This is a genomic window from Macrococcoides bohemicum, assembly GCF_003259675.1.
GTDB classification, from domain to species: domain Bacteria; phylum Bacillota; class Bacilli; order Staphylococcales; family Staphylococcaceae; genus Macrococcoides; species Macrococcoides bohemicum.
Window position 1 is genome coordinate 575,588 of the sequence record NZ_PZJG01000001.1, and the last position, 57,671, is coordinate 633,258.

Genomic DNA, 57,671 nt, shown 5'->3' on the forward strand with positions numbered 1-57,671 from the left:
CCTTCAATTGAACAGGTTAATAAAAATGATTATAGTGAACAGGATTTACGTATCATTGAGAAGAACAGAGGACGTTATTTTATTGGAACAAAAGAAGATGTTAAGTATGAGATTAAAAATTTGTATGAAACGTATCGATTTGATGAACTGATGGTAATCAATAATACATTTGATTTTGCATTAAAAAAAGAAAGTTTTAAAGCAATTAAAGAAATAACAGATGAAATTAATAGCGAGGAATAATGAAAATAAAAAAACATCAAGCGAGCGCTTGATGTTTTATTTTACCAAAGTTTTCCTTCACCCATTCCCTTTGCACCAGGAGGTGGATCCATGAACATTTGTCCAATAGGCACCGTGTAAGCTACTAAAATTAATGCGATGGTAACGATGATTAAGAATTTCCAGTTTTCTACGAATTTATAAGCAGGTGCTGCTTCATCCATTGCTACTGATACTGGGAATGCTTCATATCCTTTAGGAGCAAAGAATGCTAACTGAATGAATACGATAACTACTAAGATAATAGAGATAAATAAAATTGTACCTCCAACTGCTTGCATTACTTGGTAAGGAATCCATTCAGCTGCAATTTTTGATCCACCATATTCAGAGTAAGTAGAACGACGTGGCGCACCAAATAATCCGATATAGTGCATTGCACCAGACATGATTGACATACCGATTGCCCACATAACCCCTTGAATAATTGCTAATCTATTGATTGCTTTTGTCATTACACGACCTGTAGCATGTGGAATTAACCAGTACATTGTACCAAAGAACGTTAAGATAACTGCTGTTGCTACTGTTAAATGGAAGTGACCTGTAATCCAGATAGTATTATGTACTACTTGGTTCATTTGAGCTGAGGCGTTTACTAAACCGCCTGCACCACCAGGTATAAATGCTGCCATTCCGATGAATGGTAATACGAAACGTGCATCATTCCATGGTAAAGTTTTAATCCATCCAAATAATCCTTTAGAACCAACTTTACGTCCATATGCTTCAAATGTTGCAAATAAACTAAATGCAGTCATTAATGATGGAATGACAACCATAAATGTTAATACAACTTGAACATATTTCCAAGTAACATCAATACCAGGTTCAGTTAACTGATGGTGGATACCTACTGGAATTGAGAAGAATAAGAATAACATAAAACTCATTCGTGCTAAATTATCACTGAAAGCTTTAGCACCGATAATTTTTGGAACGACTGCATACCATGACATGTATGCTGGTAATAACCAGAAATAAACTAATGCATGTCCAAAGTACCAGAATAATGTACGACTAAGTGAAACGTCGATACGTTCAACTAATCCTAATGACCACGGAATCATTTGCAATAATACTGTTGCTGCAACACCGATAGAACATACAATCCACATAACATTGTTAATAACAGCCATGTAAGAAAGTAACGGTGATTTTTGACCTTTGTGCTCTTTTCTCCATTGAGCATAGCGCATGATTTGTCCTGCTGCAGAAATCCAGGAACCTACAACGACTAATGCCATACCTACATAGAAGATAACATGTGCTTTAAGTGGCGCATAGAATGTATATAATACAGTTGCTTTATTAAGTAATACCATTGTAGCTGCCATTGCAGTACCTAGTAACATTACCCAGAAACCTAACCAAACTAATTTTCTTTGTAAAGGAGATAACTTACCACAAGTTCTAATGATTGCAGCAGTCTGGAATCCCATAATAAAGAAAGTTGTTAAAACTAAAGCTAAAATAATACCGTGAACTGTTAAAATTTGATAATATCCGATACCAGCTGGTAATTTTAATTGTCCTGAACGTACTAATGTTTGTAGAAGACCAGCCAATCCTCCGATAATTAAACACACAATTGCTACATACATATGTGCCATAATTAATTTACCATCTTTACGGTCCATTTCTACACGTTCTGCCATTTCTTCAGCGTGATGGTTTCTATAAGTAGAGCGATCGTCAAATGCGCCGCTGTCTAATTTGAATGCGTTCATTTCTTATCTACCACCTTAATATTTGACTTCATGTCTGCATGACCAGTACCACAATATTCGTTACATAATAATAAGTATTCACCTTTTTTATCGAATGTTTTAACGAAAGTTGAGATGTGTCCTGGCTCAATCATCATGTTAACGTTTGTTTGAGCAATTTCAAAACCGTGAACTACATCACGACTTGTTGCGATAATTTTTACTTTTGCACCCTTTGGAATGTCAACTTCACCTGGATTATAGTTAAATGCGGAAACTACAAATACTAATTCGTAATCCCAATCTTTACCTTCAACTTTATGTAATCCTGGTTTGCTGAATACTTCATCTTTATCAATCAATTCTGGGTCAATAAATTCTCGACCACTGGCAATTGGCTCATGACCGCTATGTATTGCAGAAACAAAAATAATACCTAAAAATAAAACAAGTGATCCCACACCTAATCCAAGCCAAATTTTCTCTAACTTATGCAAAATATTCCCCTCCTATACACGTTCTAAAAATAATATAAAAATTGCAAACCATGTTACTACAAACACAGCGCCTAAAAATAATACTGACGCCATTGTGCCTCTTAAATCTAAATCGTGATGAACTTCTTCATTAACCTGAATTGGATCACGTGATTGATTTAAATTTTTATCCTCTGCCATAATGAACACCCTTTCTTAATAGCTTTTCTTTCTTTATAATAATAGAGTACAAAGTTTATTAATGTGATAAATATCACACTTTTTTTATTTTCGTTAAAAATTTCACAAATAAATATATATGAATGAGGTATGTTATGAAACATCATGAACAAATCAAGCAATTATATCAATTGAAAAAGGAAGTAGAGAAGTCAAACAATGTGATTTTAATTGAACAAATTAATGAAATTATTAAGAAAATGCATCAGGAGCAAGTCGTTATTAGCTTTATCGGTCACTTTTCTTCTGGGAAATCATCTTTAATAAACCATATATTTAATGAGCATATTTTGCCGAGTTCACCAGTTCCTACTACTAGTAATACGGCTCAGATTATTATTAGTGATAAGGAAAATGTACGTATCAATCTTGATAATCATACATATAGTGATTTAAATCATTATGAAGATATAAAAAGAGTGAATACATTTAACCATAATATTGAATCTGTTGAGATTTATAAATCATCGCAACTTTTTGATATTGGTACCGTTATACAAGATACACCTGGCATTGATGCGACATTTAAAAACCATGAAGCAAGTACAATGAAATTTTTACTTATTAGTGATGTTGTTTTTTATACGGTTGAGTATAATCATGTTAATTCTGAAAAAAACTTTGATCAGATTAGAGCATTAAATCAATTAAATGTCCCGGTCGTGTTGATAATAAACCAGATTGATAAACATCAGGAAGAAGAATTATCATTTGAGGATTTTAAAACAGCTATAAATGATAATATTGAACGTTGGCAACTAAAAATAGATCATATTTTATATACAACTATTTATGACGATCCTAATAATGAGATAGCTAAAGTTATTCCTTTAATGACGCGCCATGCACGCAATGCAGAAACTAACAAAGATCGTTATTTTGAACGCATGATTGAATATATTGAATCGGCACAAATACATTATCTGAATGAAATTAAAACGAATCTACTTTCACTAATGAAAGTTGAAGAAGATGAAATTGATACTGCATACCAGAAAGCAAGTGCTAATGTAGCAATGAATGCTGAACAGGCGATATTAACTGACGCAAATAACGCACAGTTATTGTTAAATGATGTGAAAGATATTATTAAAAATGCTTATTTAATGCCATTTGAAATGCGCGAGAAAAATCGTGAGATGCTCGAAACATTTGCAGATAACTATAAAGTACCAGGACTATTTGGTAAAAAAGCAAAATTGCTAGCGATTCAGGATGAAAAAGTGGAAACAGTTGTTGTATCACTGAATGCACTGATTGAGAAACAAATTACATTTCAGCTTAAAGAATATTATGGTCAATTCTCAAAATACTTAAGTAATCCAAATATAATAAATGAACTTGTTTTTAAAATTTCACAAGATGATGTTAAGCAGTTAATTAAGCAACAAACATCTATCACAAATGATTATGTATTAATCTATTCAGAGGAATTAAAATTATTCATCGAACGCAAGATTGTTAACCAGCAAAAGAAATGGCATGATCAGTTCATAAAAAATATAAATATGTCTATTTTAAATACAGATAATAAGAATAGTGAAGAAACTGTGAAGTTTGATCAATATTTTGAGAATGAATCATTATTAAAGTCAATCACTACTAAAAATTATTTACACTATTATATTCATGTTGATGAATCAGTGGATAAATTAATTGATAGAAAATATGTGACATTTGAAATGCGTGATGAAAAACCTACAGAAATTTCAAAAATTAATAAAATAGAGACCATTGAAAATGAGAATTTAAATTTAAGTAAATCAATACTTCAACATTTGTCTGATGTTACGTACTTCAAGACAGATATAGAGAAAATAAATGCACAAATTGAACGATTGAATAAAAATATAACTAAAATTGTTGTATTTGGGGCATTTAGTGCGGGTAAAAGTGCGATGATTAATGCGCTTTTGAAAGATGAAATATTGATTTCTTCTCCGAATCCAACGACGGCTTCAATTACTGAGATTCAACATGGAGATAAGAATTATGTCACATTTAAGTTAGAAAAAGACATATTAAAATCTTTAAATGACATGATGTTAACGTCAACAATTGAAGTATCAACAATTAGTCAGTGGATTAAACGATTTAAAGGAAAACTTAATCAGTTAAATCCACAGAACAGAAATTTTGCAGAAGCGATTATTAAAAATTATGATTTATATGCACAGTATTTAGATAACCACACAACAATTGAAGTAAACGATGATGAAATAAAGCAGTATACTGCTGTTGATGCACACGCAGCTTTTGTACAGAAGATAACCCTCGGCATCCAAAATGATTTTCTAAAAGATAAGATTATTATTGATTCACCAGGAACAGGTAGTACGAATAGCCGACATACAAAAGAAACAACTGAAATAATTGCTGATAGCGATTTATTAATTTATGTTTCATATTACAATCACGTCTATACTGAAAAAGACAAAACATTTCTATCTTATTTAAATGAAGTAGAAATCATAAACGAAGATAGTCAGAATTTCTTTGTTATTAATGCGATAGATTTAGCAAAAGATGAACAGGAATTGAATTCAGTTGTCGATTATTTAACGAGTGAATTACAAACTTTAAAAATTGATGATCCAATTTATCCAGTTTCAAGTCGGAATGCATTAAAAGTTTATGACGAAAAATTTACTACCTTTAAAACTGCAATTGAAAAATTTGTAAATACAACAAGTAAACAACAGAAAATCAAGCAAATTAATCACCAGACTTCTGTTCTATACGAAAAAGCAAAAGTACTTGTAAGTAATTTTGATCAGTACGAAAATCAAATACAAATTAGAAATCAACGTTACTCGGAGTGGTTAAGCTCTGGTCCAATCGATTTAACAGTAAAAGATAATGTAATACGTTCAGTAAAAGATATTTTGACAGAACAAACAACTTACCTTAAAGACAAGATGAAAATACAGCTGTATGACGTCCTAAAAGAAGAAATCAATACCTCTTCTGATTTGTCTATAGTACATCAAAGTTATTTACATGCTGTTCAGCAAAAATTAAATGAAGACTTATATTTGATTATGCCGAGATTAAATAAGGGAGTACAGTTGAACTTCAATCAGGCAAGTCAAGTATTATCGAAGCAACTAGAACAACAAGAGATTTATGAAGATTTACAATATAAAGATCAATTACTAAATCCTAATGACGTAAGTATTAGTAAGCTAACTGATGAAATTCATACAATAAACTTAGGAAATATTAAGCAGAAGCAGTTGATGCATCAGACACTGAAAACTGAACTGTATGATGAATTACATGAGAAAACGATGCAAACGTTAATTAAAGTAATTGAATTGTATGAAAATGAAATCTTGAAGCTTATTGACGACAATGCAATAAAATTGTCTAATTATATTGAAGAAAAAAATAAAATGATGCATCAAACAATGCACGAAAAAATGCAGCAAAAAATTGACAATACTTTAAAAGAAGAAGTTTCAGAAGCGATTCAAAAAATAGAGGTGTAGTCATGAAAATATGGATAACAGAACAAGAAGCTTATAAACTGGTACAAAATAATGATGCAGTACTATTTGATTGTCGAGGCATAATGGACAACTTAGAACAAAGTATTCAAAACTATCAAGAGGAAAGAATTGAAGGTGCAGCGTATATTCATTCATTTTTAATGGGTAACAATCCAATATCAGGTGGACGACATCCATTACCTGATTTAAATGATTTCATTGATATTGTGGAATCATTTGCTCAAGGTAAGTTGATAATAGGATATGATAATCGCAATAGTTTTTATGGCACCCGCTTTGTATTTCTGTGTCATCTTGTAGGTCTTGAATGTCTTCTTATTCAGGAAGGATATGAAGATTTGAAACTGTTTAAGAAATCGAGAAAAGATCCAATAGATGGAAAACAGCATACCACAGTTAAATTTTATAAATACTCCGTCACAGAGTACGAAATGGCGGCGGAAACATATAAAGAATTAGCAAATAGAGATTTTAACAAAGTTTTCAACAAAGATATCATCACTTTCTGTAATAATATCCAATGCTTAATTAAGGCGCCTCAAGATGATGTCGTACTTATTGATGCACGTGCTCATGAACGCTATATTGGCGAAGTTGAACCGATGGATAAAATTGCTGGCCATATTCCGACAGCAATCAATATTCCTTTTAGTGAAGTGTATGCAGATGGTGTGCCGAAAAATGACGAAGCACTAAGAGATGTCTTCAAAAATGTTTTAGGGAAAGAAAGCATTATTTATTGTGGTTCAGGCTTAAGCGCGACACCGTTATATGCCGCTTTAAAGACGTTAGACCAAAATGTAAAAGTATATGCAGGAAGTTATTCGGAGTGGGTGTCAAAATATCCAAATCAAATAGAAACTGGAGAACAAAAATGAACAATTTATTAATCGTTGATGGAATGGCTTTGCTTTTTCGTCACTTCTTTGCTACAAGTCTACACAAAAACTATATGAAAAATTCGCAAGGCATACCTACAAATGGGGTTCAAGGATTTGTTCGTCACGTTGTAAGGGCGATTCATGACACCGATGCCCATCATGTAATAGTCTGTTGGGATATGGGGGCTAAAACATTCAGAAACGAAATCGACCCTAACTATAAAGCCCATCGTCCAGCACCACAAGACGAGTTGATTCCTCAATTTGATATGGTGCAGGAAATCTCAAGACAACTCGGATTTCATAATATTGGCATACAAAATTTTGAAGCCGACGATGTCATTGGCACATTAGCACATGCGCTAGATAACACATATGATATAAAAGTAATTAGTGGCGATCGTGATTTACTTCAAATACTGGATAATCATATAGAAGTATGGTTAACAAAAAAAGGATTTAATATTTACAATAAATATGATAAAGCTCGATTTATCGAAGAATATCAAATTGAGCCAAAGCAATTAATTGATGTAAAAGCGTTTATGGGTGATACTGCTGATGGATATCCTGGTGTAAAGGGTATTGGAGAAAAAACAGCACTTAAATTAATTCAAACATATGGAAGTGTTGATGATGTACTTGAACATATTGAAGAATTACCAAAAGGACAACAGAATAAAATCAATGAAGGAGTTGAAGCATTAAGATTGTCTCATCAACTCGCAGCAATACATACGGAAGTACCATTAAAGTTAGATGAAATCATCAGTGAAATGCCATATTCAGTTGATTTGGCGTCAATGATCGATATATGTAATCAATACGAACTAAAAGTTGCCAAAAATTTCATAGCGAAATTGTAATCATAAGCCCTTTATGCAAAATATAATGCATAGAGGGTTTTATTATTTGTGACAATTGAAGACATATTACAAATTTACCATCAGCATTAGCTCCAGGAGGTTTAGCAGTATTTGATGTGCAAGATTCTTTTAAAGTACCATCTGATAAAGGTCAAAATATCAAATTCGTTGAAGTCGAAAATACTGTAACTACACCAACAACTGAAGAGCCAACAACTGAACAGGCAACTACTGAAAGACCAACGACAAAACCTTGTCCAAATGGTCGAATCTGGTGTCGAGATAATTATTAATCAATGAAATTTTATGAAGAAAGAGGATTAGACAGTGTCTAATCCTCTTTTGAATAGTTGAAAGGCAAAACGAGCTATTCTGTGTTTTTGGTTTACACCCATCGAAAGTTAAATGATCACAAATTGAGTTCCGTAAACTTCGTATACGTAAGACGTAAATGTTAAGTAAAACGAAAAGCGGCTCCATTCGATGACTAAATAGGACTTTCTACCATAAATAGATTAATTGAATATGATTAAACTTATTATATGATATCAAAATTAGATAATTATATTTGATTATTCAACGCAACTTCTATTGTATACTCATTATTAAAACGATCGATTAACATTGATTTATTGTTAGCAGAGGATTCTAATTGCTCTATGTAGCTACGAACGTAGAGCTCATCGACAATACCTTCTTCAACGATTCCAACACCAGCGACTGTTTTAATTCGCTCCTGTCCATATCCAAATGAAATGTTATTTTCAAGCATGTTGACGATGTTTCTTTCGATTTTAAGAGACTCCAGGAGTTCTGATGGCGTGTATAATTTATCTTCAAATTCAATCTGAGCATTACAGTTCGCTCTATGTACGGCTGTTTTTAAATTGGAGATATCAGACTTTAAACTCTCAATTAAGCCTATTGTTTCATGGACCGACGCATTCTTTTCTTCTGTAATGATACTTTTATTGTTTAATGCGATTGGAACGCGAAACTCTGTTCTGAATTTTTCTGTTGCATTATCGAGTTGAGCACGTAATTTACTTGAGATGAATATTGCCTGTTGGATAGTTAAAGAAGTCATAATAATATCCTCCATTTTTTAGTAGTAGAAATATTATATAATAGTCATTTGGAATAATAAAGCAATATCCTTATAAATGTTATTATATTGCATACTTCTTATTATTTATTTTTATTGCTGCCTATGTTTTTACACTCTGATTTCTTTATTTTACTAGTCAATTGATATAAAATGACTGATAAAGAGGTGTATGTATGGTTGAATATAATTCAAATATTGTGAATTTAATGACTAAAATTCATGAGTACAAAGGTAAACAAATTATTTATTTACAATATAATACTGCCACATTAGAGAAACTTAAATTTTCAGGTTTATATCACAATGTGAAATATGGTTGCGCTTTATCAGGATATTCTGTATCTGATACAAAGTTATTACAGATACTCCAGTTTAAAAAATCATTTAATAATGAAATTGAAGCGCAGATATGTGGATTTAGAGATGCATTGCTATATATTGTAGAGGATTATGAATTTATAGACATCAATTATGAATCACTTTGTGCAATGTATTTAGAGATGTCTATGGGAGACGACGAATCATTTACCAATATTACCGAAGCCCAAAAAGATGCTATCAAACAATTATGTTTACATTACAATAATGTAATAGATCTGCCTAATACAAATATACTCACAGAGATATTTCATTTTGTATTTGAATTCATTCATTCTAATCTTTTCTCTAATAATACGCATTTATTTTCACGTTTATTATTGAATTTGCTATTATATAAATCAAATATTTTAGTTACTCAGTATCAAAGTATCGATAAACTGATTTATGAAGACATTGTTGGTAATAATAAAAGATTAAAGAAAAAGAATATTGATTATTTTCCTTTTGAAGATATACATGATTTTATGAATTATTATTTTTATAAAATAATCGAATCTTACGATGCTCTAGATTTTAATTTCCAATTAATATTAAATGAGAAAATAACGCCGCAGTATAGAGTACTGAATATTTTAAATCGATCCTTTGAGCCAATCGCGCGTAAGGATTTAGAGGTTATGCTGGCAGATATCAGTAGAAAAACAATTGAAAGGGCATTGGTACAGCTTCAAAAAGAAGACTTTATTATTAAAGTTGGTCAAGGAAAATCTACACAATATAAAGTGAAATAATGATTGTTTCACGTGAATAAGGATGATTTTATGAAAGTATTTGCAGTAGATATGGATGGCACATTTCTAGATAGTAATGATACTTATGACATGAAATATTTTGAAAGATTAAATACAGAATATAAAGATGAATTTAAGTTGATAGTAGCAAGTAGCAATACTATTTCTCATCTTAAAACATTTTTTAGGCAAAAAGATATATACTATATAGGTTCTAATGGTGCAGTCATTGATTTTGAAGAGAAAATAATTGATACACAATTTCTTGATACAACTGATATTAATCGTGTTTTAACGTATTTAAATAATATGCATATTTATTCGTATGTAGTTAGTACATTAGAAAAATCTTATGTAAACAAGGCTGCTGGAGGACAATTTATCAGTCGCATGCAGCAATATTATAACGATTTAATTATAAATAATTTGAATGAAATAGATGGTATTACTAAAATCACAATTGAAATAAAAAGTGATGTGACAGAGTTGATGGCTCAGTTAAATGCTTTATGCCAGTCAAGCATTGCAGTTGATAGTGGTTTTAATTGTGTCGACATCATTCATAAAGGAGTAAATAAAGCTGTTGCAATTAAAAAGGTGATGAATATATTGGGGGCAAAAATGCATGATTTATATGTCTTTGGCGATAGTGATAATGATATTGAAATGCTTAAGCTTACTGAAAATTCATTTGCAATGGCAAACGGAAATGAAGAAGTTAAATCAATCGCAAAGTATGAAATACCTAGTAATGACGAAAACGGTGTATTGACTACAATGGAGAAGATATTAAAAAAAGAACTTTGAGCAATATTATAAATATCGCTGCAAAGTTCTTCTTGCTATAGTATCTGCATGTTTATTTTGATGTCTTGGTATCCAATTGATAATAATTAAATCAAAGTTTGGTTTCAACTGAAGATACTCTTGTAAATATGGTTTAAACAGTGATTGTTTCACATAATTTTTATCAATAGAATCTACAACAATTTTGGCGTCACTTTTTATTAGTAATGTTTTACAATCATTAGCTAAAGCTAGTTTCATGCCGATTATCAGACTTTGCCATTCGGCTATATGATTATCAACAGCACCTAAATATTCTCCATATTCAATCGTCTTATCATCAAGTTTGAGTATAATACCACATGCGCTATGAAGTGGATTCTGCTTTGTTGATGCATCAATAAATATTTGAGCCATATTTATACCTCATAATCCTATATTTTTTAAATCTTGCAAAACGATTATAATTGATTTGTTTTATGATATCTTTTTGCCCAGTAACCGAAAGGAATGTTTAAAATCGTTGAAGCTAATTTAAATAAATAAGTAGTTATAAAGATTTCAAAGACAATATTATTAGGCATTAAACCGGTAAATGCAATTATAGAAAATAATGCAGTATCAACAATTGAACTAAATATTGTACTTCCATATGCACGTATAATAAATGTTTTCTCTGATGAAAAATATTTTTTGATTAAATTAAATAAGTATACATCTACATATTGTCCGATAATATATGCAATGATTGATCCTAATACGATTCTAGGTACGACACCAAATAACGTCTGCAGGCTTTTTTGTGCGATATCTGTCTCTGTAGGTGTAAATTGTAAAGATATCGACATTAATATCGTCATGATAATAGCTGATGCAAATCCTAACCACACTGCTCTTTTCGCAACTTTACGCCCATATCTGTCATTTAATATATCTGTTGCTAAATAAATAGACGCAAATAATACATTCCCTAAAGTTGCAGTAATACCAAATAATTCAACAGACTTAGTTACTTGTATATTGGCAATTACTGTCCCAATCGCAACCCATACAAATAAACCTTCTTTTCCAAAGAAACGGTACATAAGTACCATACAAAAAAACGTTAATAAAAAGGCAACAACTGCCCATAATTCATTACTCATAGCAAACCTCTTTCTATAAAAATTCAACTTATGTATTATAGAGTGTATCTATTGAATTTGCAAGTTATCATTGACTAAACAAATGAGCATCAATTTTTTTGCAATTTTGATATACTATTTTTTGAGGTGAGATAATGAACCTGCAACAAAAAGTTACTTTAAAACAAATCGATACTTTAACTGATCATTATTGTGAAGGATGTATACTTAAGTCTTACCACCGTAAAGTGTATGGTAAAACCTACGCACATCATTATTGTATAAAGAAATGTTCTGTAGGTATTGAAATAAAACAACTCGGCAATGTATTGCAGTAAGGAGATATCATGAAAATCATAAAAATTGAACCAACACCAAGTCCTAATACGTTAAAAATAACACTTAATTATAAAAAACAGGATATGAAAAGTAATACATATTCAACAGTACATGAAACTAATCCCGCATTTATCAATGCATTACTTCAAATAGAAGATGTAAAATCAATTTTTCATGTTATGGATTTTATTTCTGTTGATAAAACTCCGAAGTCTGATTGGGAAGTGGTATTACCACAAATTAAATCTGTTTTTGAAGAAGAGATTGATGTTCAGCAAGAAATAACAGTGGATAATGGTGAAAAGAAAGTTGAAGTACTTGAATTTAAAAGTATTCCTTATCAAATAAAAGTTACAGATAAAGATGGAGAATCACGTAAACAACTGGATGTGAGATTTATCGATGCGATGCTAGCTGCACAAAATGATGATGACAATGTTATTTTACTCCGTAAATGGATTGATTACGGTATAAGATATGGTGAAACAGAAGAAATCATCCAATCTATTAAAGAAGAAATTGATGCTAAATTTCCTGATGATGTTCTGACAGAATATATTGCAAAAGGTAAAGCAAATCAGTATATAGATACATCCAAGAAATTAGAAAAAATTACTTTGGATGAATATAATACGATTGAAGATTGGCAGGAGCGTTATCGAAAGATAGATCATTATCCGAATCCAGACTTATCTGATCTGCCATTTTTTGAAGCTATGTTACTAGATGACAAGCCTCAGATTAGGCGTCTTGCTGTCGTATTTTTAGGTATGATAGAAGATAGAAAAGTATTACCTGCATTGCATAAAGCTATGAACGATAATAATTTAACTGTGCGCCGTACTGCAGGAGATACTTTAAGTGATCTTGGATTTAAAGAAAGTTTACCGATAATGCACGCAGCATTAAATGATAAACATCCAATTGTCAGATGGCGTGCAGCGATGTTTATCTTTGACGAAGGTGATGAAAGTAGTTTAACTTATTTAGAGCAACATTTAGAAGACCCTGCATTTGATGTCAAACTTCAAGTACAGATGGCTTACGAACGAATTAAAAATGGTGAAGCAGCTGTTGGTTCTGTTTGGAAACAAATTGCTAACCGTAACAAAGGAGAAGAATGAAATGAATGCTTATGAAGAATATATGAAATCACTTGCGAATGGAATGAGAAGTGAATTAACCAATCATGGTTTTGAATCGTTAGAAACAAGTGAAGCAGTTGATGGTTATTTTAATCAAGTGAAAGAAGATGAAACAACTTTTGTAGTTATTAATTCAGTATGTGGGTGTGCAGCAGGGTTAGCACGACCAGCAGCTGTTACAGTAGCTACACAAAATGAGAAGAAACCTAATCACTTAGTAACTGTGTTTGCAGGTCAGGACCGTGAAGCGACAGATAAAATGCGTGAATACGTAGCGCAAGCACCGTCAAGTCCTTCAATGGCATTATTTAAAGGACAATCATTGGTTGGTTTTATTCCAAGAGAGCATATTGAAGGACGACCTGTAGAAGAAATTTGTATGGATATTAAAGAATATTTTGATGATCACTGCTAAAATTAAACTGCGTATTACAACATGCGTAAAACCAGATAGTTTAATTTTGAAATATTTAGAAGATATTATTTCAGATATAAATTCATATTCAGAAGTAACCTATGAAGTAATCGATAGAAGGAAACTAACGATTAAAAATTTATTTGAAGATGATTTAACACCTGTGTTGGTAATTCAGCAAACAGGTGTTGCATTATATACTTCTGTTGAAAATAAGATTTTTTATCATGAAAATACGACACGCGTTAAGTATAAAGCTTATGTTAGCGGCAATCATGTACCTCCTCTCGTCGAACTTATTCATGATGAGTCTATCAATACTGACATCATCATCGATGCCACAACTGGTATGGCAAATGACTTAATATTAATGGCTCTAACGATGGAAGACAGCATATTTTATGCATTTGAAGACAATTTTTATATTCATTTTGCAATAAAATGGGGCGTACATTTTTATTTCAATGTGCTAGAGAAAAATAAACTAGAAACATCTCGCATACATTTTATTTATGGTAGCGTTGTAAATCATATCGGTATTCTGAATCAGTCACAAATCATCTATTTAGATCCAATGTATGAAGAAACTGTTGTGACGTCTAACATTGCTTCTTTAGTTAATGTAGTGAACCATGATATTGAAAGTGATCGTAAGCTATTAAATACGATATTTGAGCATTTCAGAGGGAAACTTATATTGCGTGCGCATTACAAATCCAGTTTAATTCGTGATTTTAAGTTTATCATGAATGTTAGAAAACAAACGAAGACACATTATGGTTATCGTTATATATGAATCATTGCACAATAAAAAGGCTTCGTAAATTCGAAGCCTTTTTATGATGTATAAATTATTCAGTTATACACATGCTGATCATATAGCATAATAATAAGAATAAACCTGAAACGACCATCATATCTGCGCCCATATATTTCACCCCTAGAATGTAAATCTCTAATATCTAATTCTTTAATTAATTGTTATATAAATGTATTATAAAGTATATAAGTAAAAATAGAAAGAGGTGACTTGATGAATTCATTCGATCAAGCTTATCACGATTTGTGTAGAAGAGTTTTAGAAACTGGTAAAAATAAAGATGATCGTACAAACACAGGAACGCTTTCTGTATTTGGTCATCAGATGCGCTTTGATTTATCAAAAGGATTTCCTTTGTTAACAACAAAAAAAGTTTCTTTTAAGCTTATCGCAACGGAGCTTATCTGGTTTATGAGAGGTGATACAAATATCAAGTATCTACTGGAATATAACAATAACATATGGAATGAATGGGCATTCTTAAAATGGATTGAAAGCGCTGATTATAATGGTCCGGACATGACGAACTTCGGACATCGCGCACTTGTAGATGAAAATTTTAATGAAGAATATAAAAAACAACTTAAAATTTTTAAAGATAAAATTTTAAACGATGATGCTTTTAGTAAAAAATATGGAGATTTAGGTAATGTTTACGGTAAACAGTGGCGTAATTTCGAAACGAAAAATGGTTCGACTGACCAGCTTATGGAAGTAATTGAAGGAATCAAACATAATCCAACGAGTAGACGCCATATTATCTCTGCCTGGAATCCAGGTGAGATAGACACGATGGCGTTACCACCATGTCATACTATGTTTCAGTTCTATGTTCAGGATAATAAATTATCATGTCAGTTATATCAACGAAGTGCAGATATATTCTTAGGTGTGCCTTTCAATATCGCTAGTTATAGTTTATTAACACACCTAATAGCTAAAGAATGCAATCTTGAAGTTGGTGAGTTTGTGCACACATTTGGTGATGCCCATATCTACTCAAATCATATCGATGCAGTAAATGAACAGCTATCAAGAGAGTCTTTTGAACCACCAACATTAAATATTAATACCGATAAATCAATCTTCGACATTGAATATGAAGATTTAGAAGTAATCAATTATCAAGCACATCCAGCGATAAAAGCACCTATTGCAGTATAAGGAGAATCATTATGTTATCAATTATTGTTTGTCACGATCAAAATAGAGTTATTGGCTTTGAAAATAAAATGCCATGGCATTTGCCGAATGATTTGAAACGCGTAAAAGCATTAACAACTGGGAACACTATTGTAATGGGTAGAAAGACTTATGAATCATTAGGTAAAGCTTTACCAAATCGACGTAATGTAGTCATTACGCGTGATGAATCATTTAAACCTAATGATGCAGATGTTATTCATTCACTGGAAGAAATCAATGCATTAGAAGGTCATGTATATATTTTTGGCGGACAAAATTTATATGAACAAACAATCGATATGGTTGAAGATATGTACATTACTGTAATCGAGAATAAATATCCAGGGGATGCTTTTTTTCCGGAATATACTTTCGAGGATTTTACAGTAGAATCGATTGAAGAAGGTGCACTAGATGAAAAGAATATTGTACCTCATCATTTTATGCATTTAGTGAGGAAAGAGAAATGATTAGATTAATAAGAACTGTAGGGACTATCATTGGGTATGCAGCTTTTGTTACACCGAAATTAAATGGAGTTAAACAATCATTAACCCAATTTGATACTGTCGCTGAACAAGACTTAGTAACAAATCAATATCCGAAAAGATGGGCCAGTAAAATATTAAGAACAGCCGGTGTGAAGGTTAATGTTCACGGCGACCAAAATTATCCCGAAAATGGTGTATTATTTATTTCAAACCATGAAGGTAATTTTGATATACCTGTGCTAATTTATGCGATTAATAAACCGTTCGGTTTCGTATCAAAGGTGGAAGTAAAGAAAATACCGTTTCTACATAAATGGATGGATTTATTAAATTGTATCTATCTAGATAGAACGGATCGCCGTTCATCAATTCAAATGATTCGAGACGGTGTCGCATCATTAAAAGCGGGACATAGTATTATGATCTTTCCTGAAGGTACGCGTAGTAAGGGTAATGGCATGGCTGAGTTTAAAGCAGGTTCTTTTAAACTCGCTAAAAGTGCAGGTGTGCCGATTGTTCCTATTGCTATAAAGGGTACATCTGAACTGATGGAAAAATATAATAGTAAAAAAATTGTACCTGGTCAAGTGGATGTCACGATATTAGATGCAATTGAACCAGAAATATTCGATCGTTATTCTTTACAGGAAGTTGCCAATCTTGTACATGAGCGTATAGAATCAGTAATAAAATAACAACAGATATCGAGGGATAAAATGAGTAAAATAAAATTGATAGTGGATTCAACACATGATTTACCTCAACAATATTTAGATGACCATGGTATTGTGCAGGTACCTTTAAATATTGTGATGGATGGCAAGACATATATAGATCAGGAAGAAATTACATCTGAGGAATACTTGAAACAACTCGTTACTTTAAAAGATATTCCTAAAACAAGTCAGCCGCCTACAGGAAAGTTTGCTGAAATATATGAAAAATATATAGACGAAGGTTATGAAATATTAAGTCTGCATATGACGCATCGATTAAGTGGTACTGTAGGAAGTGCACAAACAGCTGCAGGTATGGTGAATGGTAAAGTGACTGTTGTAGATAGTGGGTTTATTGCACAATCATATGGATTTATCATTCAAAATGTGGCCGAACTTATTATCAAACATAAATCAATGGATGAAATTGTAGCTGCTATTGATACGATGAAGCATCAATCTCGCTTATTTTTGGTAATCAGTCAACTTGATTACTTAAGAAAAGGCGGACGTATCTCTCGTGGAAAAGGATTTATAGGTGGATTGATGAATTTAAAACCGGTAGCTGAAGTTATTGATGGAGAAATACAAGTGATACAAAATGCCCGCACGCAAAATGCAGTCGTTAAATTATTGACGAAAGAAGTAGCAAAAATGGCTGATGACTATAAATATTTACGTATTGGTATTTCACAAGCGGATGCAATGGATCTATTAGAGAAAATTAAAGCTTCTATTGAACAATACACAGACGAGAAAATTTCCATTAATACAACAACACCAATTGTGTCAACGCATACAGGTCCAGGTGCAATAGGATTGTCGGTTTTTGGATATAATGACTAAAGTGATAAAACACCCGGTTTGGTTTATTTTATTTATTTTATTATTGTGCATAAATATCTATTCAATATTTTGGGCAAGACAAATATTTTCTGAACCTTTACAAATTAAAACTATACCTACATTTGAGATGGATTCAAACGATACGATAATTTTATCAGAAAATACAATTAAGCATTTTATTACAATGAATGATAAAAATACAAAAATCAAATTTAAAGATCACTATATTTGGATTGATGCTAAATCGAAATTTATGACTTTAGACGTGCATACTAAAATAAAAACAACACCAAAGGTCATTGCACCTGGGGTTATTGCTTTAAATATAGAGCATATAGACATCGGCCGTCTTCCTTTATCAAAACAAAAAGCTTTGCGTATCGTTGATAAATATGGTAATTTACCTGAAGAAGTCACATTGGATGAAGAAAATAAGCGTTTCATCTATACTCTAGGTATACAAGAAATTGGCGATACAAAAATTTTACTGAAAAAAATTGATGATGAGAAAGCGTGGCACTTCGATTTAAAAATAAAGGAGTGATTAAATGAAATTAGCAACTTTAGCAGGTGGATGCTTTTGGTGTATGGTTAAACCATTTCACCAGTATGATGGTATCTTATCAGTAGTAAGTGGTTATAGCGGTGGACACGTTGAAAATCCTACTTACGAAGCGGTTTGTACAAATACTACTGGTCACCGTGAAGCGGTTCAAATTTCTTATGATGAAAATATTATAAGTTACCAGGAAATTCTGGATATATACTTTAAAACTTTTGATCCTACTGATAATGAAGGACAATTCTTTGATAGAGGTGAAAGTTATACACCTGCAATATTCACTCATAATGAAGAACAACAACAAACTGCAGAGTCAGTGATTAAAAAGTTAAATGACGCTAAAATATTTAAAAAACCGGTATCGACACCAATTATACCTTATAAAAATTTTTATCCTGCTGAAGCATATCATCAGGATTATTATAAAAAAGCACCCTCTCATTATGCAGCTTATAGTGAGGGTTCTGGAAGAAATGGATTTATTAAATCACACTGGGGTGAACAGGATGCTTAAAAAAGAAATTAATGAATTAAATGAAATAGAATATTACGTTACAAAACAAAATGGAACAGAACCACCATTTGAAAATGAATACTGGAATCATTTTGAAAAAGGTATATACGTTGATAAAGTGAGTGGTAAACCGTTATTTACTTCTAACGATAAATTTGATTCTTCTTGTGGATGGCCATCTTTTTCAAAAGCAATTAGTGACGATGAAATTATTGAATTAGTTGATAAGTCTTATGGTATGACAAGAACAGAAGTCAGAACTGAACTTAGTGATATTCATCTTGGTCATGTATTTAACGATGGTCCAAAAGATAAAGGTGGATTAAGATACTGTATTAATTCAGCAAGTATTCAATTTATTCCATACGAGAAATTAGAAGCATTAGGTTATTCTGAGTATATAAAAGTATTAGATTAATATTTATTGGGTATGATAAACATAATTATCAAAATAAATTTGTATTAATGGAGGAATTATTATGTTCAAAAAAATGTTTGGTAAAGGTGAAGAGGCTTCAAAACAAATAGAAATAAAGGCTCCGATTACAGGGAAGTATGTGGCAATAGAAGAAATTCCAGATCCAGTATTTGCTCAAAAGATGATGGGTGAAGGATTTGGTATTGAACCTTCAGAAGGAAAAGTCGTATCACCAATTGATGGTGAAATCGTAAATGTATTCCCGACAAAACATGCAATCGGTATTAAAGCAAACAATGGCCTAGAAGTTCTAATTCATGTTGGATTAGAAACGGTAGCGATGAACGGAGAAGGATTTGATGCATTGGTAAGTGCCGGCGATAAAGTAAAAGTAGGCGATGCTTTATTAGATTTTGATATTAATTTAATTCAGGAAAAGGCTTCTTCTATTATTTCACCGGTTATCATAACAAATTCTGATGTGATTGATCAGTTGGATACTTTAAATAGTGGAATACTTGCTTGTGGTGAAACAACTGTTTTATCAGTTGAAGTAAAATAATGAAGCAAATTTCTTTTTATCATTATGCATTAACTGAGCGCGGTGCAAAAAATGAATTCGGGATTTTTGCAGAAGCTGTGTTCAACGATTTAATGTTCCCTAAAGAAAATCTAGATTTTGAAAATTTATCAACATATATAGAAGAATATGGTTCTTCTGAGATGTCACTTTCTACATTTGATAAAATGTATGAAGCATATCAGGAATGGTTAAATTTTTAGCATGTATCATTTGATACGTGCTTTATTTTTTGTTTTTTTATATACTATTGAAATAAACTTAAATTAATTGGATGTGAAATATGTTGAACCATAACAAAAATGAATTTGATCAATCAAATGAAGAAAATGACAAGAAAATAAAAAGAAATTACGAAATCTCCCCTTTTAAATTTATAATGATGATTGTGTCGACCATCATTATTACTGCGGCTATTACTGCATTTTCAATCTTAAGTGGCAATGAAAAAATCATTACAGATGATTCGCCGAAACGTAGTGAATTTGTAAAACTTTATCATGTTTATGATACTTTAAATAAGGATTATTATAAAGATGTAAAAAAAGATGACCTTGTCGATGCTGCTATTAAAGGAATGGTAAGTGGATTAAAAGATCCTTATAGTGAATATATGACAGAGAAAGAACAAAGTGAATTTTCTGAATCGATGCAAGGTGATTTTCAAGGTATCGGAGCAGAAGTAGAACAAAAAGATGGTAAAATCTTAATTTCAAGTCCAATCAAAGGTGCACCGGCATATAAGGCTGGTATTAAACCAAATGATATCATCATAGCAATTAATGGTAAGACCATTGAAGGATGGAATACACAGCAAGTTGTTAATAAAATAAGAGGTAAAAAGGGAACAGATGTCGTTTTAACAATTAAACGTGGGTCGCAGGATCCATTTAAAGTAACGATAAAACGTGATCGAATCCATATGGATAGCGTTACTTCAAAAATTACAAAAGATAAGACTGCTATTATTACGGTGACAAAATTCCAGGAAAAAACTTCAACAGAGTTTCATGATGCGCTGAAGAACATGGATGAAAAAGGGATGAAACGTTTAGTTATCGATTTACGTAATAATCCAGGTGGATATCTAGATGAAGCTACTAAGATGGCGAACGAGTTTCTGGATAAAGGAGATACCATTTTATATACAGAAAATAGACAAGGCGATAAAAAGAATCTGACAGCGAAAAATCCTGCTAATCCAATTACGAATGATTTGAACGCTGTAATATTACTTAATGAAGGATCAGCAAGTGCTTCAGAAGTGTTTGCTGAAGCCCTGCGTGAAAATAACAAGGCAGAAATTGTTGGAACGAAATCATTCGGAAAAGGTATCGTTCAGACAGCAACGCCTTATAAAGATAAATCGATGTTGAAGTATACACAAATGAAGTGGTTAACACCAAAAGAAAACTGGATTCATAAAAAAGGGATAGTACCTGATGTTGAAGCGAAATTACCTGCATATACGAACGCACAAATATTAAATCCAGATACAGTACTGAGTGTTGGTGAAAAAGGGAATAATATTAAATCATTAGAGTTAGGTTTAAAAGCATTAGGATATAATCCTGGTAAAATAGATAATGTATTTGATAGCAAGACAGAACAGGCAACAATAGAATTTCAGACAGACAAAGATTTGAAGATCAATGGTCAATTCAGTGGAAAAACAACTGAAAAGTTTACTGAATTATTAATGAAAAAAGTTCAGACAGATGATACACAGTTAAAAATAGCAATAAAAGAAGCAAAATCAAAATAATGGAGTGAAACGAATGAAAATTGCATTTACTGGTGGGGGAACAATTGGTCATGTCGCTGTTAATATGGCTCTAATTCCTAAAGCAGAAGCGCACAATATAGAATGTATTTATATCGGTTCAAAAAATGGTATAGAAAAAGATGAAATTACAAAACGATTTCCAAACGTTAAATATTATGGCATCTCGAATGGTAAATTACGTAGATATATCTCTGCAGAAAATATTAAGGATTTATTTAAAGTTCAAAAAGGTGTATTAGATGCTTTAAGTGTTTTAAAGAGAGAAAAACCGGATATCGTATTTTCAAAAGGTGGATTTGTTGCTGTTCCTGTTACGATTGCTGCAAAAATGCTTAATATCAAAACAATTATCCATGAATCTGATGTAACACCAGGTCTTGCAAATAAATTAGCGTTAAAATTTGCAAATAAACTTTATACAACCTTTGAAGAAACTTTGAAATATGTCCCAAAAGAAAAGTCAGATTACGTGGGTAGTATTATTCGTGATGATTTATTTTCCGGTGAAGCGTTAAATGCTTATCAAATTACACAATTCAATCGTGAAAAAAAAGTGATTATGATTATGGGTGGATCTCTTGGATCTAAATTAATAAATCAGGTAGTTAGAGATAATCTCGATGTTTTATTAAAAAAATATCAAATTATTCACTTAGTTGGTCGTGGTAATTTAGATATATCTATCCAAAAAAACGGCTATTACCAAAGAGAATTTGTATCTGAAGAATTAATGCATCTTTATAAGATAACGGATATTATGATTTCCCGTGCTGGTGCTAATGCGTTATTTGAATTTTTAGCTTTGCAGAAACCGATGATATTAATTCCACTTGGTTTAGATCAAAGCCGCGGAGACCAAATTGAGAATGCTAAAATCTTTAAAGATAAAGGTTTTGCTGAAGTCATTGAAGAGTCTGATTTAACGAGCCAGACCTTGATTGAAACGATTGAAAACGTTGAAGCAAAGTATGCGGACATGAAAAATAAAATGCATGCTGAACAGGTAATATATACAGCTGAAACTCTTTTAGATAAAATTATATTAGATGCAAAGTAGGAGAGATACCATGTCGAGAGCGAGAAGAATTACTTTAATATTAATCTTTAGTTTTATTTTTGGCGTAATAGCTTTTTTCCATGAATCAAGGGTAGGTAAGTGGATTGATAATGAAGTGTATGAATTTATATATTCTTCTGAAAGTTTTATTACAACTTCTATCATGCTCGGATTTACTAAAGTTGGTGAAGTCTGGGCAATGATAGCATTAAGTTTACTAGTAGTTGCATATCTTATGCTGAAAAAATTAAAGATAGAAGCATTATTCTTTGCACTATCTATGATTTTATCAGGAACACTCAATCCTTTATTAAAGAACATTTTCGATAGAGAACGACCAACTTTACTACGCTTAATCGATATTACTGGATTTAGCTTCCCGAGTGGTCATGCGATGGGTTCAACCGCATTTTTTGGAAGCCTGGCATACCTTTTTAGTAGAAGTGATAGTAAGTTAAAACCATATCTGATAGGTCTATGTGTGTTTACGATTATCATGATTTCTTCAAGTAGAGTGTATCTAGGTGTACATTATCCGACAGATATCATTGCCGGAATTGTAGGTGGTATTATTTGTATTCTTTTATCTCAAACAATTTTGCATAAAGTAATTGACAATCGTTCTCAATAAGTTATAATAGTTATTGAAAATGATTCTCAATTAAAGAGTTCCCCCTCTAGTAGATCATTTTCAATTAACCCCCAATATTTTGCCCATACACTCCTGACTTTGCCCAGTCAGGAGTTTTTTTCTTGATTTTTATTTCTTTGTAAATTTTAATCATAAACATATGAATTTTCTTAATTTCTTGATATGATTTTGCTATATCATAGAAAAAGAAGGTGCCACAGTGACAATTAACGTATTTGAATCTGTCGTGTTAGAGAATGAAAGAATCAAATTAATACCGATGCAAATTGAACATGCAAAAGATCTTCATGAAATCAACCATGAATCAATTTGGAGTTATATGTTATTTAAAGCGACAGATATGGATTTAATGGAACAATGGGTCATTGACGCGGTGCATTTAAGAGAAAAGATGAAATCTATTCCTTTTATCGTCGTAATGAAAGAAACGAATGAAGTAGTTGGTTCTACGCGAATAAAAGAGATAGATTATGATAATGATAGTTGTGAAATTGGAACGACCTGGTTTGGTGTGAAAGCACAAAAAACTTATGTTAATACAGATAGTAAGTTTTTACTTTTGGAATTTTGCTTTGAAACATTAAATATGGTACGTGTTCAAATTAGAGCAGATGAGCGCAATGAACGTTCTAATAGAGCAATAGAACGATTAGGTTTTCAAAAAGAAGGTGTTATCCGTAAAGAACGTAATCTAGACGGTGTAAGAAGAAATTTAATTATTTATTCAATCATTGATGATGAATGGCCAGATGTGAAAGAAAATATTAAACAAATTCAGGAAAAATACAACAAAAAATAGCTTTTAGGAGTTGGTTATTTGCATCGTATTTTAATTATAGAAGATGAGGAAAATTTAGCACGTTTTATTCAATTAGAATTAATGCATGAGAGTTATGAAGTAGGTGTTGTTTATGATGGTGAAGCAGGTCTCGAAGAAGCAATCAAGAATGATTATGATTGTATACTTTTAGATTTGATGTTACCTAAAATTAATGGTCTGGAAGTTTGCAGGAAACTTAGAAAAGTGAAAGATACTCCAGTTATAATAATTACTGCAAAAGGAAACACTTACGATAAAGTCATTGGTTTAGATTATGGTGCAGATGATTATATTGTTAAACCATTTGATATAGAAGAGTTGCTCGCACGAATAAGAGTAATCTTGCGTCGTCAACGGCAACCTAAGAAAGAGATTGTTGAAGAGAATATTTTACAAATTGATCAGATGAAGATCAATCTTGATGCATTCTCAGTTTCGATTGACGAAAAAGTACTTGAATTAACAAAGACTGAATTTGAATTGCTTAAGCTACTTGTAGAGAATAAAAAACTTGTACTGACAAGAGAGCAGATTCTGACAAGTGTCTGGGGCTATGAAAGTGAAGTTGAGACAAATGTAGTTGATGTGTACATAAGATATTTAAGAAATAAATTAAAACCATTTCAATACCATAAGCTAATAGAAACTGTCCGTGGCGTAGGTTATGTTATACGATGAAAACAAAAACACAATCATTACGCTCGAAATGGACTGTCTTAACAACGTCACTGACATTTATCATATTTATGATTTTTAGTTTATTTATAATATTTTTAATCAGTACATACCAAAAAGAGCAGGAAGTAGAGGATTTAAGAAAAAGTGTCACAGATATTTCTAATCTGTTTGAAGAGAAAACAACAGGTGAAGTAACACAATCAGATATTTACCGTGCAATCAATAAAAATGAAAAAGTGTTTTTATATAATCTTGATGGAAATAGTATTTATGATGTCAGTACAAATTCAAGCTACGACTTTGATCTACCGGTAATAAAGACGAATGAACGCAGTCTTGTTCAGAAAAAAATTGGAGATAGACAATTTTTATTAATGTCAACGCCATTTCGTAATGAACATTATAACGGCTATATTACTGTTGCACGTTCTCTGGATGATTACTTTAATGTTATGCAATTTCTTATATTATTGTGTAGTTTCTTTGGGCTTACTGCATTATTTATGACAGCTTTAATCAGTTTTTTATTTTCTAATCAGATTACAAAGCCTATTCGTAGACTTTCTAGTAAGATGAATCAAATTAAAAGAGATGGCTTTCAGAATAAACTGCAGGTCTCTACAAGCTACTATGAAACAGATGATATGATTGACACATTTAATGAGATGATGAGTCAGCTGGAATCAAGTTTTGAACAGCAGAAACAGTTTGTAGAAGATGCAAGTCATGAACTTCGAACACCACTCCAGATTATTAATGGTCATTTAAATCTTATCCAAAGATGGGGAAAAAACAATCCCGAAATATTAGAAGAATCTCTCTCTATATCATTGGAGGAGATGAATCGTATTAATAAACTTGTTGAAGAGTTATTACTTTTATCGAAAGACTCAAATTTATTAGAGACAAAACAGATTGAAAATATTGATATCAATGCAGAAATTCAAGGTAGAATTCATTCAATACAACAACTAAAAGACGATTATATGTTTGAATATCATTCAACACATGAACAGATTAAGCTGAATATCAATCGGTTTCATTTTGAACAAATATTACTGATCTTTCTTGATAATGCGATGAAATATGATCAGATAAATAAACATATTGTGATTCGTACATCTTTGAAGAATAAATTAGTTCAGATTGAAATTATTGATAATGGAGAAGGTATTCCAAAAGAAGATATCCCGAATATATTTGATCGCTTTTATCGTGTTGATAAATCCAGAGCAAGAACAAAAGGTGGAAATGGTTTAGGTTTATCAATCGCTAAAAAGTTAATCGAAACATATAAAGGACAAGTGAAGATAGAAAGTGAAGTCAATCAATTTACAAAAGTTATAATACAATTTCCGATACGTTCAATATAATTCACAAAGATATGTTTTTCCCCTTTAATTTCGTGCTTTGCTTTGTTAAAATAGCTATGTAAACGTTTTATTTAATTAAATGGAGGGTGGAACCATGACAAAAGGTAAAAACCTAGATGAAGCACCACCTAGATTTGGAACGAACTTAGGTATTCTTTTAGAAATGTTCGATCAATATCTAGTGGATCCATCGTCGGTATCTGATGAGTTACAAGTTTTATTTTCAAGTATTCAGGGGGGGCGACCAGCACTATCAGGGAATTTAAATAGTGTAGGTAATGCCGATACTGAGAAAGTTAAGCGTGTGTTAAAGTTAATTGATAATATTAGATTGTATGGACATCTTACAGCTGATATCTATCCATTATACCGTCCACATAGAGAAAATTTACCAGCATTAACACTTGAGGATTTTAATCTGTCGGAAGATGATTTAAAATCTTTGCCAGCTGGACTAATATCTGAACGTTATGCGCAACAATTTGACAATGCTTTAGAAGCAATCAATCATTTACAAGCTGCTTATCAAAGTACAATAGGTTTTGAAATCTCGCATATAAATGATGCAAATGAACGTGAATGGTTAATTGAACAAATCGAATCACGTGAGCATCATCAATTAAGTAAAGACGAAAAGATTAATCTATTAAAAAGTCTTGCACACGTAGAGGGCTTCGAAAAATATATTCATAAAAATTTCGTAGGAGCAAAACGTTTCTCAATTGAAGGTGTAGATGCTTTAGTACCAATGTTAGAGAATGTATTGCGTATTGCAAATAAAGAAAACATCAGAAACATTGAAATTGGTATGGCTCACCGTGGGCGATTAAATGTCTTGACACACATTTTAGAAAAGCCATACGAAATGATGTTATCTGAATTTATGCATACTGATCCTCTGAAATTCTTACCTGAAGATGGTTCGCTTGTTGTAACAAAGGGTTGGACGAATGATGTTAAATACCATTTAGGTGGTAAGAAGACAACAACGAAGTACGGTAATGAGCAAGTCGTTTCGCTTGCGAACAACCCATCTCACTTAGAAATTGTTGCACCAGTCGTTTTAGGTAAGACACGTGCAGTTCAGGAAGTAACGACTGACGTGAATAAACCAGAACAGGATTTCAATAAAGCATTAGCAGTATTAATTCATGGAGATGCAGCATTTCCTGGGCAAGGTATTAACTTTGAGAGTATGAATTTAAGCAATTTAGATGGTTACTCTGTTGGTGGTTCGCTGCATATTATTACAAATAACCGTGTAGGATTTACAACTGAGCCATATGATTCAAGATCTACTACGTATGCAACTGACGTTGCCAAAGGTTATGACTTACCGATTATTCATGTCAATGCTGATGATGTTGAAGCTTGTATGGAAGCGATTCAACTTGCAATGGCTTTCCGTCAAAAATTTCACAAAGATTTCGTAATTGATTTAGTAGGTTATCGTCGTTACGGTCATAATGAAATGGATGAACCAACGATTACGAACCCAATGTTATATAAAGAAGTAAAAGGACATCCAAGTATTGAAATTAAATACGGTAAAGAGCTTGTAGCAGAAGGTGTTATTACTGAAGATGAAATGAATGCAATTTTTGATGGTGTTACTGCTGAAATGCGTACTGCACATGATAAAATTGATAAGAGTACGAAAAATAATGACAGTGAAATGCTTGCACCTGTTGAAGTGACAGAAGGTTATGAAAGTGTGGAAACAGGTGTTTCATCTGATCGTTTGAGAAAACTAAATGAAGAAATGTTAAGTACTCCAGAGACATTTACAGTATTCAATAAGCTTCAAAAAATTCTTGAGCGTCGAAATGATCCGTTTACTAAAGATGGATTAATTGACTGGGGCCATGCTGAACTTTTAGCTTATGGAACAATCATTCAAGACGGAAAACCTGTAAGACATACGGGTCAGGATGCGGAGCGAGGAACATTTGCACATCGTCATGCGGTATTAAATGATGAAAATAATGGAGATAAGTATGTACCTTTGCAACACATTTCTGACGCAAAAGCATCTTTTGATATTCATAATTCTCCGTTATCAGAAGCTGCTGTTGTAGGTTTTGAATATGGCTACAATTTAGAAAATAATGATGCATTAGCAGTATGGGAAGCTCAGTATGGAGATTTTGCTAATATGGCACAAATGATTTTTGATAATTTTGTATCAAGTGCAAATGCTAAATGGGGAGAACGCAGTGGGTTAACCTTACTGCTTCCTCACGCATATGAAGGTCAAGGTCCGGAACACTCTTCTGCACGTTTAGAGCGTTTCTTACAGCTTGCCGGTGAAAATAACTGGACGGTAGCGAATGTGACTTCAACAGCAAACTATTTCCACTTATTACGTCGTCAGGCACATTATTTAAATACGTTACAGATGCGACCACTTGTATTAATGAGTCCAAAGAGCTTATTACGAAATAACTTTGTAGCAGATACGGTTGATAAGTTTACTGAAGGAAGCTTTAAACCTATTATTTCTGAAAGTTATAAAAAGACGAAAGTTAAGAAGTTGTTAATTGCAAGTGGAAAAGTCGCTATTGACTTATACACTGAATTGCAGAAAAATCCAAATGATACAATTCATTTAATTCGATTAGAACAATTGTATCCATTACCAAAGGATGAAATTCAAGCAATTATAAACGATTTACGTGGTTTAACTGAAATCGGATTTGTTCAGGAAGAACCTGAAAATCAAGGTGCGTGGCAATATGTTTATCCAGAATTACTGGATATGGCGCGAGGTATTGACGTTAAGTATTATGGTCGTGTACGTCGTGCTGCACCATCTGAAGGCGATAATGAGATTCATAAACTTGTTCAAACAAAAATCATCAATGAAGCTTTAAACTTATAAGGGGGAAAATAAAAGTGGCAGAAATCAGAGTTCCAGAATTAGCAGAATCTATTACAGAAGGTACGATATCAACTTGGTTTAAACAAGTTGGAGATACAGTTGAAAAAGGCGAAAACATCGTTGAACTTGAAACAGATAAAGTTAACGTAGAAGTTATTTCTGAAGAAGCAGGCGTTATAACAGAAATAAAAGCACAAGAAGGAGATACAGTTGAAGTTGGATCAGTCATCGCAACTGTTGGTGAAGGTGGGGCAACATCAGCACCAGCAGAAAATAGATCACCTGAAGCTGCTCCAGCAACTTCTGAAAAAACAGAAGCAGCTGTAAATTCAGCTGAAACTTCAAAAAACGCTCCAGAATCACCTGAAGCTGTAACAACAAATGAAAAAAGCGGACGAATTGTAGCAACGCCGTCTGCCAGAAAGTATGCGCGTGAACATGGTATTGATTTAGCTTCAATTAATCCTCGCGACCCTAAAGGATTAATCAGAAGTCATGATGTACAGAATGCAGTTAATGTACCTGTGCAAGCTGAAAAACCAGCAGCTCCAGCACAGGAAAAACCTGCAAAACCTGAGAATCCTGCAAAACCTGTAATTCGTGAAAAAATGAGTCGCAGAAGAAAAACAATTGCTAATAAATTATTAGAAGTTTCTCAGAATACTGCAATGCTTACTACGTTTAACGAAATCGATATGACAAATGTTATGGATTTACGTAAACGTAAAAAAGATGCATTCCAGGAAAATCACGACGGTACACGTTTAGGTTTCATGTCATTCTTTACAAAAGCTGTTGTAGCAGCACTTAAAAAATATCCTGCTGTTAATGCTGAAATTGATGGAGACGATTTAATCTTAAAACAATTCTATGATATCGGTGTAGCTGTATCTACTGACGAAGGTTTAGTAGTACCTGTTGTACGTGATTGTGATAAGAAGAACTTTGCTGAAATCGAAGGTTCTATCTATGATTTAGCAATTAAAGCACGCGATAAAAAATTAGGTCTTGATGATATGATGGGTGGTTCATTTACAATCACTAACGGTGGTGTATTCGGTTCATTAATGTCTACACCTATTATCAATGGTACGCAAGCTGCTATTTTAGGTATGCACTCAATTGTGACGCGTCCAGTTGCAATTGATAAAGAACGCATGGAAAATCGTCCGATGATGTATGTCGCATTAAGTTATGATCACAGAATTATCGATGGTAAAGAAGCTGTAGGTTTCTTGAAAACTGTTAAAGAATTAATCGAAAATCCTGAAGATTTATTGTTAGAAAGCTAATTTATTATAAATAATTTACCCAGTAACTTATACACGTTATAATAAGTATAAGTTACTGGTTTTTTTATATTTGGAGGGGAAATGATGGATTTATTAGGATTACATCACGTCACTGCAATTACGAGTGATGCACAAAAGTGTTATGACTTTTATCATAATGTTCTAGGACTAAAGCTTGTTAAAAAGACAGTTAATCAAGATGCAATTGATACATATCATCTGTTTTTTGCTGATAATGAAGGTAGTCCCGGTACAGATGTGACTTTCTTTGATTTTAAAGATGCACCAAAGCATGTAGGTGGTGCAAATGATATATTCGCATTTACTTTACGCGTACCCACAGATTATAGTCTTTACTATTTCAAACAGCGTTTTGATGAAATGCATATTAAATATGATACTGTCATTAAGTTAAATGGTAAATATGCTTTACCTTTCTATGATTTCGATGATCGTCTAATATATTTGATTTCTGATGAATTGAATAGTGGTATTCCATTGGGGAAACCAAATCCAGATAGTCCTGTAGAAAGTGTTCATCAGATATTAGGGTTGGGACCAGTATTACTTGCTGTAGAACACACGCTTGTTACAGCATCAGTTCTCACTCAAATATTAGGGATGAAACGAATCGATGAATATGAACATAAAGATTCATTAGACGCTGTTCACGTATTTACAATGGGTGATGGTGGTAACGGTGGAGAAGTACATCTTTTAAAACGTACTGGCCATTCTCAACAAGGTTACGGCGGTGTACATCATGTCGCGTTTAGATTAAGTGATGAGTTAAAATTACAAGCGGCATTAAATAAATTGAATACAGGTAATATTCCTAACTCAGGGCTTGTTGATCGATTTTATTTTAAATCTTTATATTTTAGAGATATTTCAGGAATATTATTTGAACTTGCAACGGATGGGCCTGGATTTTCATCTGATGAACCAATTGATGCTTTAGGGGAATGTTTGAGTTTACCACCATTTTTAGAAGCACGTCGAAATGAAATTGAAAGTGCATTAAAACCAATACAAACAAAATAAAGATATGGAGTTGTTAATATGTTACATGAAGAATGGCAAGATAAGGCAGCAATTAAACAGGTAAAAGTAATTAATGTTGATGCTAAAAAGTATAAAGTGAGCGATATGCTTACTGTCGGTCAAGTATATGATGTTGTAAATGAAACTGAAGAATATTATCAGATACGAGACAACAGTGGCAAAGTTGGCGGATACTATAAAGAATATTTTGAAGAAGTTTAAAAATATTATTAGTACAGATTATAACTTCAGAAAAAGTATTATATTTATAATACTTTTTGTGACAAAATCGTCAAAACAGTTTATAACAAAACATTAGTACAATCATGTATAATATAGTTAATCAATAAAGAGGCATCTCATTGCCTCTTTTTATTTTGAAAGGGAGTACAATCATGCAAAAATATCAAAATAGTGACGTAACCATTTACGAGGACGCACTTGCAATGCTAAATTTACGTAAAAATGTACTATTAAAGGGTCCAACTGGATCAGGTAAAACGAAATTAGCAGAAACATTGAGTGTCGATATGGACCAGAAGATGAATAGTATTAACTGTTCAGTAGATTTAGATGCAGAGAGTTTATTAGGATATAAAACAATTGAAAATATCAAAGGTGAATCTAGAATTGTATTCGTTGATGGACCAGTTATTGAAGCAATGCGTGAAGGTAACATATTATACATTGATGAAATTAATATGGCTAAACCAGAAACGTTACCTATTTTAAACGGTGTGCTTGATTTTCGTAGAACAATAACGAATCCGTTTACTGGAGAAGTGATTAAAGCACATGATAATTTTAAAGTAATTGCAGCGATAAATGTTGGTTATGTAGGTACATTACCAATGAACGAAGCATTAAAAAATAGATTTGTTGTATTAGATTTACACTATATTAGTGGTGATGTCTTAAAACAAGTAATATTAGAACAAACCACATTACAAGATACAAAGATAATTGATCAGATTATAAAATTTAATCAGGATTTAGTAACGATGGCGAGTCAAGGTCAAATTAGTGAAGAAGCAAGTTCAGTTCGTGCTTTACTTGATTTCTGTGATTTAATACAAGCGATGCCTATAGAACGTGCAGCGAAACGTGCGATCATTGATAAGTTGGATGATGAGCGTGAACAAAATGCAATCATTAATGCGATGGAACTGAATTTTTAATGAGTGAAAAATTTATATTATTTAATGATGAGCGCGTGGATCCATCTTTAATAATGACTTTGACTGACTTAGCCCAACTATTACGTGAAGTTGAGACAGTGAAAGTAAACTTCCAGAAGTTTGCTTATTTTGATCTTGCAGAAAATACAATTAATGTAGCATTTAAATGGAAACATAGAGAACGTGAAGAAGAAATGAAATTATTGAAGAGTGACACGATTTTACATGCTATAGGGTTTGATCATACGGACTTAGATGTTGTAGAAGAAGTACTAGATGAGCAATTTCGAGTAAAGAGTTTCTTTCAGCAGCTCTTTATGATGATTGATGAGTTCAGATTAATGCACTTAATCAGTAAAGAAAGACCTTTTACAAAGAAATTCTTTGATGTACGCATTCGAGCAAAATTAAAAGAGAATGAAAGTCAGATTAAATTTTATCAGACTAAGGCAATGCCCACTGATGAATTATTTTTACAAATTGAACATACATTACTGACAGATAACATCCTTTCATTTCATACCATGTTTTTTACGGAACTAGAATATAACATTCAGCTTGCCTTACAATCATTTTATGACTTAAAAAATACCGAAGATAGTGCGAATCTTGCAATAAGACTAATGCTGTTAATAGAACCAAATTTAACGAAAGATATGTTAAACGAATATTATCATATCCCGAAATTAGCATATATGAATGCTAAAGCTGCTAAAAAAGCGAATTTAGATAAAGCGAAACAAGACGTATCAGAAATGGATGAATCAGAATCAGTCCAGACAAAACAACGTGACATAGAAACTAAGAGTGGTGCTTATCTTGAGACTGAAGTGACTGAAGGTTCGAACAGTAATAATATTAAAGAAAATGATCGCGAAGGTGACGCTAGTGATGACATTACTGAGATGGTGATGGGGAAAGGTAAGACAAAACCGCCTCAGACAGACGCAGAAGGTAATGATATTAGTGATGTCGTTGGGGAAGAGAACATCAATACAAAGATAATTTGGAAAGAAACTGTGCAGGATGATAAAAGTCTAACAATATATAATGCATATAAAGAAGATGTATTAAAAGAAATAAAAACATTGGTTAATGTCATTAACAAAAGTGTTGATCACGAAGTCAATGCTAAACGTCAAGGTTTAAGTAAGGGTAAATTAAGCCGCAATCTTACACAATGGTTTCTAGATGATCGCAAACGCGTATTTTATAAAGAAGATCAGAAATCTTATAAATTAGATGCAACGTTTATGTTATTAATTGATGCCTCTTATAGCATGGAAGATAAACTAGAAGAAACAAAAAAGGGTATCGTGTTGTTTCATGAGACATTACAGCAATTATCGATAAGACACGAAATCATGGCTTTCTCTGAAGATGGATTTGAAGCGGATAAAAATATTCAGCCGAATATATTAGAACAAATCATTACTTATCAAAATTCCTTACAACATCAATATTCTCCAAATGTAGTAAGTTATAAGACCGGTGAGGATAATCGAGATGGTTTAGCGATTAGGATAGCTGGTAATATGTTAAAAGCACGTCAGGAAAAACAAAAATTTTTAATCGTCTTCTCAGATGGTGAACCATCAGATTTGATTATGAATCAAATGGTATTATAGATACCCATGATGCAGTAGTTGCCTTACGTAAAGAAAATATTTATGTCATCAATATTTTCTTAAGCCAGACAAAAATCGATGAAAATACAATGGCAACAATAAAGAATATTTATAATGATTTCTGCATATTTGTGGAAGGTGTAGAAAAGTTGCCTAGTGTGATTCAGCCGCTTCTTAAAACTTTATTACTCCAAAGCATGAAACAATTTTAGGATAATTACACACACTTATTAACGGTGTGTGTATTTTTTTTAAATTTTCTGAAAAGTTGTAGACTTTATGCGTTTAAAGTGATACCATAATTAACATTAAAGTAAGGAGGTCATCCCATGAATAAGAATACTTGGGTCGTAGGTTTTATGTTATTTGCAATATTTTTTGGAGCGGGTAATTTAATTTTTCCGCCAAATTTAGGTTTTGCTAGTGGTCAGTTTTTCTGGCCGGCAATTTTTGGTTTTATTTTAACAGGGGTAGGCTTACCTTTACTTGGTATTATCGTAGGATCTTTAGATGAATCAGGCTATAAAGGTGTACTTCACAGAATTAATCCGGTATTCGGAATCTTATTTCTGTCAGCAGTATATTTAACGATTGGACCATTATTTGCTATTCCGAGAACAGGTGCAACATCTTACGAAATGGCTGTATTACCATTTTTAAAGGCACCGTCAGCAATGTCTTTATTGATTTTTACTATTGTTTTCTTTGGAATCACATTATGGTTAGCAATTAATCCATCGAAAATGGTAGATAGAGTAGGGGCAATATTAACACCACTATTACTTATTTCTATCATTGCGTTAGTTGTTGTAAGTATCTTCTTGTTATCTGATACATCACCAGTGAAGGCACAGGCTGATGTTTATACGAATTTAAATACAAGTTTCTTTAGTGGATTTACAAGTGGTTATCAAACGATGGATGCTATTGCAGCGATTGCATTCTCAGTAATTGTTATCAATGCGATTAAAGAGAAAGGCATCTCGAAAGAGACAGGTCTATTTAAACAAACGATATTAGCTGGAATCATTGCAGCGATTGCATTAGGCTTTATTTATCTAACATTAGGTTGGATTGGTAGTCATTATCATTTATCAGCTGCACAGCTTTCAGAAATTAAGGATAATGAATCAGATTTAGGTACATATATACTAACGCATGTAGCGCATGATACGTTTGGCACCTTCGGAAAATTATTGATTGGTATCATTGTCAGCTTAGCTTGTTTAACAACCTCAACTGGTCTAGTTGTTGCTGTAAGTGAATATTTCAATGAGATATTCCCAAAAATCTCGTATAAAACTTATGCAATTGCATTTACTTTGTTCAGTTTTATATTAGCAAACCAAGGTTTAAAAGCAGTAATTGAAAAATCTATTCCTGTGTTATTAATCTTGTATCCGATTGCTATGACTTTAGTGTTAATTATGTTAGTTGCTAAGTTTGTACCGACACCATTATTAGCATTTCAAATTCCGATTATATTAGTAACGATTGTTTCTGTTTTATCAGTAATAAGTTCTCAGTTTAAAGTGTTACCATTTATGAATGCATTACCTTTAAAAGCACAATCAATGGAATGGCTAATATTCGCTGTAGTTGGATATATCATCGGTTATGTAATAGGATTAAGACAAACTAAAATTGCATATAAATAAAAAAAGGAGGGTGAGACATAAGTCTCAGCCCTCTTCTTTCTTTATAAAGTTCTATTTTGCTGATCCTGTTGTAATTGTAGTAATTGCTGTTTTAAATCCTGTTCCATTTTGCCGAGTTCTATTTCAGCTGCACGTCGTTTTTCACTACCTTGCTGCTGGATTGTTAACGTTTCACGTATCGTATCAACGATGTTTTGTTGTGTGGTTTTTAAAGTATCTAATTCTACAATTCCACGTTCATTTTCTTCTGCTGTTCGTATTGTATTCATCTTAAGCATTTCTGAATTTTTAAGCAGTAGTTCGTTCGTTGTATTCGTAACCTGTTGTTGTGCTTTAGACGCTTTCTGCTGATGTAATAAACTCATGGCGATTGCCATCTGATTTTTCCATAATGGAATACTTGTTAGAATTGAACTTTGAATTTTCTCGGCTAGTGTTTGATTGACATCCTGAATCATTCTAATTTGTGGGGCAGATTGTAAAGTGATTTGACGTGATAATTTCAAATCATAGATACGTTTGTCTAAACGATTAAGGTAATGTCTAAGATCATTAACATCTTGTACAATCATCTGATCATTTGATGCTAATGCACGTTGCTCTAACTCAGGAAGCATTACAGTCTGAATTTCTTCACGTTTTTCTTCAGCAGCGATGATAAACATGTCTAAAGCTTCAAAATATGCTTTGTTTTCTTCATATAAGCGGTCTAACATATGTACATCTCTTAATAATACATCTTTAGAATTTTGAAGCTGTACTGATATACGATCGATTTGTCCTGAAACCGACTGATATCTAGAAATTAACTCATTGACTGATTTAGAAACCCGTTTAAATAATTTTTTAAACTTACTTTTTTCGACTTGTGAAATTTCATCTGGATCAACTTCTTTTAATTTTTTCATTAACTGATCAAGGCTATCACCAATTGAACCTACATCTTTTTTCTGTACTTCATCTAATATTTGATGAGAAAATGTAGAAAGTTTTTGTTGTGCACTTGCTCCATATAACAATAAATTTTCATTATCAAGAGGTTTAATCTGATTTTTAATCTGATTGATTTTTTCACGTTTTTCAGGAGAAAGGGTTTCAGTTTGATATGTAGTTAAATTATTTTTCTTTTGTTCCGGTTGTAACATTGTATTGCTTTCAAATGGATTTGCAGTTAAATCATTGATTAACTCGTTTTCATTCATTTATATCTTTCCTTTCGTTGACATGTGCATATTGTTTAGAACGTTTAAAATTAACAGGCTTTTGTTCATTATATTCTAAAGCCTGCTGTTTATTTGTAGTATGATTTATATTCTCACTTTTTGCATTGTCACTTTGTATCTGTATTTGATGACTTGTCTTTTGAATAGATGCGAGATCGATTTCAACTTTCATCTGTTCATAGTCACTTGAATTCAATGCTTTTAAGTCTGCTTGTAAAGTTCTTTTTAATTCGTCAAGCGTTAAGCGCGCATTATATAGCAACTGCTTATCTTCAGCTGTTTTATGGGGCATTCTTGATAAATATAAGAACTGATCTAATAAATTAACTGTATTATCTAAATGAGAAAAAAAGAAACTATCAACTTTAAAAAACTTTTTAGGATCTTTTTGTACTGATTTATAAATTGTGCGTGCTATTTTATTAATTTCATTTACATTACGAAAATCAGTGATAGAGCGTACTTTTTTATATTGAACTAATAATTGTTTGATTTTAGGTTCAGCAATCTTCATCTGCTGTCTGATATATTTATAGTCTTGTTTTGTAACACCCATCTCTTTTAAATATTTGTTACCTGTCGTCATCTGGATAGGGAAGAATGCACCTAAATAACCACCTGCCATAACGAGTGAGTCAAGCCACATATCAAGCTGAAAAAAATTCATGCTGATAAATCCTGTCAATAGTGCGATTGGTACTGCAAATATCGCACCAAAAATATACGATGCATTGTATTTCATCTCATCATTTCCTTTAAAATATTATATCGTTTTAAAATGTTTAAATTGCTGCTCTGGTATATTATTGATTTCATAAGATTGTACGCGAGACATCGGAGAAGCACCGCGAATAACCTTTTCCGTAAATATATCTAATTTTGAACTTTCTCCAGTTGCATAAATCTCAACATAATCATCTACATTCTGAACTGTTCCGGTGATATTATTATCATTAGCATGTTGCGCTGTGAAGTATCGAAAGCCCACACCTTGTACACGTCCAAAAACTTTAATATGAATTGTTTTCATCTTACTTCACCTCATACCACTATTATATGTAAAAAGACTCAAAACACCTAATAAATCGCATTTGTAAGACGATTTACTTGAAAATATGAAATAAACAGATGATAATATTTTTTAATGAGGTGAAAAAGATGTATGAAATCATAACAATAAGAGCAGACTATGAAGGATGGTGGCTGTTCGAAGATTATCGTGAGAAAGCTACCGATATAAAAAGTTTTTCACAATTAGCTGAAGCAAGAAGCTATTATAATGAGCAATTAGTAATGTTAAGACAGCATTTTTGTAATGAATTAGTCGGAAAGTATGATATACATGCTTTTTATAACAATTGTGAAATCGAATTCTGTGAAGATTGCGATGATGATGTTCAAATTTTTCATAGTGTTTTATTTCTGGATAAAGGGGAAATATATCAATATCGTTGAAATAATCATAAATGCTATATAATTGATAAAAAAGATAATTAAAATTTATTTATTATTACAGTAAAGTAAAATTTGTAAAGTGTTTCAATTTACAGAATATTGTATTGATTTATGATTAGTGGTATTCTATAATAATTTATAGCAATATGGTTATTCCATATTACAAAGTAAATATATTAATTCACTTTTTATTTATTTTGTAATATGTGAATAATCACATATTGAATTAATATAGTGTGGAGGTTTCTAATTATGAAACAAGGTACAGTTAAATGGTTTAACGCAGAAAAAGGATTTGGATTCATCGAAATCGAAGGAGAAAACGACGTATTCGTTCACTTCTCAGCGATTAATCAAGAAGGATACAAATCATTAGAAGAAGGACAAGCAGTAGAATTTGAAGTGGTTGAAGGCGATCGCGGACCACAAGCTGCAAACGTTGTAAAATTATAATTTTAATGCAATAAATTATATACGAACGTTAGAAAGACACCCTGGAAAAACCAGGGTGTCTTTCTTTTACTTTTTAATGTACTTCGTTAGTAATTAAATGTTCAAGCGTCTGTCTTTTAATAACTTCACGTACTCCTTGCTCTGAAACAAAGACAACAGCAGGTTTAAGCATCTGATTATAATTAGATGACATTGAATAATGATATGCGCCCGTTGATTTCACACATAATGTATCACCACGTTTTGTTGACTTTGGTAGATGGGTATTACGTGCAATGATATCGCCAGATTCGCATAACTTTCCTGCTACAGTAACATTTTCAGTTTGATTTTCTTCTCGATCTACTAATTCAAGTTCATATTGTGCATCATAAAGTGCAGTCCTGATATGATCGCTCATCCCACCATCGATAGATATATATTTATTGGTTTCAGGTATTGACTTTACTGTACCTACTTCATAAAGTGTTATTCCAGCTTCACCGACGATAGAACGTCCTGGTTCTAAAGAGATTTCTGGTATTTTATAATCAATTTCGTTACATGTATCAATTAACGTCTCAGTAATGGCTTTAATGCCATCTTCAATAGGATAACTGATATCTTCAGCAGTATATTTTATACTGAATCCACCGCCAATGTTTAAAACTTTAATTTCAATATTATTTTCTTTTAGCCATTGAATAACGATTTGTATTGTTTCAATCGTTCCAGTTGATTCGAATATTTGAGAGCCAATATGAAAATGTATACCATAAAAGTCAATGTGGCTTGCTTCCTGAATTAACTTTACTCCCTGTAATGCAAGGCCATGTTTTATACTTAATCCAAATTTACTATCTTCTTGTCCAGTCTGGATAAATTCATGTGTGTGTGCTTCTACACCTGGATTTACGCGTAATACAGCTTTAACAGTACAATTTTTATTTTTAGCGATAGTATTGATGCGGTCAATTTCATCGATAGCATCAATCACAAAATATTCAACACCTGCTTCAATTGCGTATACAATTTCATGATCTGTCTTATTGTTACCGTGGAAATGAATTTTTTGTGGATCAAATTGAGCTGTAAGTGCAGTATAAAGTTCACCTTCTGATACGACATCTAATCCCATATTTTCTTCCTGCAACAGTTTAAATAATTGAATAGATGTAAATGCTTTTGATGCATATGAAATCGTATAAGTTAATCCTGAGGCTTGTAAAGATTCATGGAAGCGTCTGCATTGATTACGGATTAATGTTTCGTCATATACGAATAAGGGTGTACCATATTGTTCTTTTATATCTAGTAATGAATGGCCGTGTATTGTTAGTACGCCTTGTTCTCTTGTTAAATTCACTGTGTAACCTCCAGTAATAGTGTATTGTGATTGAGTGCAGAAAGCTGTTCAGAATTAGCGCCTACACCTAAAAATGTATATTCATCGATACGCATCTGTTCGTGATATAAATAAACGATATCATTCGGTTTTACGTGTTCATCGACTTCAACAAACATATGACTCATCATCAGCGCCTTAATAGGATACCGTCTGTTGTTGATCAGACAGTCATGCTTTGCGCGTGTTCTTAAAATACCGTCACCGTATCCAATGGCCACAACTGCTAATCGCGTATCTCTTTGTGCGGTAAATGCGAAACTATAGCCAGCGGACTGTCCGGCATTTATTTCACGAATCTGAATAACGTGGCTTGATATACGTAATGACTGTCTGGTAATAGATTCCGGTAAACTCGAATAGGGACGAGAGCCATAAAGAATGATGCCAAGTCGTAAATGTGTATGTTGTGATAATAGACCACCTTCACGAACGTAGCTTGCACTGTTCTGTGCATGTATGACTTCAAATGAATGGAGCGGAGCCAGAGTGTTTACTACGTCTAACCAGTCCTTCTTTTCAGTTTCATAATCTGTAACTTCGAATTCATCGGCATATCCAAAATGTGTCCATAATCCTTTAATGTCAATATCAGGATATTGTGCTTTAATGATTAATAGTGTTTCCTGCATTTCAGCAATTGATTTAAAGCCTGAACGATGTAACAAATTCTCATATTCCATATGAAGTGGGACGTCATAAAGTTCATCGCTGTAAGTCTCAAAAAATTTTGCTGATGGCAGTGTCATTTCAATGTTATATCGTCTTAAACTTTCGAAATCCGTGACTGGATTCATTAGGAAGATATTACAAGTATTATTATAGTTACGAATAGCAATTGCCTCTTCTAAGCTTGTCGTACTGAAATAATTAATACCACAAGTTGTCATGCAATCTAACGTAAATTCAAGGCCGTAATTATAAGCATTATTTTTAACGACTGCAATCACTGGATTATCTTTAATGACCTGTTTGATGTTGTCCGTAAACTGTGTTTGATTAATTTCCCATTTAGCACTCATCTTCGTAACCTCGAACAAGTGATAGGTAATAATTAATACCATTCAGTAATACTTTTTCATCAAAGTTAAATTGATTATGATGTAATCCATGTACATAGCCTTTTTGTTCATTTCTGCAACCGAGAAATACAAAGTAAGTTGGAGCTAGGGTGCTATAGAAAGAGAAATCTTCTCCGAATAAATAGGGTACATCTTTTTTTACACCGACAAGATTAGATTGTGCAATACTTTGTACAACTTTGTCTTCAAGAGACGAATCGTTGATTGTTGGAGGATATCCTTCAGAAAATTCTACATTGACCTCACAATGTGTTGTTAATGATACAGCTTGTGCGATATGTTCCATTTGCTGCTGGGTAATAATTAAATCATCTGCACGATATGTTCTGATTGTACCTTCTAGGTAACCACTGGAAGGTACAGTATTAATCGCTTCACCAGCATTAAACTTTCCGATGTGAATAATATTACGTTCTAGTCCTGGTAAATAGAACTGCTGGAGTGTACTCACTTGATTTAAGACTTGAATCAAAGCATTGCTTGCAGCATGGCCTTGCTCTTTATTTGCAACATGTGCACTTTTACCATTAATAAAGAATCGATATTCAGTTGCACTGGCTGTAATTTCATGACTTCTATAAATCATTTCTCCTTCGGGATGATCAGGCATCATATGGATACCGTATATCGCTTTTATATTATATGCTTCAAAATTAAAGTTTTGTATCAGTAAATTAGCACCGGCATTTGCTTCTTCCGACGGTTGAAAGATGAACATGATATTGTGCGTTAATGGCGTTTCCCTGCTTATTTTATTTACTGCTTCCATGAATGCAATTAGCATTGTTGTATGACCATCATGGCCACATGCATGCATAACATGCGGTATTTTGGATTTGTATTCAATATCGTTTTGTTCTTCAATCGGCAGTGCATCAATATCAGCACGAAACGCGATTGTTTCGTTTGAAGATCCCCTGATGATTGCAATAACACCTGTTTCAAGAGGGGTAAAGTATTCAATGCCAAGCGACTGTATTCTTTTAATAATATATGCTGTTGTATGATGTTCTTCCAGGCCAAGTTCAGGATACTGATGTAAAGTACGTCGCGTATTGATAATGTTATCTAGATTTATCATTGTTTCACCTTTCTACAGTAGAATGAAAGGCTGATACATGTATCAGCCTGGGTATTATTGATTTAATTGTCTTAAAGCACTTACGATTTCAATTTTAGAACCTTCAACTTCAGAAGCCTGCTTAATCACACGTGCAGGAGTTCCAGCTACAACGCTTCCTGCAGGAACATCTTCAGTAACGATAGCGCCCGCTGCAACGACAGCGCCACGACCAACACGAACACCTTCTAAAATTACGGCATTTGCACCGATTAATACATCATCTTCAATGATTACCGGTTGTGCGCTAGGGGGCTCGATAACGCCTGCCAGAACAGCGCCTGCTCCAACGTGAACGTTTTTACCAGTTGTTGCACGTCCTCCAAGTACAGCGTTCATATCAATCATCGTACCTTCACCGACAACTGCGCCAATATTAATTGTAGCACCCATCATTACAACAGCATTATCTTCGATGACAGCATGTTCACGGATAAAAGCACCAGGCTCAATACGTGCATTAATATTACGTTGATCAATTAATGGAATCGCTGAGTTACGGCGGTCATATTCAACTTCGATTTCACTGAATATTGATTGATTCTCAGTATAAAAAGCTTGAAAGTCATCTAGATCTCCGAATATTGTTTTTGAGTGTACGCATCCAAATACTTTTAATGTTTCAGGGAATGCCACATCTTCAAAATTTCCGTTTGCATAAACTTTTACCGGTGTTTGTTTTTTTGAATTACTAATGTACTGAATAATTTCTTGTGCTGATAAGTCTCTCATAATAATCTCCTTTAAGATAATTTATTGATATGTTTTTAACTTTTTTATAAATATTCTTTATGATAAATTTTCAAATGTATAATAGCCATTTTGCTTATTGATGAGTTGCTCAGCTACTTCGATGGCACCATTTGCAAAGATGTCTTTGCTTTGCGCACGGTGTATAATCTGTATTGTTTCATCAATGCCTGCAAAAAGCACTTCATGCTCACCAGTAATCGTACCACCACGTACTACGCTGATACCGACGTCATCATGTACTCTAGCTTTATTTTCTAAAGTACGGTCCGTGACAGGATTTAAAGATCTTTTCTCCTGAATTGCATCGAGTAGTTTAACGAGTGTACCGCTCGGACCATCAACTTTTTTGTTATGATGGCGCTCAATCAGTTCGATATCATAATCTTTTAATAATGGTACTGCATATTGGATGAGTTCAGTTAAGATATGCACACCATAACTCATATTTGCACTAAAGAAAGTAGGCGTATGTTGTGCTTTAATTTTCAATGCTTCAATTATTGCTTCTTTTTCTCCGGTTGTGGCAATGACTAAAGGTATATTATGTTTGCTCTGAATCAGTGGGAGTGTAATTTCCGGATTGGAAAAATCAATGATCACATCCGCTTCAGGGAATTCATCGTCCACATAATAGATAGGGTAGGGAAGCTGTCGCTCTGTAGTTCGTGACAAAATGATTCCCGTAATTTCATGTCCTTTATCTAATGCTAATTTAGCAACACGTTCGTTCATTGCACCAAAACCTGCTAATAATATTTTCAATTAGATCACCTGACTTCTAAAGTTGTCATAAACGTTACTAATATGCTGCTGTTCTTCGTCTAACAAAGGTACAAGCGGTAAACGTACTTCACCATTTGCGTAACCGATATGTGTAACAAGTGCTTTAATCGGCATTGGGTTGATATCAACTTCCAGTGCATTAAGTAAAGGTGCAATTGCATTAAACTTTTCTATTGCCAGGGCAGGGTCATCATTATATGACGTATAAACTTCCTGAAATTCTTTTGGAATTGCATTTGCGATTACTGAAATAACGCCATCTCCACCGGCTTCATAGAAAGGTACGACAATATCGTCATTACCGCTATAAAGCATAAAATCATCAGGGATAATTGATTTAACTTTTGCAGTATAGTCAAGATCGTGTGTTGCATCTTTTAAAGCATAGATATATGAATTTTGTGCTAATACTTCAACCGTTTCAGGTTCGATTGTCATATTCGTTCTTGCTGGTACATTATATAATACAACCGGTAATTCGACAGCGTTAGCAATAGCAGTAAAATGTTCAATTAAGCCTCTTTGGTTTGTTTTGTTATAATATGGTGTAATGAGCATAATACCATCTGCTCCAAGTGATTTTACTTTTAATGAATGATCAATGCTTGCCTGCGTGTTATTTGTTCCTGTACCTACGATAATCGGAACACGTTGATTTGAAACACGTACAGCAATTTCTACCAGTTTTAATTTTTCTTCTTCTGTTAAAGTCGAACCTTCTCCTGTCGTACCATTAACAAATATCGCCTGAATATCATTATCTATAAGAAAATTAACATGACGTTCGAACGACTCGTAATCTACTTGTGAATTGATAAAAGGGGTCGTAATTGCTACTGCAGTACCTTTAAATTGTACTTGTGTCATATGAACACTCCTTGTTAATTTATGATTATTGTACATTTTTTTGATAGTTATTTATTTTTTTGATAGTTATTTATTATTTACTATTTGTGATTGTTCAAATGAATCTGTTCTAAAATTTGAACAGCATTTAGTGCTGCACCTTTTAGTAAATTATCTGCTGTACACCAAATATGGAATGAATTATCTAGCGTGTCATCTTCTCTAATTCTTCCTACAAATACTTCATCTTTACCCGTTGTATTGATGGCTAGAGGGTATTCATTATTCGCAACATCATCGATAAGGACAACACCTTCTGTTTGTTCAAATAGATGACGTAAATCCTTTACTGTTGCTGGTTGCTCTAAAGTTACATTGATAGCAACAGAATGTGAATCCTGCACAGGAACACGTACACATGTTGCAGTAACTTTTAGATCCGGTAAATTTAATATTTTCTTTGTTTCATCAATCATCTTCTGTTCTTCTTTTGTATAGCCATTTTCTAAAAATACATCGATATGCGGTAATACATTATTGTAAATAGGGTGAGGGTAGTTTTTTGGTGCTTCACCTTTAGCGCCATTAATTAAATCGTTTCTACCGGCAACACCGCTACCAGACACCGCCTGATAAGTTGTATATGCCACACGCTTTAAACCATATTTGTCCTGAAGCGGTTTTAAAGGTACGACTGATTGAATTGTTGAACAGTTTGGATTTGCAATAATTTTTCTGTTTAATTGCGGGCTATTTACTTCCGGTACGATTAAATCAATATCTTCTTCCATTCTATATGCACTTGAATTATCTATAACAATGCTACCAGCTTGTTCAAACAGAGGAGAGAACTTTAAGCTCGTGCTACCTCCTGCACTCATTAATACAAAATCATACTTTTCATTCGCTTTTTCTTCTGTTAATTCTTCTGTATTATACGTTTTACCTTGATAAACAACTTCTTTATTTGCAGATCTTGCTGAAGTGAACAATGTCAGTTCATTGAACGGTATTGCTTTTCTTTCGAGTACTTCTAACATTTTTTGACCAACTAAACCAGTTGCACCTACGACTGCGATTTTATACATTTCATACACTCCTTATAATTAATCAATTATTTACTTCTATGTTACGCATTTTCTTTAATGAGTTAAAGTTTTTTAATAAAAATTAAATAAATAAAAATAATAATTAAAAAATTAAACATTAAATTTTTTACATAATATTTGTACTGCTTGCTTTGCATTCCCGGCATCTACTACTAATGAGATACTGATTTCACTTGTCGATACCTGATAGTAAGCAATCTGCTCCTCGATTAAAGACATAAATACTTTTGACGCGACACCAGACATATCACGCATACCTGAACCGATGATCGATACTTTCGCATAGTTGTCTTTAATTTCATGGAGTAGGGCAGGGTATGAAGCAGTTAACTGATCAATAATTGCTTTAATCTGATATTGTTCTGTATTTTTCATCGTAAACGATAGCTGCATACCATCGATATTTACTGTCTGAGAAATCATATCGATATTGATCTGATTTTGTTCTAATAATTCGTAAAGGGAGGTTAATACTTTTGTGTCGTGCATTGGATAAGATAAAGTTACGTAATTCATATCTTCATCTAATGCAATTCCAGTCACTGCTTTTCTTTCTATGATTTGTTCATTTGGCACAATCCATGTTCCTTTCTCCTCGGATAAAGTTTTTCCGGTATATATTTTAGTATTATTATTATATGCGATTTCAATACATCGTGTTTCAAGTACGCCAGCTCCGAGAGATGACAGTTCCATCATTTCTTCAAAACTTACATAGTCCATCTTCTTCGTTTCTGGATATACTCTCGGATCGGTACCAAATATTCCTGTAACGTCAGAATATATTTCACATGATGCTTGAAGTGATGCTGCAAGTGCTACTGCTGTTGTATCACTTCCACCACGACCAAGTGTCGTTAACTCATCTTCATGATTGATTCCTTGAAAGCCAGCTACGATAATAATATCTTTTGTCTTAAATAGTGCCTGTAATTTAGTCGTATTAATTGTCTGAATCTTACTTTTTAGATGATGACCTTCTGTGCGTATTCCAGCCTGGGCTCCGGTTAAAGCAACGGATTCTACTGATAGATCATTTAATATGATTGAAAGATAAGCGATGGTTTGCTGCTCACCTGTGGTTAATAACATAGCCAGTGCACTTTCTTTTGGACGTTCTGAAAGCGTTGCTACATTTTTGAGTAGTGCATCGGTTGTCTTTCCCATCGCTGAAACAACGACGACGAGTTTTTCCTTTTGTTCCACGCGCTTTTTAAGATAATCAGCAATGTGCCTAATCTTATTAAAATCAGCAACAGAACTTCCGCCAAATTTTAATACTTTGATATTGTTCACTTTTTCTTCTGTCTGAATACTGTTTTCTGTTATCAATTTATTTCCTCCTGCAAGGGTCATCACCAACAAAAAAACAAGCCCAGAGACATCTGGACTTGTTGAATTTATATACAAGCGATGCACTCCATTATTTTTCAATAATGACAAATCCATAGCTCTTAACCTGTGGATCCAACATAGCATTCACTGCAATAAATACTATATTTCGGCATCTCACCCTTTCAGTAATTCATTTGCAGAATTACCATTACTTACTCATGATCGATGCGCCTCATCTGTTACATTTATTTAATTGATGTTTAATATACTACAGAAAGATTTTAAGATTGTAAAGTGTTTTGAGAAAATTTAAAAATAATAGTTTATTAAACAATACTTAAAACACTAAAAAACGTGTATTCATAAATGAATACACGCAAGAAAAAATTTATTTAAGTACACCTTGTTCCTTTAAGTATTCTTCATAAGTAATTTCTTTAGAAAGGTTAGCATTTAAGTCGATAACACGATTGGCAATTGTGTTAATGAACTCAAAGTCATGAGAAGTAAAAATCAGTGAACCTTTAAATGCTTTTAAACCATCATTGACAGAAGTGATACTTTCTAAGTCTAAATGGTTTGTAGGCTCATCAAGTAATAGTACGTTCGCTGATGATAACATCATCTTACTTAACATACATCTTACTTTTTCTCCCCCTGATAATACAGTTGCTTTTTTACGTACTTCTTCACCAGAGAATAACATACGACCTAAAAATCCGCGTAAGAAAGTTTCCGTTTGTTCTTCAGGTGGTGCATACTGACGTAACCATTCTACTAGGTCGATATTTTTACCTTCAAAGAATTCTGAGTTATCTTTCGGTAAATAACTTTGAGATGTCGTTACACCCCATTTGTAAGACCCTTCGTCCGGTTCCATTTCTCCAGCTAAAATACGAAGTAGGGTAGTCTTAGCAATTTCAGAATCACCGACTAGTACTGCTTTATCGTTTGGATTCATCGTAAATGATAAGTTATCAATAACTTTTACGCCATCGATAGTTTTAGTTAAACCTTGAACTTGTAGTAACTCATTACCAATTTCACGTTCTGGTTTAAAATTAACGAAAGGATATTTACGGCTAGAAGGCTGGATATCATCTAATTCAATCTTTTCTAACATTTTCTTACGGCTTGTTGCTTGTTTAGATTTAGAAGCATTTGCTGAGAATCGTGCAACGAAGTCCTGTAATTCTTTAATCTTTTCTTCTTTTTTCTTATTAGAGTCTTGTAACATTTGCTGTGCTAACTGACTTGATTGATACCAGAAGTCATAGTTCCCAACATAAATTTTAATTTTACCGTAGTCTAAATCAGCAATATGCGTACATACGTTATTTAAGAAATGACGGTCATGTGATACAACGATTACTGTGTTTTCAAAGTTAATCAAGAATTCCTCTAACCAGCTGATTGCAGGAATATCTAGACCGTTGGTAGGCTCATCGAGTAATAATACATCTGGCTCACCAAATAATGCTTGTGCTAAAAGAATCTTAACTTTCTGGTTATTTTCAAGTTCAGACATTTTCTTTTCGTGTAGATCATCTTTGATGCCAAGACCAGACAATAATACTTGTGCATCACTTTCAGCAGTCCAGCCGCCCATTTCACCAAACTCACCTTCAAGTTCAGCTGCACGCATACCATCTTCATCACTGAAGTCTGGTTTCATATAGATTTCATTCTTTTCTTTCATTACATTCCAAAGCTTTTCATTACCACGAAGTACAACATCAAGTACACGTTCATCTTCATAAGCGAAGTGGTCCTGTTTTAATATTGATAATCGTTCATCTTTTCCTAATGAAACATGACCTGATTGAGAGTCAAGCTCACCTGAAAGAATTTTTAGGAAAGTAGATTTTCCTGCACCGTTTGCTCCGATTAAACCGTAGCAGTTTCCGGGTGTGAATTTTATGTTTACATCTTCAAATAATTTTCTATCACCGAATCGTAAACTAACATTAGATACTTGTAACATTGAGTGGTCTCCTTTAATTTATAATCAGTATGATTATATCATAGTTTGATAAGAAATAGATATCACTGATTTCTCACTTACACAGATAGCGCTATTATACTGTTATTTCGTACGAATAGGTGAAAATGTGCTATAATGATTTATTGAAATAGGTATTTAACCTAAAGGAGAGACATATGGAGAACAAACAATTATCAGGAAGTATCGACTTTTTACGCGTCGATCGATTAGAAGGGTCTACGTATTACTTACTTGGACCGAATAGTGAAGTCGTAAAGTTAAATCAATCAGAAGTGTTAGAAGATGATGAATTAGAAATTGGCGAGGATTATTCTTTCTTCGTATATCCGGGGCGTACTGGAGATTTATTTGCAACTCAAAATATCCCCGACATTTCAACTGACCGTTATGACTGGGTGAAAGTGATTAAGAAAGATAGAGACGGGGTTACGGTAGATATCGGTATCCCACGTGAAATCGTTATTCCGTGGGAAGATCTACCGAAAGTAAAAGAAGTTTGGCCAGAAGCGGGAGATGAAGTATTTGCTTGTCTTCGCGTAGATAGAAACGATCAGTTATATGGACGTTTAGCAAGTGAAACGATGGTCGATGCAATGTTTACACCAGCACCAGAAGAGCTGTTACACAAGACGATCACAGCACACCCATACCGTTTATTACGTATCGGAACGTTTCTTTTATCTAAAGAGGGTTACAAGATATTCGTTCACGAATCAGAACGTAGAAGTGAACCCAGACTTGGTGAAGCAGTAGAGGTACGAATTATCGGACATAAAGAAGATGGAACTTTAAACGGTTCATTTTTACCACTTGCACATGAGCGCTTAGACGATGATTCAGAACAAATTCTAAAGTTATTAGAAGAATATGGTGGTGAACTGCCATTCTCTGATAAGTCAGATCCTGAAGCGATAAAAGAAGTCTTTAACATGAGTAAAGGTAGTTTTAAACGTGCGATTGGCCGCTTATATAAAAACAAACGCATCGTGATAGAAGCGGATAAAATTAAAGCAGTTGAATAATAAGTTTATATAATCATTACCAACATTGCCGGATACTTTAAGTATCCGGCAATGTTGGTTTTATTTATCATAATACCATCCTTGATCATTATGATAAATCATTTGTTTAGTCATACCACCATCAATGACAAATTCCTGTCCTGTAATAAATGTTGCGTTATCACTACATAAATAAAGTACCATTTGTGTAATATCATTCGGTACTCCGACGCGACCGGCAGGATGTTGTAAGTTATTGCTACCAGTAAATTCACTGTTTGTCGTATCGATCCATCCAGGTAATATCGCATTGACACGTGCTTTTTCTCTTAAACTTACAGCTAAGGCATGTGTTAACGCACTGATGCCACCTTTGGCAGCGGAATAGCTTTCTGTCTGTGGTTGGCTCATCAGTGATCTTGATGATGAGATATTTATAATAGAAGCATTATCATTTAAATAGGGCAGGGATTGCTGCACGATATAGAATGGTGCAGAGATGCCAACTTGCAATGCATAGTTAAATTCCTCTATCGTACAATCATTGATGCCTTTCATAATAGGAAGTGCATTATTGATAATATAGTCGATTTTCTTATGCTCACTGATAACCTGCCGAATGAATGCATCAATTACATTTGTATCTGATATATCACCCTGAAAGTAACAGCCTGGCTGGATGTCAATATCACAGACGATGGCCTTGTTATTTCTAAACGTATCAGCAATGTGATTACCGATACCATGTGCTGCACCAGTTATAATGACAACTTTACCATTCATATTCATATAAACACCTCATTATTAAATATTTAAACAATTAACCGCATAATACAATGACTGTATTATGCGGTTGTTGTTTTATTTTTGCTGTTCAATTTCTTCAGTTAACTTTTCCAGTTCATCAATTAATGAACCAATGTAAGCTATCGTTTCTTTAAGCGGAGCATCAGTAGTAAGGTCGATACCAGCCATATTTGCAAGTTCAACCGGTGGTAATGAACCACCTTTCTTAAGTACTTCTGTCCATTCCTGTACAGCTGGTTCACCTTCATTAAGAATACGTTGAGACATAATCGTAGAGACAGTCAGTCCAGCTGAATACGTATAAGGATATAAGCCCATATAATAATGGGGTTGTCTCATCCAAGTCAGTTCAGCACCTTCAGTGATTTCTACTGCATCCCCCCAGAAATCTTCGATCACTTTATGTTTAATACCATTTAATATATCAGCAGTCATGGATTCACCTTTATCTACTAATAGATAAACTTCACGCTGATAAGCTGCTTCTAATAAATGCGTTACAAAATTGTGATAATAAGTACGAGATATAATCGAAGCGATTACCCAACGTTTAAATTTCGGATCATCTGATTCAGCCAATAAATAATTTGCCATCAGCATTTCATTCATCGTGCTAGGTGCTTCAACAAAGTATAATGAGCAGCTTTCATCAAATATATTTGTATTTTGGTGAGCAAGATGGAAGTGACCGGCATGACCTAATTCATGTGCCAGCACAAATACTTCTGTCATCTTTGAAGTCCATGAAATTAAGATAAATGGATTCACCTGATACGGGCTTGCACAGAATGCACCAGTTGACTTACCTTTATTCTGTACGAAGTCAATCTGGCGTTTGTCATATGCATCATTTACCATCTGCATATAATCTTCACCCATAATCGAAAGAGCTTTTTTAATATAATCACGAGATTCTTCTACAGTAATTTCTGGTTCAAAGGCATCATCTAAAGAAACCTTTAAATCTTCAAATTTCATTTGTTCTAAACCATTAACTTTTTGCAGTAACTTTGCATATCGGCGCATATGTGGTGCTAGTTCAGTCGTGATTAAATCGATTTGACGATTATATAATTCACGAGAAACCTCTTGTGGATGTAATAAATAATCAATCACTGAATCATATCCACGTAGTTCAGATTCGATTTTTTCCTGTTGAACGACCATATCGTATGTTTTTGCTGTTGTATTTTCATATTTTTTTAACGTATCAGAAAATTTTCTAAATGCATTTCTGCGAATTTCTGTATCTGCATCAACTTCAAGTTCTCCCTCAAATGAAACGTAGCTCATCGGAATCTCTTTACCATGCGCAGAAAACGTTCCGAAATCAATATCCAGCATCTTAGTCGTATCATAAAGGTTATAAGGGGCGCTAAATACTGGTGAGAAAGATGCAAGTGTCTTTTCAACTTCTGGATGTAACTGATGCGGTTTACGCTCGATTAGTTTTTCCAGATAACGTTGATAAACCGGAGTCTCATCTTTTAACTTGTCTAATATCTCAGTATCTAGAGCAAGAATCTCTGACTCCACGAAAGTCAGTAAGCTTGCAATCGTACCATAACTATTAACATATTTACTGTATAATTTGCCTGAAGTATCATCTGTCTGGTCAACACTAAACAATAAGGAAGCATAGCTACCTAAGTGATCCAGTTCTTTTTTAATTGCAGCATATTCATCTAAAGCTGATTCAATCTTACTAGTATCAGAAAACGTCCCAGCGTATTCTTGATTGAATTTCTTCGTTCTTGCGATTGTTTTCTCAAGTTGAGCATAAAATGCATCATTTGAATCAAATAATGTAGATAAATCCCAAGTTTGTTCTACTGGAACTTCATTTCTTTTCGGTAAACTCATATACATTCTCCTTTTGTCATTAAAGACTCATCGTTTATAGATGTTAATATTTTTATTATACGCTTAATTATGAATTTTTAGAAATCTTTTTTAACAAAAGTGATGATTGGAATAATATTAAGTTTTATCACTAAAGTTTTATGAATAACAATTCATTTTTTGAATTATGATTATTTATTTTTGATAATAGGGTATAATAAATTTTGTATTTTATATTTTGTATTTTCTAAAATTGATAAAGGATAAGTGAGTGATAAAATGATGATATTAAATACGATAAACTTTTATGAAATTCCGAACTTTCTGTTCATCACTATTGTAGGGATGCTTGTTATCTCATTGATTTTCGGGTTGGCTTTAGGCAGATTTCTTTTTGCACCGATCATTACGTTTTTATTACTAGCAGTTGCTGCGTTTATTCTACCTAACTTCTACGATATTACTTATCAGCCATTACTTGGCTATGCAGGATTTTTAGCGGTTATTTCTTTATTGCTAAGCATTTTATTCTGGTATATGACGAAAGATTATCGCAAGAACAGAAAGTTAAAACAAAAAGCAAAATTAGAACAACGTAAATATGATGAAAATCAAAACCGTGCTGAAATGGAATCGGTGAAGCATCATGAAAACAAATTAAATCGTTAAAAGCTTAAAGAAGCGGTCAGGAGATCTCCTGACCGCTTTATTTTATATTGTAATCAAATATTTACATTTTATTAATAAATTTTATTCGTGGTTTACATCATTACATTAAAATTTAATTTATACATATAAAATATACTAAATAATAAACTTTGAGGAGAATGTCATTATGAAAAATATAGGCAAAGTTATTAGTACTATAGCGTTAACATCATTACTAGCAACACCTATTGCTGATGCACAGTCAGTAAACAATTACGGACCGAATAGCAAGATTAAAGTAACTCAATTAGCACGATATGATTCAAAGACTGAATTTGGTGAAAGCGGTACTGAAATTGTAAGTTATGATTCACATTTCAAACAAGCATACTCAATTAACGGTGCATTAAATGCAGTTGATATTTTAGATATGTCTAAATTATCAAAAGGGAAATTCATATTAAAGAAACGTATCTTATTAAAAGACCTTGGTGTTGAAGGTAGTGATATCACGAGTGTGGCTGTAAATAAAAAATACCACTATATCGCTATCAGTATCCCTGCAAAAGAGAAAACGGATAATGGACGCGTTGCATTTTTAGATAAGGACGGTAAATTAATCAGTAAGGTTACTGTTGGGGCACTGCCAGATATGCTAACTTTCACACATGATAGCAAGAAATTAATCGTTGCTAACGAAGGTGAACCAAACGATACTTATACAATTAATCCGGAAGGTTCTGTATCATCAATTAAAGTCAATGCACTAGGTAAAGTGAAACAATCAGCAGTTAAGACAGTTAAATTCTCTAAAAAGATGATTCCAAGTAACTTACGTCACTTAGGCCGTACTGCTGAAGAAAGCTTCTTAAATCTTGAGCCTGAATATGTGACGATTGATGATAAAAATGAATTTGCATATATTACGATTCAGGAACGTAATGCAATCGCAAAGTTTGATCTTAAAAAAGATAAGTTTGTTAAGGTTAGAGGTTTAGGCTATAAATCATATTTAAAGCATACTATTGATGTTTCAGATAAAGATAAAAAGATTAATATGAAAAATTATCCGTTACTTGGTATGTATCAACCTGACGGTATCGCTCAAATGACGATAAAAGGAAAAACTTACTTATTAACAGCAAATGAAGGGGATTCACAAGATTACGAAGGATATAGTGAAGAAACCAGAATTGCTGATATCGCTGATCAATATAATTTAAATAGTAAATATTTAAAAGGAACAGATGTAAAAGTTTTAGAAGATGACAAGCAACTTGGACGTCTTAAAACAACAACTGCTCAAAGTTTTGTTAATAAAGATGGAAAATTCACTGTTCCTGTAACATTCGGCGGACGTTCATTCTCAATTCGCAGTGCTGGTAATTTAGGATTAGTGTACGATTCAGGATCAGATTTTGAAACAATTACTGCAAAAGCCAATAAAGACACATTTAATTCGCATCAGGAAGAACTTGGAAAAATTGGCTTTGACTCAAGAAGTGACGATAAAGGACCTGAACCAGAATCAGTTGTAACTGGTGTTATCAATGGCAAAACGTATGCCTTTATCGGTTTAGAACGAACTGGCGGAATTATGGTATATAATGTTTCAAACCCTAAAAAACCAGTATTTGAAACATATTTCAAAGCAAATGATAATGGCGATATTTCACCGGAAGGTTTAACATTTATCGATGCTAAACATTCTCCGACCAAACAACCAGTATTACTTGCAAGTCATGAAATGAGCGGAACAATTGCTGCTTATGAATTAACAGCTTTAAAGTAAATGTTATGAATCAATTTTCAATAGTTGAAACATTAATACATTCATAGTGGAAAGAATAGAAGATACTACGAAATAGGTAGTATCTTTTTCTTCTGCATACAACTTCCGATAATATATATTATGTAAACTAAAATATTGAATAAAGACATCATATAATACTATTTGACATTTATATTATATGATGTCTTATATTGTTCTTTAGATTATTTATTCCATTGTTATAACTTAATGATTAATTCGACTCACTCATTTTATCCGGTCCTTTTTGTAATACAATATTTTCTGTCGTTTCTAATTCATCTTCTGACTGATTATTTTTATTTTGTTTACGTTGTTTTAATGCACTTAATTTTAATCTCGTTTTTAATGCGGCTTGATATACAGCATATTTTGGTTTATTGATTGGCTTAATAAAGTCTCCAACAAGTTCTTCAATTTGAGCGTCAAATCCACGTTTAAATCGATATACGCCGTAATCTTCACCAGATTCACTGAAATCACCAGATACACCATAGAAGTTATAGCGATCAAATCCATGTTCAAAACAATAATTGATCATATACCAGTGCATTGCATATGGACCCATGAATTTATTATATTTCTCACTAGAACCGCCAGAGAAATAGTTCACTTCGAAATGGTTTAAGAAAAACATACCAGCAGCTAAATTAAGAATATTACCATCAGTTTTACGTAATGTACTCATCTCTAATAATTCGTCTTGCATGTGATTGATTTCACGATTTAACTGTTCAATCTTCTTCATCTGCTTATCTGATTTATTTTCATTTGCCATCATCTGATCACGGTTTGATTCAGATGATGTAATATCATTCGATAATTTCTCAATATATTCATTAAGATCAATATATGCTAACGGTAATAGTACTTTATCTTCATAATATTGATGGAATCCTTCAAAATAACGATCTGGACGAGCAATAAAACCAGCGCGTTGTTCCGTTTCACGATATAAATCTAAAAATACATCTAATTCATCTTTACCAAGCAGTCTGATTTTCACGCCGTATTTTTGCGCTTTTTTCACATTACGTTTACGTTGTGAATCAAATTGTTTCATTATAGAAGCTGGTGTTTCATCTTGAAGGTATAACACACTCATCCATCTGACCTGTGTATCCATCGTATACCCTACTGAGAAACCGGTATGTTTATAGCCTAGCGATTTTAACTGATTAATAGTCGCGTCATTTGTGCCATGTTCTTCTTTATAATTCACATCTTTATCGTATAATTTATATATCCAGTAAGGATCTAGTTTCACATATAAAGCTTGATGCGTTTTTAAATATGTATCAAGTGATTTGAAGTAAAAATCAACAAGCTCTGAATTCTTATAATCCATGACTGGACCACGGTTTGAATAATAGAAATAACTTCCGAATGTCGGTATTTTAGAAAATAGACTGGCAGCAATGACTTCGCCTTCTTCTTTAACACCTAGTAATACGACTGGATAACCGTCAGCTTCTCTATTCTTTATGTTTTCCTGCAGTTGAAAATAGTGACTCATTTCAGTTGTATTCCAAATAAAATCAGTATATTCTGCAACCGTCAACTCAGTGAATTCCATGAAAATCTTCCCTTCAAATCTTATTTACGTATTTTCTTCATCGTTTCGTATAATTTGTAAACCGGCTTATTGATTGGCAATACAAAATCTCCGATATATTCGATTACATCTGCGTTAAATCCTTTTTTAAATTTGATTACACCAGCGTCTTCTGCATCTTCCGTGAAGTCACCACTGATACCGTAAAAGTTATAACGATTAACGCCTGATTCCATTGCATACTTTATCATATCCCATTGAATCGCATAACTACCTGCGAAATGCC

The 57,671-nt window shown here is 33.0% G+C and carries 60 protein-coding genes and 1 riboswitch (2 of these 61 running past the window's edge); of the genes, 38 read left to right on the top strand and 22 right to left on the bottom strand.

Features of this window, described 5'->3' with window-relative positions:
* On the top strand, nt 1-243 hold the end of the coding sequence (locus BHX94_RS03765) for an MsnO8 family LLM class oxidoreductase (protein ID WP_242446646.1). Its footprint begins 768 nt before the window's first position; the window shows 243 of its 1,011 coding nt (coding positions 769-1,011); its start codon lies off the left edge, out of view; the stop codon is at nt 241-243.
* 41 nt (nt 244-284) lie between these two features.
* Here the strand turns inward: BHX94_RS03765 and BHX94_RS03770 are convergent, their stop codons facing one another.
* From BHX94_RS03770 to BHX94_RS03780, 3 genes are all read right to left on the bottom strand, one after another.
* Nucleotides 285-1,940, bottom strand: a complete 1,656-nt coding sequence (locus tag BHX94_RS03770) for a b(o/a)3-type cytochrome-c oxidase subunit 1 (protein ID WP_096078081.1) — start codon at nt 1,938-1,940, stop codon at nt 285-287.
* A gap of 68 nt (nt 1,941-2,008) precedes the next feature.
* Nucleotides 2,009-2,488: a cupredoxin domain-containing protein gene (locus BHX94_RS03775; RefSeq protein ID WP_111744957.1), complete on the bottom strand. Its 480-nt coding sequence runs from the start codon at nt 2,486-2,488 to the stop codon at nt 2,009-2,011.
* A gap of 12 nt (nt 2,489-2,500) precedes the next feature.
* Complete coding sequence (locus tag BHX94_RS03780) at nt 2,501-2,668, bottom strand: cytochrome c oxidase subunit 2A (RefSeq protein ID WP_242446647.1); 168 nt, start codon at nt 2,666-2,668, stop codon at nt 2,501-2,503.
* A 134-nt stretch (nt 2,669-2,802) separates the two neighbouring features.
* Between BHX94_RS03780 and BHX94_RS03785 the strand changes: the two genes are divergently transcribed.
* The 4 genes from BHX94_RS03785 to BHX94_RS12805 all read left to right on the top strand — a co-directional run bounded on the left by BHX94_RS03785 (nt 2,803) and on the right by BHX94_RS12805 (nt 8,259).
* On the top strand, nt 2,803-6,198 hold the full coding sequence (locus BHX94_RS03785; protein ID WP_170120747.1) for a dynamin family protein: 3,396 nt from the start codon (nt 2,803-2,805) through the stop codon (nt 6,196-6,198).
* 2 nt (nt 6,199-6,200) lie between these two features.
* Nucleotides 6,201-7,097, top strand: a complete 897-nt coding sequence (locus BHX94_RS03790) for a sulfurtransferase (RefSeq protein ID WP_111744959.1) — start codon at nt 6,201-6,203, stop codon at nt 7,095-7,097.
* The gene (locus BHX94_RS03795; RefSeq protein ID WP_111744960.1) at nt 7,094-7,966 is read left to right on the top strand and encodes a 5'-3' exonuclease; all 873 of its coding nucleotides are present in this window, start codon (nt 7,094-7,096) and stop codon (nt 7,964-7,966) included. The genes BHX94_RS03790 and BHX94_RS03795 overlap by 4 nt, the downstream gene beginning before the upstream one ends.
* 116 nt (nt 7,967-8,082) lie before the next feature.
* Entirely contained in the window at nt 8,083-8,259 is a 177-nt protein-coding gene (locus BHX94_RS12805; protein WP_170120748.1) for a hypothetical protein, read from the top strand.
* Nucleotides 8,260-8,528: 269 nt separating this feature from the next.
* On the opposite strand, the gene BHX94_RS03800 is transcribed toward BHX94_RS12805, so the two are convergent.
* Nucleotides 8,529-9,053, bottom strand: a complete 525-nt coding sequence (locus BHX94_RS03800) for a hypothetical protein (protein WP_111744961.1) — start codon at nt 9,051-9,053, stop codon at nt 8,529-8,531.
* Between the two features lie 194 nt (nt 9,054-9,247).
* Here BHX94_RS03800 and BHX94_RS03805 point away from each other — a divergent pair, with 194 nt between their 5' ends.
* Both BHX94_RS03805 and BHX94_RS03810 read left to right on the top strand, forming a co-directional pair.
* Entirely contained in the window at nt 9,248-10,186 is a 939-nt protein-coding gene (locus tag BHX94_RS03805; protein WP_111744962.1) for a Fic family protein, read from the top strand.
* Between the two features lie 30 nt (nt 10,187-10,216).
* Nucleotides 10,217-10,993, top strand: coding sequence for an HAD family hydrolase (locus BHX94_RS03810; protein WP_111744963.1), 777 nt, complete (start codon nt 10,217-10,219; stop codon nt 10,991-10,993).
* A 6-nt stretch (nt 10,994-10,999) separates the two neighbouring features.
* On the opposite strand, the gene BHX94_RS03815 is transcribed toward BHX94_RS03810, so the two are convergent.
* Entirely contained in the window at nt 11,000-11,389 is a 390-nt protein-coding gene (locus BHX94_RS03815; protein WP_111744964.1) for a ribonuclease HI family protein, read from the bottom strand.
* A 44-nt stretch (nt 11,390-11,433) separates the two neighbouring features.
* Nucleotides 11,434-12,117, bottom strand: coding sequence for a queuosine precursor transporter (locus tag BHX94_RS03820; RefSeq protein WP_111744965.1), 684 nt, complete (start codon nt 12,115-12,117; stop codon nt 11,434-11,436).
* A 134-nt stretch (nt 12,118-12,251) separates the two neighbouring features.
* Between BHX94_RS03820 and BHX94_RS03825 the strand changes: the two genes are divergently transcribed.
* The 26 genes from BHX94_RS03825 to brnQ all read left to right on the top strand — a co-directional run bounded on the left by BHX94_RS03825 (nt 12,252) and on the right by brnQ (nt 36,174).
* Nucleotides 12,252-12,434: a zinc-finger domain-containing protein gene (locus BHX94_RS03825; protein WP_096076484.1), complete on the top strand. Its 183-nt coding sequence runs from the start codon at nt 12,252-12,254 to the stop codon at nt 12,432-12,434.
* A gap of 9 nt (nt 12,435-12,443) precedes the next feature.
* Nucleotides 12,444-13,559, top strand: coding sequence for a conserved virulence factor C family protein (locus BHX94_RS03830; protein WP_111744966.1), 1,116 nt, complete (start codon nt 12,444-12,446; stop codon nt 13,557-13,559).
* A gap of 1 nt (nt 13,560) precedes the next feature.
* Nucleotides 13,561-13,995 carry a BrxA/BrxB family bacilliredoxin gene (locus BHX94_RS03835; protein ID WP_096076486.1) on the top strand — a complete coding sequence of 145 codons (435 nt, stop codon included), beginning with the start codon at nt 13,561-13,563 and terminating at the stop codon, nt 13,993-13,995.
* Nucleotides 13,982-14,791: a class I SAM-dependent methyltransferase gene (locus tag BHX94_RS03840; protein WP_096076487.1), complete on the top strand. Its 810-nt coding sequence runs from the start codon at nt 13,982-13,984 to the stop codon at nt 14,789-14,791. Before BHX94_RS03835 ends, BHX94_RS03840 begins: the two co-directional genes overlap by 14 nt.
* A 234-nt stretch (nt 14,792-15,025) precedes the next feature.
* Complete coding sequence (locus tag BHX94_RS03845) at nt 15,026-15,979, top strand: thymidylate synthase (protein WP_111744967.1); 954 nt, start codon at nt 15,026-15,028, stop codon at nt 15,977-15,979.
* Nucleotides 15,980-15,987: 8 nt separating this feature from the next.
* Nucleotides 15,988-16,470 (top strand): dihydrofolate reductase, encoded by a 483-nt coding sequence (locus tag BHX94_RS03850; protein WP_096076489.1) that lies wholly within the window; start codon nt 15,988-15,990, stop codon nt 16,468-16,470.
* Nucleotides 16,467-17,186, top strand: coding sequence for a lysophospholipid acyltransferase family protein (locus BHX94_RS03855; protein ID WP_111744968.1), 720 nt, complete (start codon nt 16,467-16,469; stop codon nt 17,184-17,186). Before BHX94_RS03850 ends, BHX94_RS03855 begins: the two co-directional genes overlap by 4 nt.
* A 21-nt stretch (nt 17,187-17,207) precedes the next feature.
* Nucleotides 17,208-18,053, top strand: a complete 846-nt coding sequence (locus tag BHX94_RS03860) for a DegV family protein (RefSeq protein ID WP_111744969.1) — start codon at nt 17,208-17,210, stop codon at nt 18,051-18,053.
* Nucleotides 18,046-18,597 (top strand): DUF2140 family protein, encoded by a 552-nt coding sequence (locus BHX94_RS03865; RefSeq protein WP_146606895.1) that lies wholly within the window; start codon nt 18,046-18,048, stop codon nt 18,595-18,597. Before BHX94_RS03860 ends, BHX94_RS03865 begins: the two co-directional genes overlap by 8 nt.
* 4 nt (nt 18,598-18,601) lie before the next feature.
* On the top strand, nt 18,602-19,129 hold the full coding sequence (gene msrA, locus BHX94_RS03870) for a peptide-methionine (S)-S-oxide reductase MsrA (protein WP_111744971.1): 528 nt from the start codon (nt 18,602-18,604) through the stop codon (nt 19,127-19,129).
* Nucleotides 19,122-19,547, top strand: coding sequence for a peptide-methionine (R)-S-oxide reductase MsrB (gene msrB, locus BHX94_RS03875; protein WP_111744972.1), 426 nt, complete (start codon nt 19,122-19,124; stop codon nt 19,545-19,547). Before msrA ends, msrB begins: the two co-directional genes overlap by 8 nt.
* Before the next feature lie 61 nt (nt 19,548-19,608).
* Nucleotides 19,609-20,109, top strand: coding sequence for a PTS sugar transporter subunit IIA (locus tag BHX94_RS03880; RefSeq protein WP_111744973.1), 501 nt, complete (start codon nt 19,609-19,611; stop codon nt 20,107-20,109).
* On the top strand, nt 20,109-20,330 hold the full coding sequence (locus tag BHX94_RS03885; protein ID WP_096076496.1) for a YozE family protein: 222 nt from the start codon (nt 20,109-20,111) through the stop codon (nt 20,328-20,330). Before BHX94_RS03880 ends, BHX94_RS03885 begins: the two co-directional genes overlap by 1 nt.
* Nucleotides 20,331-20,410: 80 nt before the next feature.
* Nucleotides 20,411-21,892, top strand: a complete 1,482-nt coding sequence (locus BHX94_RS03890) for a S41 family peptidase (RefSeq protein WP_111744974.1) — start codon at nt 20,411-20,413, stop codon at nt 21,890-21,892.
* 13 nt (nt 21,893-21,905) lie between these two features.
* A complete protein-coding gene (locus tag BHX94_RS03895; RefSeq protein ID WP_111744975.1) occupies nt 21,906-22,970 on the top strand; it encodes an undecaprenyldiphospho-muramoylpentapeptide beta-N-acetylglucosaminyltransferase in 1,065 nt (354 codons plus the stop codon).
* Nucleotides 22,971-22,980: 10 nt separating this feature from the next.
* Nucleotides 22,981-23,601 carry a phosphatase PAP2 family protein gene (locus BHX94_RS03900; protein ID WP_096076499.1) on the top strand — a complete coding sequence of 207 codons (621 nt, stop codon included), beginning with the start codon at nt 22,981-22,983 and terminating at the stop codon, nt 23,599-23,601.
* Nucleotides 23,602-23,821: 220 nt separating this feature from the next.
* Nucleotides 23,822-24,421, top strand: a complete 600-nt coding sequence (locus BHX94_RS03905) for a GNAT family N-acetyltransferase (RefSeq protein ID WP_096076500.1) — start codon at nt 23,822-23,824, stop codon at nt 24,419-24,421.
* Between the two features lie 18 nt (nt 24,422-24,439).
* On the top strand, nt 24,440-25,120 hold the full coding sequence (locus tag BHX94_RS03910) for a response regulator transcription factor (RefSeq protein WP_111744976.1): 681 nt from the start codon (nt 24,440-24,442) through the stop codon (nt 25,118-25,120).
* Nucleotides 25,117-26,493 carry a HAMP domain-containing sensor histidine kinase gene (locus tag BHX94_RS03915; RefSeq protein ID WP_111744977.1) on the top strand — a complete coding sequence of 459 codons (1,377 nt, stop codon included), beginning with the start codon at nt 25,117-25,119 and terminating at the stop codon, nt 26,491-26,493. Before BHX94_RS03910 ends, BHX94_RS03915 begins: the two co-directional genes overlap by 4 nt.
* A 94-nt stretch (nt 26,494-26,587) precedes the next feature.
* Entirely contained in the window at nt 26,588-29,374 is a 2,787-nt protein-coding gene (locus BHX94_RS03920) for a 2-oxoglutarate dehydrogenase E1 component (protein WP_111744978.1), read from the top strand.
* A 14-nt stretch (nt 29,375-29,388) separates the two neighbouring features.
* Nucleotides 29,389-30,666, top strand: a complete 1,278-nt coding sequence (gene odhB, locus BHX94_RS03925; protein ID WP_111744979.1) for a 2-oxoglutarate dehydrogenase complex dihydrolipoyllysine-residue succinyltransferase — start codon at nt 29,389-29,391, stop codon at nt 30,664-30,666.
* Nucleotides 30,667-30,747: 81 nt separating this feature from the next.
* Nucleotides 30,748-31,710 carry a ring-cleaving dioxygenase gene (locus tag BHX94_RS03930; protein ID WP_111744980.1) on the top strand — a complete coding sequence of 321 codons (963 nt, stop codon included), beginning with the start codon at nt 30,748-30,750 and terminating at the stop codon, nt 31,708-31,710.
* Between the two features lie 18 nt (nt 31,711-31,728).
* Nucleotides 31,729-31,932 carry a DUF6501 family protein gene (locus BHX94_RS03935; protein WP_111744981.1) on the top strand — a complete coding sequence of 68 codons (204 nt, stop codon included), beginning with the start codon at nt 31,729-31,731 and terminating at the stop codon, nt 31,930-31,932.
* Nucleotides 31,933-32,105: 173 nt separating this feature from the next.
* Complete coding sequence (locus BHX94_RS03940) at nt 32,106-32,888, top strand: ATP-binding protein (RefSeq protein ID WP_096076507.1); 783 nt, start codon at nt 32,106-32,108, stop codon at nt 32,886-32,888.
* A complete protein-coding gene (locus tag BHX94_RS03945) occupies nt 32,888-34,516 on the top strand; it encodes a VWA domain-containing protein (protein WP_111744982.1) in 1,629 nt (542 codons plus the stop codon). The genes BHX94_RS03940 and BHX94_RS03945 overlap by 1 nt, the downstream gene beginning before the upstream one ends.
* A 329-nt stretch (nt 34,517-34,845) precedes the next feature.
* Complete coding sequence (brnQ, locus tag BHX94_RS03950) at nt 34,846-36,174, top strand: branched-chain amino acid transport system II carrier protein (protein WP_111744983.1); 1,329 nt, start codon at nt 34,846-34,848, stop codon at nt 36,172-36,174.
* A gap of 41 nt (nt 36,175-36,215) precedes the next feature.
* Here the strand turns inward: brnQ and BHX94_RS03955 are convergent, their stop codons facing one another.
* Genes BHX94_RS03955 through BHX94_RS03965 form a run of 3 tightly spaced genes read right to left on the bottom strand, consistent with a single transcriptional unit; the run spans nt 36,216 to nt 38,427 of the window.
* The gene (locus tag BHX94_RS03955) at nt 36,216-37,376 is read right to left on the bottom strand and encodes a toxic anion resistance protein (RefSeq protein WP_096076510.1); all 1,161 of its coding nucleotides are present in this window, start codon (nt 37,374-37,376) and stop codon (nt 36,216-36,218) included.
* On the bottom strand, nt 37,369-38,139 hold the full coding sequence (locus tag BHX94_RS03960; RefSeq protein WP_111744984.1) for a 5-bromo-4-chloroindolyl phosphate hydrolysis family protein: 771 nt from the start codon (nt 38,137-38,139) through the stop codon (nt 37,369-37,371). Before BHX94_RS03960 ends, BHX94_RS03955 begins: the two co-directional genes overlap by 8 nt.
* 21 nt (nt 38,140-38,160) lie before the next feature.
* Nucleotides 38,161-38,427 carry an acylphosphatase gene (locus BHX94_RS03965; protein WP_111744985.1) on the bottom strand — a complete coding sequence of 89 codons (267 nt, stop codon included), beginning with the start codon at nt 38,425-38,427 and terminating at the stop codon, nt 38,161-38,163.
* Between the two features lie 128 nt (nt 38,428-38,555).
* Between BHX94_RS03965 and BHX94_RS03970 the strand changes: the two genes are divergently transcribed.
* Both BHX94_RS03970 and cspA read left to right on the top strand, forming a co-directional pair.
* A complete protein-coding gene (locus tag BHX94_RS03970; protein WP_096076513.1) occupies nt 38,556-38,852 on the top strand; it encodes a DUF1033 family protein in 297 nt (98 codons plus the stop codon).
* Nucleotides 38,853-39,104: 252 nt separating this feature from the next.
* On the top strand, nt 39,105-39,305 hold the full coding sequence (cspA, locus tag BHX94_RS03975; RefSeq protein ID WP_016912585.1) for a cold shock protein CspA: 201 nt from the start codon (nt 39,105-39,107) through the stop codon (nt 39,303-39,305).
* A 73-nt stretch (nt 39,306-39,378) separates the two neighbouring features.
* Here cspA and lysA read toward each other — a convergent pair whose 3' ends face one another.
* From lysA to BHX94_RS04020, 9 genes are all read right to left on the bottom strand, one after another.
* The gene (gene lysA, locus BHX94_RS03980) at nt 39,379-40,650 is read right to left on the bottom strand and encodes a diaminopimelate decarboxylase (protein WP_111744986.1); all 1,272 of its coding nucleotides are present in this window, start codon (nt 40,648-40,650) and stop codon (nt 39,379-39,381) included.
* Nucleotides 40,647-41,711: an alanine racemase gene (locus BHX94_RS03985; protein WP_111744987.1), complete on the bottom strand. Its 1,065-nt coding sequence runs from the start codon at nt 41,709-41,711 to the stop codon at nt 40,647-40,649. Before BHX94_RS03985 ends, lysA begins: the two co-directional genes overlap by 4 nt.
* The gene (locus BHX94_RS03990) at nt 41,701-42,852 is read right to left on the bottom strand and encodes a M20 metallopeptidase family protein (protein WP_111744988.1); all 1,152 of its coding nucleotides are present in this window, start codon (nt 42,850-42,852) and stop codon (nt 41,701-41,703) included. The genes BHX94_RS03985 and BHX94_RS03990 overlap by 11 nt, the downstream gene beginning before the upstream one ends.
* Before the next feature lie 54 nt (nt 42,853-42,906).
* On the bottom strand, nt 42,907-43,623 hold the full coding sequence (dapD, locus tag BHX94_RS03995) for a 2,3,4,5-tetrahydropyridine-2,6-dicarboxylate N-acetyltransferase (protein WP_379875059.1): 717 nt from the start codon (nt 43,621-43,623) through the stop codon (nt 42,907-42,909).
* A 57-nt stretch (nt 43,624-43,680) separates the two neighbouring features.
* Nucleotides 43,681-44,406: a 4-hydroxy-tetrahydrodipicolinate reductase gene (gene dapB / locus BHX94_RS04000; RefSeq protein WP_111744990.1), complete on the bottom strand. Its 726-nt coding sequence runs from the start codon at nt 44,404-44,406 to the stop codon at nt 43,681-43,683.
* Entirely contained in the window at nt 44,407-45,294 is an 888-nt protein-coding gene (dapA, locus tag BHX94_RS04005; protein WP_111744991.1) for a 4-hydroxy-tetrahydrodipicolinate synthase, read from the bottom strand. It lies immediately after the preceding gene.
* 80 nt (nt 45,295-45,374) lie between these two features.
* A complete protein-coding gene (locus BHX94_RS04010) occupies nt 45,375-46,361 on the bottom strand; it encodes an aspartate-semialdehyde dehydrogenase (protein ID WP_111744992.1) in 987 nt (328 codons plus the stop codon).
* Nucleotides 46,362-46,472: 111 nt separating this feature from the next.
* Nucleotides 46,473-47,711, bottom strand: coding sequence for an aspartate kinase (locus BHX94_RS04015; RefSeq protein WP_242446655.1), 1,239 nt, complete (start codon nt 47,709-47,711; stop codon nt 46,473-46,475).
* A gap of 76 nt (nt 47,712-47,787) precedes the next feature.
* Nucleotides 47,788-47,961: riboswitch (Lysine riboswitch) on the bottom strand.
* A gap of 144 nt (nt 47,962-48,105) precedes the next feature.
* On the bottom strand, nt 48,106-49,701 hold the full coding sequence (locus BHX94_RS04020) for an ABC-F family ATP-binding cassette domain-containing protein (RefSeq protein WP_096076521.1): 1,596 nt from the start codon (nt 49,699-49,701) through the stop codon (nt 48,106-48,108).
* Between the two features lie 176 nt (nt 49,702-49,877).
* Between BHX94_RS04020 and BHX94_RS04025 the strand changes: the two genes are divergently transcribed.
* The gene (locus BHX94_RS04025; RefSeq protein WP_096076522.1) at nt 49,878-50,744 is read left to right on the top strand and encodes a CvfB family protein; all 867 of its coding nucleotides are present in this window, start codon (nt 49,878-49,880) and stop codon (nt 50,742-50,744) included.
* Nucleotides 50,745-50,804: 60 nt separating this feature from the next.
* Here the strand turns inward: BHX94_RS04025 and BHX94_RS04030 are convergent, their stop codons facing one another.
* Both BHX94_RS04030 and pepF read right to left on the bottom strand, forming a co-directional pair.
* Nucleotides 50,805-51,512: an SDR family oxidoreductase gene (locus tag BHX94_RS04030; protein ID WP_198337219.1), complete on the bottom strand. Its 708-nt coding sequence runs from the start codon at nt 51,510-51,512 to the stop codon at nt 50,805-50,807.
* A 72-nt stretch (nt 51,513-51,584) separates the two neighbouring features.
* On the bottom strand, nt 51,585-53,399 hold the full coding sequence (gene pepF, locus BHX94_RS04035; protein WP_170120749.1) for an oligoendopeptidase F: 1,815 nt from the start codon (nt 53,397-53,399) through the stop codon (nt 51,585-51,587).
* Between the two features lie 252 nt (nt 53,400-53,651).
* On the opposite strand from pepF, the gene BHX94_RS04040 reads away from it, so the two are divergent.
* Together BHX94_RS04040 and BHX94_RS04045 are read left to right on the top strand one after the other, a co-directional pair.
* Nucleotides 53,652-54,041 (top strand): hypothetical protein, encoded by a 390-nt coding sequence (locus BHX94_RS04040; RefSeq protein ID WP_242446648.1) that lies wholly within the window; start codon nt 53,652-53,654, stop codon nt 54,039-54,041.
* Between the two features lie 166 nt (nt 54,042-54,207).
* On the top strand, nt 54,208-55,812 hold the full coding sequence (locus BHX94_RS04045) for a choice-of-anchor I family protein (RefSeq protein WP_111744994.1): 1,605 nt from the start codon (nt 54,208-54,210) through the stop codon (nt 55,810-55,812).
* 232 nt (nt 55,813-56,044) lie between these two features.
* Here the strand turns inward: BHX94_RS04045 and BHX94_RS04050 are convergent, their stop codons facing one another.
* Complete coding sequence (locus BHX94_RS04050; protein WP_111744995.1) at nt 56,045-57,406, bottom strand: aminoacyltransferase; 1,362 nt, start codon at nt 57,404-57,406, stop codon at nt 56,045-56,047.
* Nucleotides 57,407-57,426: 20 nt separating this feature from the next.
* Nucleotides 57,427-57,671 carry the 3' portion of an aminoacyltransferase gene (locus tag BHX94_RS04055; RefSeq protein WP_111744996.1) on the bottom strand. 1,009 nt of this gene lie beyond the right edge of the window, so the window shows 245 of its 1,254 coding nt (coding positions 1,010-1,254); its start codon lies beyond the right edge, outside the window; it ends in the stop codon at nt 57,427-57,429.

What these genes read in the sequence shown, in the direction of transcription:
- BHX94_RS03770 (WP_096078081.1), bottom strand. Translation starts at nt 1,940, where the DNA reads ATGGCAGAACGTGTAGAAATGGACCGTAAAGATGGTAAATTAATTATG.
- BHX94_RS03780 (WP_242446647.1), bottom strand. Translation starts at nt 2,668, where the DNA reads ATGGCAGAGGATAAAAATTTAAATCAATCACGTGATCCAATTCAGGTT.
- BHX94_RS03785 (WP_170120747.1), top strand. Translation starts at nt 2,803, where the DNA reads ATGAAACATCATGAACAAATCAAGCAATTATATCAATTGAAAAAGGAA.
- BHX94_RS03790 (WP_111744959.1), top strand. Translation starts at nt 6,201, where the DNA reads ATGAAAATATGGATAACAGAACAAGAAGCTTATAAACTGGTACAAAAT.
- BHX94_RS03795 (WP_111744960.1), top strand. Translation starts at nt 7,094, where the DNA reads ATGAACAATTTATTAATCGTTGATGGAATGGCTTTGCTTTTTCGTCAC.
- BHX94_RS03800 (WP_111744961.1), bottom strand. Translation starts at nt 9,053, where the DNA reads ATGACTTCTTTAACTATCCAACAGGCAATATTCATCTCAAGTAAATTA.
- BHX94_RS03805 (WP_111744962.1), top strand. Translation starts at nt 9,248, where the DNA reads ATGGTTGAATATAATTCAAATATTGTGAATTTAATGACTAAAATTCAT.
- BHX94_RS03810 (WP_111744963.1), top strand. Translation starts at nt 10,217, where the DNA reads ATGAAAGTATTTGCAGTAGATATGGATGGCACATTTCTAGATAGTAAT.
- BHX94_RS03815 (WP_111744964.1), bottom strand. Translation starts at nt 11,389, where the DNA reads ATGGCTCAAATATTTATTGATGCATCAACAAAGCAGAATCCACTTCAT.
- BHX94_RS03820 (WP_111744965.1), bottom strand. Translation starts at nt 12,117, where the DNA reads ATGAGTAATGAATTATGGGCAGTTGTTGCCTTTTTATTAACGTTTTTT.
- BHX94_RS03825 (WP_096076484.1), top strand. Translation starts at nt 12,252, where the DNA reads ATGAACCTGCAACAAAAAGTTACTTTAAAACAAATCGATACTTTAACT.
- BHX94_RS03830 (WP_111744966.1), top strand. Translation starts at nt 12,444, where the DNA reads ATGAAAATCATAAAAATTGAACCAACACCAAGTCCTAATACGTTAAAA.
- BHX94_RS03835 (WP_096076486.1), top strand. Translation starts at nt 13,561, where the DNA reads ATGAATGCTTATGAAGAATATATGAAATCACTTGCGAATGGAATGAGA.
- BHX94_RS03840 (WP_096076487.1), top strand. Translation starts at nt 13,982, where the DNA reads ATGATCACTGCTAAAATTAAACTGCGTATTACAACATGCGTAAAACCA.
- BHX94_RS03855 (WP_111744968.1), top strand. Translation starts at nt 16,467, where the DNA reads ATGATTAGATTAATAAGAACTGTAGGGACTATCATTGGGTATGCAGCT.
- BHX94_RS03860 (WP_111744969.1), top strand. Translation starts at nt 17,208, where the DNA reads ATGAGTAAAATAAAATTGATAGTGGATTCAACACATGATTTACCTCAA.
- BHX94_RS03865 (WP_146606895.1), top strand. Translation starts at nt 18,046, where the DNA reads ATGACTAAAGTGATAAAACACCCGGTTTGGTTTATTTTATTTATTTTA.
- msrA (WP_111744971.1), top strand. Translation starts at nt 18,602, where the DNA reads ATGAAATTAGCAACTTTAGCAGGTGGATGCTTTTGGTGTATGGTTAAA.
- msrB (WP_111744972.1), top strand. Translation starts at nt 19,122, where the DNA reads ATGCTTAAAAAAGAAATTAATGAATTAAATGAAATAGAATATTACGTT.
- BHX94_RS03880 (WP_111744973.1), top strand. Translation starts at nt 19,609, where the DNA reads ATGTTCAAAAAAATGTTTGGTAAAGGTGAAGAGGCTTCAAAACAAATA.
- BHX94_RS03885 (WP_096076496.1), top strand. Translation starts at nt 20,109, where the DNA reads ATGAAGCAAATTTCTTTTTATCATTATGCATTAACTGAGCGCGGTGCA.
- BHX94_RS03890 (WP_111744974.1), top strand. Translation starts at nt 20,411, where the DNA reads ATGTTGAACCATAACAAAAATGAATTTGATCAATCAAATGAAGAAAAT.
- BHX94_RS03895 (WP_111744975.1), top strand. Translation starts at nt 21,906, where the DNA reads ATGAAAATTGCATTTACTGGTGGGGGAACAATTGGTCATGTCGCTGTT.
- BHX94_RS03900 (WP_096076499.1), top strand. Translation starts at nt 22,981, where the DNA reads ATGTCGAGAGCGAGAAGAATTACTTTAATATTAATCTTTAGTTTTATT.
- BHX94_RS03915 (WP_111744977.1), top strand. Translation starts at nt 25,117, where the DNA reads ATGAAAACAAAAACACAATCATTACGCTCGAAATGGACTGTCTTAACA.
- BHX94_RS03920 (WP_111744978.1), top strand. Translation starts at nt 26,588, where the DNA reads ATGACAAAAGGTAAAAACCTAGATGAAGCACCACCTAGATTTGGAACG.
- BHX94_RS03930 (WP_111744980.1), top strand. Translation starts at nt 30,748, where the DNA reads ATGATGGATTTATTAGGATTACATCACGTCACTGCAATTACGAGTGAT.
- BHX94_RS03935 (WP_111744981.1), top strand. Translation starts at nt 31,729, where the DNA reads ATGTTACATGAAGAATGGCAAGATAAGGCAGCAATTAAACAGGTAAAA.
- BHX94_RS03940 (WP_096076507.1), top strand. Translation starts at nt 32,106, where the DNA reads ATGCAAAAATATCAAAATAGTGACGTAACCATTTACGAGGACGCACTT.
- BHX94_RS03945 (WP_111744982.1), top strand. Translation starts at nt 32,888, where the DNA reads ATGAGTGAAAAATTTATATTATTTAATGATGAGCGCGTGGATCCATCT.
- brnQ (WP_111744983.1), top strand. Translation starts at nt 34,846, where the DNA reads ATGAATAAGAATACTTGGGTCGTAGGTTTTATGTTATTTGCAATATTT.
- BHX94_RS03955 (WP_096076510.1), bottom strand. Translation starts at nt 37,376, where the DNA reads ATGAATGAAAACGAGTTAATCAATGATTTAACTGCAAATCCATTTGAA.
- BHX94_RS03960 (WP_111744984.1), bottom strand. Translation starts at nt 38,139, where the DNA reads ATGAAATACAATGCATCGTATATTTTTGGTGCGATATTTGCAGTACCA.
- BHX94_RS03965 (WP_111744985.1), bottom strand. Translation starts at nt 38,427, where the DNA reads ATGAAAACAATTCATATTAAAGTTTTTGGACGTGTACAAGGTGTGGGC.
- BHX94_RS03970 (WP_096076513.1), top strand. Translation starts at nt 38,556, where the DNA reads ATGTATGAAATCATAACAATAAGAGCAGACTATGAAGGATGGTGGCTG.
- cspA (WP_016912585.1), top strand. Translation starts at nt 39,105, where the DNA reads ATGAAACAAGGTACAGTTAAATGGTTTAACGCAGAAAAAGGATTTGGA.
- BHX94_RS03985 (WP_111744987.1), bottom strand. Translation starts at nt 41,711, where the DNA reads ATGAGTGCTAAATGGGAAATTAATCAAACACAGTTTACGGACAACATC.
- BHX94_RS03990 (WP_111744988.1), bottom strand. Translation starts at nt 42,852, where the DNA reads ATGATAAATCTAGATAACATTATCAATACGCGACGTACTTTACATCAG.
- dapD (WP_379875059.1), bottom strand. Translation starts at nt 43,623, where the DNA reads ATGAGAGACTTATCAGCACAAGAAATTATTCAGTACATTAGTAATTCA.
- dapA (WP_111744991.1), bottom strand. Translation starts at nt 45,294, where the DNA reads ATGACACAAGTACAATTTAAAGGTACTGCAGTAGCAATTACGACCCCT.
- BHX94_RS04010 (WP_111744992.1), bottom strand. Translation starts at nt 46,361, where the DNA reads ATGTATAAAATCGCAGTCGTAGGTGCAACTGGTTTAGTTGGTCAAAAA.
- BHX94_RS04020 (WP_096076521.1), bottom strand. Translation starts at nt 49,701, where the DNA reads ATGTTACAAGTATCTAATGTTAGTTTACGATTCGGTGATAGAAAATTA.
- BHX94_RS04025 (WP_096076522.1), top strand. Translation starts at nt 49,878, where the DNA reads ATGGAGAACAAACAATTATCAGGAAGTATCGACTTTTTACGCGTCGAT.
- BHX94_RS04030 (WP_198337219.1), bottom strand. Translation starts at nt 51,512, where the DNA reads ATGAATATGAATGGTAAAGTTGTCATTATAACTGGTGCAGCACATGGT.
- pepF (WP_170120749.1), bottom strand. Translation starts at nt 53,399, where the DNA reads ATGTATATGAGTTTACCGAAAAGAAATGAAGTTCCAGTAGAACAAACT.
- BHX94_RS04040 (WP_242446648.1), top strand. Translation starts at nt 53,652, where the DNA reads ATGATGATATTAAATACGATAAACTTTTATGAAATTCCGAACTTTCTG.
- BHX94_RS04045 (WP_111744994.1), top strand. Translation starts at nt 54,208, where the DNA reads ATGAAAAATATAGGCAAAGTTATTAGTACTATAGCGTTAACATCATTA.
- BHX94_RS04050 (WP_111744995.1), bottom strand. Translation starts at nt 57,406, where the DNA reads ATGGAATTCACTGAGTTGACGGTTGCAGAATATACTGATTTTATTTGG.